Origin of the sequence: Vibrio sp. G-C-1, from assembly GCF_021728015.1 — a bacterium.
Taxonomy (GTDB): domain Bacteria; phylum Pseudomonadota; class Gammaproteobacteria; order Enterobacterales; family Vibrionaceae; genus Vibrio; species Vibrio splendidus.
This window is the reverse complement of sequence record NZ_JAKKCR010000002.1, coordinates 57,672-115,342: the sequence shown is the minus strand read 5'-3', so window position 1 is coordinate 115,342 and position 57,671 is coordinate 57,672. Positions and strand designations below refer to the sequence as shown.

Below are 57,671 nucleotides of genomic sequence, written 5' to 3'. Positions count from 1 at the left end.
GGATGGTATCTCCAAAGATGATCGAGAACGAGCAATGGGATGAGATTGCAGTATTGGTTCGTGAAGCGGTCGCTCTTGTTAACGAGCAATAAGCTTTTGAACTAGCGATAACAACTTTTCGAATGAGAGATAACGAGCAATAGCAGTGGCTGATGGTTCTGTTTTGTGAATCGCCTCCGATAAACAAAACAGAACCATATTTATATAGGAAAACTAATAATGAAAAAAACTATATTATCCCTATTGATTTCAGGGTCAGTAGTGTCCCCAATGGCGTTAGCAATGGCTCCAAATACCGATCTAAATTTAATGCCGTACCCACAAACGGTCGAGCTGCAAGCTGGGCAAGTTAAGGTCGACGGTAACTTCAAGGTTTATATCAAAGGCTTTAACTCTGACCGTGTCGAATATACGGCGAAACGCTTTATTGATCGCCTTGAGCGTCAGACGGGTGTACCGATTCTAAATTGGCAGGTTGGTAGTGCAGGCGAAGCGAACCTGATCATTGATATCGATGCGGCGTCAAAGTCTGAAGTACAAAATATCGACTCTGTAGAGTCCTACAAAATTACCACTCAGGGTGAGCAAATCACGCTGAGCTCTCCAAGCCCATACGGCACGATTCACGGCATCGAAACCCTTTTACAGCTCGTTGAAACCACAGCGACTGGCTACCATATCCCTGCCGTAACCATTGTCGATGAGCCTCGTTTCCGCTGGCGTGGTGTTTCTTACGATACTTCACGTCACTTCATTGAATTCGATGTGCTGATTCGTCAGTTAGATGCGATGGCGTCGGCGAAGATGAACGTGTTCCATTGGCATTTTTGGGACGACCAAGGCATTCGCATTCAAACCGAATCATGGCCGCGTTTGTGGTCTGAAACCGCTGATGGTAATTACTACACCAAAGACCAAGTTCGCTACTTAGTTGAATACGCGCGTAATCTTGGTATTCGTGTGATTCCAGAGGTGTCTCTTCCGGGTCACTCTTCTGCGGTTGCTCACGCTTACCCGCGTTTGATGTCGGGCGGTGAAGGGAAAAACTACGAGCAAGAAAGAGGGTGGGGCGTGTTTGAGCCGCTCATGGACCCACTGAACCCAGAAGTCTATGAGATGCTTGGTGATGTGTTTGATGAAGTGACCGAGCTGTTCCCTGATGAGTACTTCCACATTGGTGGCGATGAGCCGAACTATGCGCAATGGAAAAACAGCGAAAAGCACCAACAGTTCATTGAAGAGAACAATATCGATGGCGAGCGTGGTCTGCAGTCTTACCTCAATGTAAAAGTTGAGAAGATGCTGGAAGAGCGTGGTAAGAAGATGACCGGTTGGGATGAAATTTGGCATAAAGATCTGCCGACTTCGATCGTGATTCAAAGCTGGCAAGGGCACGATAGCATTGGTCGCGCGGCGAAAGAGGGCTACCCAGGTATTCTTTCTACGGGTTATTACCTAGATCAACCTCAGCCGACGAGCTACCACTATCGCAATGACCCAATGCCAACTGGCATCACGGTTGACGATAAGCTGCACAGTGGCGAAAAGTTCGTGACGTATCAATGGGAGAAGCCACGTTCAAAAGGCGGACCACGTAAGGGAACACTTACTATCATTGAAGCTAAGGACGGCACTTTCCGCGCATTCAGTGATTACAACGGCAAGTCTCGCGAAGAGATCTTCATCCTTGATTATGTGCCAGGTAAAACCTTTGTTGGCCACTTCGATAACTTTATGTCGTACACCGAGTTCAACCTGAATCTGAATTCAAATGGTTTTGCCGAAGGTAGTTACCAATTGGTCGGTAACGTGCGTTGGCCAACCACAGGTGAAGTGATTGCGAGCAGCGATGTTGAAGGTAGTGTGATTCCAGAACCGAATGGCGGTTACCCAGCAGAATTAACCGACAAAGAAAAAAAACTTATCCTAGGTGGCGAAATCACTATGTGGCTAGAAAATAAAGACAGCCACACCGTTGAAAACTATCTATGGCCACGCAGCTATGCGATTGCAGAGCGTTTTTGGTCTGATGCTGAATTGACTGACGAGCGCAGCATGTACAAGCGTATGAAAGCGATGGATACATGGTCTGAAGTGTCGGTTGGACTTCGTCATCATGCGGATGCTGACATGTTGTTAAAACGCATTGCGAAAGGCCAAGATATCCACGACCTACGCGTGCTTGCAAAATACACCGAGCCAGCACAGTACTACGCTCGCAACTGGGAAAAGTGGAACTCCACTGAACCTAAGGGCACTTTATACAGCCAATACGAGCGTCTAAACCGCTTCGTTGATGCGTTGCCAGTGGAAAGCTACGCTGTGTATGAGATGCAAGATTTGGTCAATGAAGTGGCGATGGCGACAGGCAATCAACAAGCGCTTGAGCAACTCGCTCAGCATTATCAACAAGCAAAAGCGGCTGCATTCGCAGCTAAAACTGTCTTCGCAGGCAATGTGTCTTCGGTAGAGACTGTGGTTGTCGCTGAGAAAACCGCGGAAGTCGCAGACTTGGCGTTAACCTTGATTGCTAAAGCACAAGCGGGTGAAAAAGTTCGAGCATCAGACGCGAACGCCTATCAAGCGATACTGTCTGAATCAGCGAAGATCTACGACGAATCGATCATCGCGATTGTTCGCCCGACAGAGCTCTTGTTGAAGCAGTTAGCGGAGTAAGCTGTTAACGGATTAACGAAGTAAGTCACACGCTAACAAATGAATCAAAACCGCCCTCTTTGGGCGGTTTTTTAGTTTTAGCGACTCAATAGAATGTGGTGTTTAAGTTCTATGTGAGTGACTACTCACTATCGACATTTTGCAGCGTTAACGTAAATGTCATGCCTTGTTCTGAATTGTTCTTCGCTATTAGGGTACCTTGCATATCCCGCACATTGTTTGCTGTGATAGCTAGCCCGAGTCCTAAGCCTTCGCCCATCTTTTTGTTGGTATGAAACGGTTCGAAAATGGTTTCGAGTTGGTTTTCTGACACGCCACAGCCATTATCTTGCACCTTGATGATCACACGTTGTTGATCGGTATGAGCACTGATAACAATGGTCGCGGGTGTTTGATTCTGCGTAGCGTCCACAGCGTTTCTGATTAGGTTGCCAAGCACTTGACGAAGTCGTGCTTCTTCTCCCATCACCATCGAAATATTAGAGGCGACACGCACGCGAATATCGACGTTGTCTAATTCGGCTTGGTGAATTCGTAGGGTTTCTTGCAGTGCTTCGGTGAGTGAAACTGGATAGGGCTTCTCAAGTCTTTTAAAGGCGAACGACTTTAATTGACTGGTCATATTAGCCATTCTGTCGATGAGGCTCATGACTAAGTCCATGTTCGCTTTCAACATCTTGGTCTCGCCTCGTTCCATCAGTAATTGATTACTTGAAAGCAGGGTTTTTAGACCAGTAAGCGGTTGATTGAGCTCATGAGTGATCGCACTCGACATCCGCCCTAATGCGGCAAGTTTGCTTGATTCCACCAATTCTTGCTGCGCATCTTTGAGATCTTGTGTTCGCTCTTCTACTCGCAGTTGAAGCGTCTTATTGGCGTTTTGAACCGCAATTTCTGCTTTCTTACGCTTGCTGATGTCGATCACGGTACATAGGTAATAAGGCGTTGCATGCCAAGGGAACGAGCTAATAGAGAACAAAACAGGGAAGTAACTGCCATCACTGCGCCTTGCCATGGTTTCGACGCTGGTGATCTCAGCCAGTTCTTGATGTTGTTCCAAGTTTTTGAGTAACTGCAACGTGGTCGAATTTGGATTGCCTGCTTCAAATAATTGCCACGCCTTGATATTGCTGATCATTGAATCAGATAGAGAAAAGTAGTTCTTCGCCATCAGGTTGATGTCGTGGATGCGACCGTGTTCATCGATCAGCACCAGCCCAACATGGGTTTTATTGATCATTCCAGACAGTCGTTTCTCAGACTCTTCGATGAGCTTTTGGATTCGCAGATTACTGAGCTTTTTCTGACGTCTTTGATAAAGAATAACCAGCAACAGCAGAATGAAAAGACAGCCAACCGCCACACTCCAGCTGATCCAGTTCGTGGTCTGGTTGAGGCTGGTTAATGGCGTTAGGTAGGTTAAACGCCAATTGAGGTCGTCTAACTTAATGGATTGGATAAGGTAGTCTTTATCTTGCAGTCGCCACACGCGAATATGGGTTTGGTCATACAGCTCACGTTTTGTGGCTGTGGGCTGAGAATTGAACGTGTCATTGAACCAGTCTGCACTCAGCCTGTTGTCACTGGAGAGAAAGAACTGATCGCGAGGGTTCTGGAACAGGATCGCTTCACCATCGGCGAACCATTGATCGGTTAACAATGACAAATCGATTTGCACCGCGACAATGCCAACCACATCAGAGGCTCGATAAACGGGCGCGGCAATGAAGTAATCGGGTGTCACGCCTTTGTTTTTTGTCACTACAGAGATAGCACCACCTTGCTGGTGGATCTTAGAGACAATCGTGCTGGCGTTCTTTTTACTCAGTTTGCTTCTTTCGACACTCGATACCAACAAATCACCTTCGCCAGAAAGCAGATACCAGCCCTTGGTATTGGCGGCTTTATCCAATTGGATCAGTTGTTTCTTAATGCGTTTTTCAAGGCGGGCTTCACCATCAATGAAACGTACACTGGTTTCATCGTTCGTCACTAGGTAGGGCAGATAATAGAAGCGTTTCAGGGTACGTCTGGCTTCGGCAATGTATCCGAGGAAGCGCTGTTCGGCATAGCGTTGGGCTTGTTCGAGCTTCCATTGGCTTATGCCACTTTTGGTGGTTACCTGAACCAAACCAATTAATAAACAGGCACATAGGAATAACCAATATCGATTGTTATTCATCATTGCTGATCAAATCCTTTTAAAACTAGTGGCTTGCCCCTTTGAACTGGTGGTTTGACAAGGTTTCTGTTTGCTTTTTAAGCCAATGGAGAGTGAGACAAGTTGAAGCTAACAAACATTATAAAACTGTTAAAGGAGTGTTATTCAAAGTGGGAGCTAGCTCCTTTTCGTCTGCGGATTTTTTACATACCGTGGGCGATATTATTCTGATGTAAGTGGCGGAACCAAACTATGCAGCGTATAGCTTTGATTGAAGATGATGCAATTGTGCGTCAAGCAACCAGCCAGTGGTTACAATTAGCGGGCTTCGATGTAACCGCATTTGAGGTTGGGCAAGATGCGTTAAACGCGGTAGAGCAGGGTGACTTCCAAACCATCATTAGTGATGTGCGTTTACCAGATATTGATGGTGTGGAACTGTTAGGACGCTTTAAACATCTTGTGCCAGACGTGCCTGTCATCTTGATCACGGGTCATGGTGATGTCGATATGGCGGTGAAAGCATTACAGCAAGGCGCGTATGATTTCATTGAAAAGCCATTCGACCCTGAGCGTCTGTCTCAAACGGTTTCGGAAGCGGTTGAAAAACATCAAAGTGGCCAAGACAGAAACAGTCGTCAGAACTATCTGGATAACCTGAAGGGTATTGAACAGGTTCTGATTGGCCGCAGCAAAGTGATGTGTGAATTGCGAGAGCAAATACAAAAAGTAGCCTCGATTGATACCAATGTGATCATTTATGGAGAAACCGGCTGCGGTAAAGAGCTAGTCGCTTCTTGTTTGCACGAGTTTAGCCTGCGTAAAACCCATCCGTTTGTGCCGCTAAACTGTGGCGCGATTCCAGAAAACCTCTTTGAAAGCGAGCTGTTTGGACACGAAGCCGGAGCGTTTACTGGTGCCGCTAAACGACGCATTGGTAAGCTGGAATTTGCCGACAAAGGCACAGTGTTCCTTGATGAAATAGAGAGTATGCCGCTGTCGATGCAGGTAAAAGTGCTGCGCACCTTGCAAGATAATGTCGTCGAACGCGTGGGGGGGAATCAGCAACAACATGTTGATCTACGGGTGGTCTCTGCCTCGAAAAGCGATCTACTGAATCACCCCGATTTTCGCCAAGACCTTTTCTATCGTTTGAACGTTGCCCAACTGCATTTACCTCCCCTTAGTGAACGAGAAGACGATGCTTTGATCCTTTTCGAACACTTCACTCAAGAAGCGAACAGTGAAACCCGAGTTGCCAGTGAGGCTGATCGCTATGCGTTGTTGTCGTATGCGTGGCCGGGCAATGTGCGTGAACTGCGTAATGTCGCGATTCGTTTCGCACTGGATGAAAGCCTGACTGTTGGCGATATCTTGGCGTGCCGTCCCAATTCTGTCACAGAGTCCACAACGGCGGGCATCCCATTGGCGGTTCAGGTACAGAGTTTTGAGCGAAAAGTGATTCATGATGCGCTAGTGCGTTATCAGGGGCGCATCAATGATGTGATGCAAGACTTGGATTTACCTCGTCGAACATTGAACCAAAAGATGGTGCGTTATGCGTTGAACCGAAGCGATTATGTCGATTCGTAATTGATGATGAGATTAGAAGTGTTGTCTGGAATCAATGAGCAAAAAATGGCTCATCAGATATTTATCATTTTATAAACATTGATCACGCAAATGTAACACAGTGTGACTTGGCTACCTTTAAACCGATGTTATTCGCGGTTTGGGATAAGCAAAAAATAGCTCATTGATTCGTAGGTAAATAAGCAAGAAATGGCTTGTTTTAGGTGGTGTTTCAAATGAATTTCAATAAAAACAGAAACTTAAAAGTTGGCATTGTGTTTGCTATCTAGCCATTGTTATTAACAAAAATATAACGTGAATAATCCTACATGGAGAGTAACAATGAAATATAACAAGCTAGTTAAAACTTTAGCAATCGCAATGGCCTCTATGGGCCTTATCAGCAACGCCTCAGCTCAAGAAGACCGCAGCTACATTTTAGCGACGGCCTCAACGGGTGGGACTTACTATCCGGTAGGTGTTGCTCTAGCGACATTGAGTAAAGTTAAGCTTGCGCCTAAGCAGCACTTTTCTTTGGCGGCTATTAGTTCTGCGGGCTCGGGTGAGAACGTAAAGTTGTTGAACGAGAACGAAGCACAGTTTGCCATTCTGCAAGGTTTGTATGGTGCGTGGGCGTGGCAAGGGCTTGGTCCATATGAGAAATCAGGTCAACAAACACAGCTTCGCTCTGTGTCTATGTTATGGCAAAACGTAGAACACTTCATTGTGCGCTCTGATTTAGCAAAAACAGGCACCGTGAGCGATTTGGAAAATCTAAACGGTAAGAAATTCTCTATCGGTAAGAAAAACTCAGGTACTGAAAACTCAGGACGCCAGATCATGCAAGGCCTGTCGGTAGATCCAGAACAATTTAAACTCGCCTTTATGGGTTACGGCGGCAGTGCCAGTGCACTACAGAATGGCACCATTGATGGCATGAACACACCTGCTGGCGTGCCGGTTGGCGCAGTAACTCAAGCGTTTGCTGCCTTGGGGGAAGACATTCAAATCCTGTCATTTACCGATGCGCAGATCAAACAAGCGAACGGCGATTACAATATCTGGACCAAGTATGAGATCCCAGCAAACACCTACCCAGGTGTTGATAAGCCGATCACCACTATCGCCCAACCTAACTTTCTAGCGGTTCGTGAAGACATCTCTGAAGAAGATGTGTACCAACTAACCAAAGCTATCTATGAAAACCTACCTTTCCTACAAGGTATCCATAAAGCAACCAAAGCAATGGCACTCGAGAAAGGGATCGCAGGTCTGCCTGTTCCTCTTCACCCAGGCGCTGCTCGTTATTATCGAGAGATGGGCATCGAGATCCCTTCTGAGTTGATCGTTAACTAGCTTATCTGTTGTCAGGTAACTATTGGTTTATGAGCTGTTGGCCTGTGAACTAAATACTGGCCTATGAACTAACGGTTTGTTACGAACTACTATTTGCCATCAACTAACCCCTTCGTGACTTAATTGCTTGGTGCGCGTTCGTTCAAAAATGTGTTCGTGCACCTCCTCACTTTATGGATTTTCTCTGCGCGTTTGCTGTGGAGAGCAGGAGTTTTCTATGAGCGATTCGCTGCAGCAGGAACTGAAAAAATTTGAATTACCGACCCGGACGGATTTCCCGTGGGTGGGTAAAGCTATAACAACAATGGGCGTGATTCTCTCTTTATTACACATTTGGTTTAACACCTTATCTACCTTACCGGAACTTTGGGTTTCGGCGACCCATTTTGCTGGCTTCGCGATTATATGCGCGCTTTGGTATCCCGCCCACATTTCACTTAAAAATAGCAAAATCGCCTTAGCCGTTGATATCGGTATTGCCCTCGCTGCTCTGGCTTGTCTTATCTATATTCCCTTTGCGGAAGACGCTCTTTATGAGCGAGGCGTGAAGTTCATCGCCAGTGATTGGTTCTTTTCTATCTTGGCGATTGCCATCGTTATTGAGTTGATTCGCCGCACCATGGGTTGGTTCATTCCGGTACTTATCTTGGTGTGTTTGAGCTATGTGGTACTTTGGGGACAATGGACCAGCGGTATCTTTCACTTTCCAGGCCTGAGCCTTGAAACATTGCTTTATCGAAGTTTTTACTCATCGGAAGGTATGTTCGGTTCGATCTCAAGAATCAGTTGGACCTTCGTGTTCATGTTCATCCTATTTGGCGCATTCTTAGTGCGTTCGGGGGTGGGTGATTTCATTATTGATGTGTCTCGCGCCGCCGCTGGCAAGGTGATTGGCGGCCCCGGTTTCATTGCCGTGATTGGCTCTGGTTTGATGGGCTCGGTCTCCGGCTCGAGTGTAGCAAATACCGTATCGACGGGCGTAATCAGTATTCCTTTGATGCAAAAGGCGGGCTTCCCTTCGCGTTTCGCAGCGGGTGTTGAAGCGGCTGCGTCTACTGGCGGGCAGCTGATGCCACCTGTGATGGGTGCGGGCGCGTTTATCATGGCGTCTTACACGCAAATTCCTTATGTCGATATTATTGCGGTTTCCTTCGTTCCTGCGCTTATCTACTTTTTGTCGGTGGCCTTTTTTGTGCGTATTGAAGCAAAACGCAGTGGCGTGCAAAAAGTAACTTCTGGCTGTGAACCTCTATTGAAGGTCTTGCTGTCGGGCTGGCATAACTTGATCCCATTAGCGGTGTTGGTGACTTTGTTGGTGAAGGGCTTCACACCGACTTACGCAGCGGGTATCTCGATTCTGTCTGTCGTAGTGGCTTCATGGTTCTCTAAAAATCACAAAATGGGTCCAAAGGCGATCATCGAAGCGCTTTCTCAAGGCGCAAAAAACATGGCGACCACGGCGGTGTTGTTGGTGGGCATTGGGTTAGTCGTCAATGTCATCAGTACCACGGGAATTGGTAACACCTTCTCTTTAATGATCAACAGCTGGGCGAATGGCGAGTTGCTAGTGATGATCGCGTTGATCGCGTTGGCGTCTTTGATTCTCGGTATGGGTTTACCGGTAACGGCGGCTTATATTGTGTTGGGCACTCTGTCAGCTCCTGCCTTGTATAAATTGATTGCTGAAAGTCAGCTGCTCGACTTGTTGGTGTCAGGTCAGCTTCCTGAGCAAGCTAAAGCCATCTTCATGTTGGCTGCACCAGATAAGCTTGATTTGTTGAATGCACCGATGACACTCGAAACAGCCAAAGAGATGATTGCGTTAGTCCCTGCTGATTTTGTGGAAACTCTGCTTGAGCAAAGCTTGGGGTTAGAAGCGATCAGTCTTGCACTGCTTTCGGCTCACTTAATTATTTTTTGGTTGTCGCAAGACAGTAACGTAACACCGCCTGTTTGTTTAACTGCGTTTGCCGCAGCGACTATCGCTAAAACACCACCAATGAGAACCGGTTTAATGGCTTGGAAGATAGCAAAAGGTTTATACCTAGTGCCGTTGTTGATTGCCTACACTAACTTGGTGAGTTGGGATATTACCTCGGTATTGGTCACTGGTGGTTTTGCTATTATTGGCACTTACGCATTTATCGCGGCGATTGAAGGCTATCTAGAGAGCGAAATTAATGTCATTACTCGAGTAGTGTTGGTAGTAATAGGTGCAGCTTTAGTATGGCCTGATGTTTCAGTCGTGATTCGCTTGGTATGTGTCGCCATTTTTGTTGGCATCTTCATCTACAGCGGTCGTAAATACGATGCAAATCAAGTTAAAAAAGAATCAGAAAGTGAGGAAAAAAAGTTACCTCAAACTGGGTCTAACACTGTCGCGTCTTCCCTATAATTAAAAGGATTGAATGTAGGAATATTATGAACTCAACATACGACTATATTATCGTTGGTGGTGGCATTGTTGGCGTGTCGACGGCATGGCAATTACAGCAAGCTCACCCTGATAAAAGTATCCTTTTAGTCGAAAAGGAGCGTGGATTCGCGCAGCACCAAACTGGCCATAACAGTGGTGTGATTCACGCTGGCGTTTACTACGCTCCGGGCAGTTTAAAGGCGGATTTTTGTAAGCGTGGCGTAGAGCGCACCATCGCCTTTTGCAGCCAACACGATATCCCTGTCGAAAACTGTGGCAAGCTGTTGGTCGCGACCAATGAGCAAGAAGTGGAGCGCATGAACGCGCTCTATCAACGTTGTCATGATAACGACATTGATGTCGATCTCTTAGATCAAGCGCAGCTGAAACTTGCAGAGCCGAACATCACCGGTTTGGGCGCGATTTATGTTAAAACCACTAGCATCGTCGATTACAAAAAAGTCACCGAAGTGATGGCTCAAGAGTTTGTTGAAGCGGGTGGTAAGCTTAGTCTAGGCACAGAAGTGATCATGGCGGATGAACTGGAAGATGAAGTGCAGTTAACGTGCAAAGTCGATGGTCAGACTCTACAACTGAACAGCCGATTCTTGATCACTTGCTCTGGTTTGATGGCCGACAGAATGACCAGCATGCTTGGCATTGAAACCGACTTCCAGATCGTCCCATATCGCGGTGAATATTATCAGCTGGATGCTAAACACAACCAAGTGGTGAATCACCTTATCTATCCGATCCCTGACCCAGAACTGCCTTTCTTGGGCGTGCATTTAACACGCATGATTGATGGCTCCGTAACAGTAGGGCCAAATGCAGTTCAAGGCTGGAAGCGAGAAGGTTATGGCAAGCTTAACTTTAGTTTCAAGGACACTTGGCAGATGCTGAGCTTTGCGGGTTTTTGGAAGGTGACTGCGAATAATCTGAAAACCGGTTTGATCGAGCTTAAGAACTCGTGGTGGAAACCGGGCTATCTAAAACTAGTGAATAAATATTGCCCGAGCATTACGGTGTCAGATTTCAAACCTTACCCAGTAGGCATTCGCGCCCAAGCGGTCCTCAAGGATGGCACCTTAGTTCATGATTTTCTGTTTGCCGAAAGCCCAAGAAGCTTGCATGTATGTAACGCGCCATCGCCGGCAGCGACTTCGGCAATGCCGATTGGTGAGTATATTTGTGGCAAGGTGATGAAAAAAACGTCTTAACTGTTAATTGAACTAATGGCTTGTTTGTTCGAACAGGGCTTTTCATAGCAAGTGAAGAACGTAGACAATAAAAAATCCGCAAGCTCCAATCTATTTATGATCGTGGGCTTGCGGATTTTTAGTTTTAGCCGTGTTTACTCGGTTTAACTGTTAGTCAATTAACTAATCTTACAGCCAATCAGGGACGAAGTTAGCGACGATGGTGACATCGTTAAAGTTACGGTAGCCGCGTACCATGATATTGAATTCACCCGCTGGTTTGTTCAATACACACTGTTCGTTGCTGCTGTTCTGATATGGACGGCAATCGTAGCTCGCTTTCGATACGGTGCCGTTGTGTTTCACGTAAAGGTCGGCATCGCCACTACGAGGGCCTGTTAATGTGACCGTTAACTGACCTGCACTTTCCGTTGTAAATGTGAAGAACTGCTCTTCACCATATCCTGCAGTAAGTCCTTCAACAGGCACGCCATTTTGCAGCTCTTTAGGGCCTGCAACGGGCGAATCAAGGCTGGTTTCGACAAGGTAAGCAATGGCCAGTTTGGCGAACTTGGTCGCGTGTGTCGCCGTAGGATCGGAGTTCTCAAGCGTGTCGTGCTGGGTATGAATACTTGGGTTGTAATCATTGAACATGCTCTCGAATGGCATGGCGGCTGGGTAGCCAACATTGTGCCAAGAGGCGTGGTCAGAACAGGCATAGCCACAATCATCGAAACCGTAACTGATGTCACTAGCATAAGTGTCGATCAGCTCGCTCAGGTAGGCGGTTAAGTTACTATCGGTATAGTCTGTGATGAAGGTAATATCGTGCGCTGAACCGTTGTAGTTGGTCATGTCTAATTGCAATACTGACACAACGTTTGCTTGCTCGCCTCTTAATGCATTGGCGACATCTTGTGAACCGCGCAGTCCCACCTCTTCTGCGGCATAGCCATAGAACTTAATGGTTTTGTCTGGCTGAATGCCACTGGCGATCATCAGGCGAAGCGACTCTGTTACCGTTGCAATACCAGACGCATCATCATCGGCTCCCGGTGAGATGGTGCCTTCGCTTGTCCAAGATCCAACGGTCGAATCAAGGTGTCCACCAACCACGACGATCTCTTCAGGATATTTAGCGCCAAGCAGTGTCACTTCAACGGATTTCTGTGGGTATTCGGCATGCGTGATCTGGCGTGCAGACGCATACGGCACATCCTTAATTTCTGTTTCCCAACGCTCTAAAAGCCAATCTGAAGCAGCGACACCAGTAGAAGTAGTATAAAAACGGTTGGTGAAGTTGGTTAGATTTTCAATGGTCGTGACCATGTTGTTCGGCTCGACCTGAGCGAGTAGGTCGTTCACCGTATCTTGATGGCTGATCACCGGCTTTTCGAAGGTGCTCATTGTCAGTGGCATCGCTGCGGCTTTGAGTGCGCTTGCTTTGTCTTCGTGCACCATGTAGCCACCACAACGGTGGGTTTCTTCGTGCATGTGGCTAGATAGTTTCGCCAGCTCTTTCTGGTTGATTTTCGCGACGATGGAATGCTTGCTTCCGGTCACGCTTGGATAAACCGTTGCGCCATGCTGAGTCATTATATGCTGTGCGTCAGCATCGGTAGTAATCCAGACTTCTTCGTTCGCTGGTGGTGTGATGCCTAGGGATGCGTAAGCCGAAGTACTGTTGATTAAGGCTAAAGAGCCTCCGAGTACAGCCAAAGCTAGCATGCTTTTTTGAATAGCCATTTGTCGTCCTTTTTATGGTGAGTATTGTTATGTTGATGGGGGTGATTTTTGTGTAATACGTGGTTTTTTCATGTAGGCGTTTCATTAGCTCATTAGCTCATTAGCTCATTAGCTCATTAGCCAAGTAGCTCAATCGCGAAAAGGGCCCCTTTCGGAGCCCTGAATTTACTATCGATTATTGTGTTTTAATGAAACGGTAGTGCTTGGTTTCTGAACAGATATCGCTTGAGGTACACACTTGGTATTCAACATCTACTGTGCCGTTGTGACGGAACTTGTCGACGTATGAGTTGAAGTCTGTAGCACCAACATTTTTGCCATTACGCTTAATCACGAAGTAGTCATTGGTGTCGTAATCCCATGCCAGCTTAACGCGAGCTTTGCCATTCGGGTTTTTGTTACCAAACTTCAGTTTTAATGGGAAGCCTTCCGCTGAGTCCCCTTCAATCGTAATCGACTTGCTTGTTGATGTTGCAACGCCTGCATCGTCTGTCACGGTTAGAGTAACCACGTAGTCGCCAGCTTCAGCGTAGGTATAGCGAGTCACTTCACCTGTTTGTGTGTTGCCATCGCCTAGGTTCCATTGGTAAGAAACGATCTGACCATCGCTGTCCGAACTTGTGCTGCGCAGCTCTACTTCTTTGCCTACAACCGTGTGCTCGAAAGAAGAAACTGGCGGTACGTTAGCATTGCCTGATTCGTATGATGCTTTCAGATTTGCACCTGCGTAATCTGAGTAACCCAGAATGTTCACCGTGTAGCGACCGGCCGTTGGGTTTTCAATCACACACACTTCATCGGTTACACTTTCACTCTTACAGATATTCTCTTGAGAGCTTGGCGCATAATCTAGACCGACATACATATCTGGGTCACCAGTAGAGACAGCAAGATCAATTGTTAGCTTGTCTTGGCCTTCTGGTACTTCGATATCGAAGTAAGTTTTTGAGCCTGTTTCACCAGCAACTGCGGCTTCAACACCGTTTTCAAGGCGTTGATATTCCGGTTCTGGCGGCAGTGGTGGCTCTGCACATGGGGTAACACCCACCAGACCGAACGCAGAAACAACATCATCGGCATTGTAGCCAAGGTCGGTTGCTGAGTTTTTCACGCCACATGCACCTTGCCAGAAGTCACTGTTTTCCGACCAGTAGATTTGGTTGGATAACACGAAAAGCTCGAACGCTTTTTTAGTATCCCAGCCTTGCGTGGTTGCAAGATGGTAGAAGGCCTTGTTGAACACACCAGAGCTGTAGTGCACGTTTAAGCCATCGTAGTATTCAGATGCGTTGTTGATTGAAGAACCATCTCGTGATGGATCGTCCATGTAACGTAGAGCGCCGTCGCCTTTAAAGATATTACGGCCGACCATCCAGTCGTTGGTGCCTTTCATGTAGTATTCTGCAGCTTCACCTGCCATATCAGAGAAAGCTTCGTTCATACCACCGGATTGGTTTGCGTAAACCAAACCTGAGTTTTGCTCAGTGAAACCGTGGCTCACTTCGTGGGCTGATACGTCTAGGCTAACAAGTGGATAGAAGAAGCTTTCACCATCGCCAAAGGTCATTGCCTTGCCGTCCCAAAACGCATTCTCGTAGTTGTTACCGTAGTGAACACGCATCATGAGTTTGAAAGAGAGTGGCGCAGTGTCGAACCAGTTCTTATACATGTCGAATACGATGTTACCGAAGTAGTGCGCATCGTTGAGTGGTGAGAATGCGCCGTTGACTTCTTTGTACTCGTTACGAGGACATTCGTAGCTGTAAGTGGTGTCGCCGTCTGTCGCACCATTTAGGTCAACGGTAACGACATTTTCAGACTCCATCACACACTCTGTGCCATTTTCTACCACATCAAGGTAGTGGTAGTCGGTGCCGTATTCGTACATGCCTGTTTTTTCGTTGCCACCGGGGCCTGTACCGATCTGTGCGTGAGCAATACCTTCCCAACGGTCGATAACTTCGCCGGTGTGCGCGTCTAGCATGGTGAATGGTCGAGTCGGCTGTTCGCTGCCTTCGACAAGATAAGAGACAACGTAGACTAGGCGTGTTTTATCTGCACCTTGTGAGCCAATGCCTTGTTTATCAGCTCCTTGCTTAGATGCGCCCTGATAAATAAACAGCTGATGTTGTACGTTGTCTAAAGATTTGCTGGTTAAGCCCTGAACTTTGAGATCTTTACTCGCAAGCTCAACCGCTTGAGCGCTGTTGATCGATGGCTTAACAAAAGATCGCTCTAGGGTCGTCGTTTTAAGGTAGCTGCCTTGAACAGACTTAAGTGCGCCACCTTGTACACTTTGGGTGGCATTTAGGTAATGCCCCCAAACGGGTGCTCCCCAGATGTTCTGTTGGATCTTAACTTTGTAGACACCACGCTTTTTGAGGTTAACTTCCTTTACCATCTTAAAGCTAGAGGCGTTACTGACACCTAACTGAGAGTTCAACCCAGAAAAGCTAGTAAAGTTGATCGGTTGATCGATGTTAACGGATTCACTTGCATGTACTGATAAAGACATAGCACTGGCTATAGCAACGGCAACTAAACGCTTTTTCATTTTCATTGTTATTTTCTCTTTCCATGTAAAATCCATGAAAACGTAACAAAATTATCACAACGAATTTACATCATTCGATCTGATTAATTAGTAGCATGGCAATGATCTCTTTTATTCATGAAACTTATATTTCTAGTATTTACAGATAGTTATCGTTTCTGTTTATTTTTGAACGCACTTATAGGTTTTATTTATAAAATCATGACAATTTTATTAGGTGTTGTTTTTTACTGGAAATTAAGATTTTTGGGTAAATTGATCTGTGCCTCAATTAGCGGGCTCTGGGTTGATAGAAGGATCAACGATTTGGAAGTGTCAGTTTGAGCGAAAGACGATTAAGCGAATTTAAAGGCAATTTTGATAAGAAATTGACGATTTTGGGGATTATTTTCTGAATTGTTAGTTACAAGAGAGTTAGCCAAATGGGGCTTTATTTGGCACAGAGCACAAAAACGGCTGGATGAAAAAAAGCCAGCGACGGGTCACTGGCTTAGATTAACTTAGTTTGTGCAGGCTACTGATTAAAGGTACGTAACTAATACACTTAGCTATGGTTTGCGACTAAAGCGAATTACTGCTTTTTACCGCCAACTTGAACATATTCAATACCAATAATACGGTTGATAACACCCAAAACAGAGGTCGTATCAGAATTTGTTGATGTAACGGTATCGACGGTTGCGCCTTCAGGAACCAATTCCATTGCACGATCTTGAGTGTTGCCCGGAACTTGGAAGCCTACAATGTTGAAGCTCTCAGCGTGCGCTGTGTAAACTTCTTCATTGTGGTTAATACCTGAACAACCAGCTAGAGAAACAATGCCTAAAACAACTAATAACTTTTTCATAAAAATACCTTAAGAATGATTGGAACCGAGATGGCAAGCCACAAAAGCAGTGTCGTGATTATCAAGATTCAATAAGTTCATGGGAGACAGCATCTCCCGACCGATGTTGAACATTATTCCAGAGGTGTTTTGTAGTTACTGTATGGGTTTGTCAGTTGAATCATTACACAGCTGAATGGTAATGGTGAATACCGCACCCTTTAAGGCTTGGCTCTGACCTACCTCCACGGTAGCGCCGTGTTGAGCACAGATCTTCTCGACGATAGACAGCCCTAAACCATGACCGCTCTTGGCTTTGTTACGCGCTTTGTCGCCAACGTAAAAGGGTTCGAACAGGCGAGCTTGATGTTCTTTAGCCACACCATCACCATCATCGTGTACCGCGATTTGTAGCTGATCTTGATGCACGGTCGCTGCAATCGACACTTGTGAGCGTGCGAATTTCATTGCGTTACGCACTAGGTTATCTAGTGCTCGGTTAAGTAGCGTTTCATCCGCCATTATTGAGCTAGGTTGCTCTGGTAGCGATAGGTCGATGTTGAGCTGAGTGTCTTTGTTCCAACGCGCCATTGCGTGGTCGAGAAAATCTCGAATCTCTAATGGTTTTTGTAAGTTTTCTAGGTCAGTGCTATCGAGTTTGGCGTAATACAATAGCTCATCAACCATTTTTTCCATTTCTTCTGTGTCTTCGACAATACTCTCAATCGTTCTCTCTTGATCTTCGTTTAGCTGGGTGTCTTTGAGCATTTCAGCTTGCCATTGAATACGGAATATTGGCGTGCGCAGTTCATGGGCGACGGCATTAGTGAGTGAGCGATTACTCTCAATCAAGCGGTGAATTCGGTCGGCCATTAGGTTGAAGGATTTGTTCAGTGACCCAATCGCAATGCCGCTTGAAGTCTCGGCTCGTGAGGAGAGATCCCCTTCAGCAAAACGCAGAGTGGCAGATTCAAGCTTTTTAACTCGGCGGAAGATGATTAACAGGTGGCATAAGCCGTACAAGATAAAGCTTGCTAAAAAGAACAACCAAATGAGGTCATCCTCTAGCTCTATCTTTTGCCTAACGAACGCTTCACTGTTGGGTAGGTAGTGATAGGTATCGTCACTGCTGGCTAATCGAAACCATAGGTCACGTTCATCATCGTGAAAGATAAAGGTATTTGGGTTGGTACTGAAAAATTCTGAAACTGGGCCTGGTATTTCATCGTCTGGGCTGAATGTGACCAGTTTATTTCGTGTGGTTTCTACAAACTGGTTTATCGCTTGATGAGCGGCTTCAAGACCTTGATTCTTAGCGATGTTTTCTATCAGTTGCTGGTGGGCCGTCGCTTCGTAATCTTGCAGTACATATTCGTAGTCGGTGTTGAGCTGATAGACACAGATCTCGTAGGCGACAAGGCCGGTCATAAAGCAAACTAATAGCCCTAACAAGGACTCCAAATAGATACGTCGCATAATTGATCTCTTTCATTACGCTCGTATTGAGCGAGGTTAGTGCCAGGCGGTTGAAACAAACAAATAGCCTTTACCGCGAATGGTCTGAATTTTCTCTGCTGGTGCGTGATCGTCGCCAAGAATCTTTCTTAGGCGCACCACTTTGTTATCAATGGTTCGATCAATCCCGTCGTACTCAATCCCGCGCAGTGTTTGCGTCAAATAGTCACGTGATAATGGCGTATCAGGGTTACTCGCTAATAACCAAAGTAGGTCAAATTCACTGTCAGTGAGTGATAAAACGGCACCTGAAAGTTCACACTTCTTATAGGTGTTTTTCAGAACCAGTTGATCGAACTGAAGGTTGTCTGAGTCATCGACTGAAGTGGTATTAGCGTCTTGACGGCGTAATAACGAGCGAACTCTGGCCAGCAGAACTCTTGGTTTGATTGGCTTGGTGACATAGTCATCAGCCCCTGTCTCTAAACCAGCGACGTGATCAAAGTCGTCATCGCTAGCGGTGAGCATCAAGATTTTACCCTTATAGTGTGTACGAGTCTGTCGGCAGATTGTCAGTCCATCGGTTACAGGGAGCATTAAATCCAACAACACGATGTCAGGTTGTTCGGCAAGGATAGTTTTCGCAGCATCACTACCGTCATCTAGCGTGGTGACATCAAAATCCTGCGTGACAAAGTAGTCCTGCAGCATTTTCTGAAGTTTTAAATCGTCTTCCACGATGATCATTTTAGGTTTTGTCATTCCATTATCAGCCTTGTCGTGCGTTTCAATCATTGAGATTACGTGAGGGAGCCTTATCTAGTGGTTAGCTATTGTGGCATCTACAATTTGCATGCTTTACGTAAAATACCTGACATGAATGATTAAACACTTTCCACGCCAGTTCAATGATGATTTTACATTAATGGGAGAATAAAAAACAATGTTCAAAAAGCCAATACATACTCTTACATTCGCACGACAGATAGATTAACCATTTATCAATAGAATTACCCCATCAAACATTTGGGGAATAATTGTATGAACGACTATCGAAATGCATTACTGGCGTTGCCTTTGGTTCTTTTAGCTGGGTGTAACTCAAGCTCCAACTCAGGTAAAGCGGCGACTAAAGCACAAGTGAAACCTAAGGCCGATTACGTGTTTTCATCAGCTAAGCTTGGCGAGTTGTATCAAGAGCGACAAGAGGTCCAAGAGTCAATGGAGCTGACTTACGATGGTGTGCAGTATGAAACTATTCTGTTTGCGGAAGACATTAGTGATAAGCAAAAAGTGGTGAGGCTTGCGGATAGTTTAGGTCAAAGCGTTGACCTGTATTTTCCTGATGCAGGGTTTGATAGCTGTGGTATCTACACAGAGAGCAAGGGTTTGGACGTGTTTGATTGCAGCTCCGCGTTACGCTCTGTTTCTAATGAGACCACGTTAATCCAAACAACAGCGAACAGTGCAAAAGCCGTTAAGCTTGAATACCACAATGAGTTGTCGCAATACATGACTAGTCTTGGTTCGACGATTTTGAGCAACACTAAAAGTGGGAACAAGGTAACGATAACCACCTCGTTTGCCTTCAACGCTTTTTACCGAGATGTGCTTAAAGAGACTGGCGCTGTTGAGCGCATTAATTCGACTCTGGGTGCATCAACCTATTCTCAGCTTTTTGATATCGTTAAGTTATACCGAGGCAGTGAGATGACATTGAAGTTCACTAACCATATCGGTGGCAGTGCTGATGACGAAATCAACATGTACACCGGGCGCATGATCAATAACAACAAGATGACGACGGTTGTGACTCCAACGGGTTCGGTTTTCTCGGGTGGTACCGATCTATTCGCTGCTGGCAACCCACGTATTTTGCAACGCGCTGATACTACCAAGGCCATTGAGCTGAATAAGCAGGTGGGTGTGCATAGTTGGGCTGAAGGCGATAAGACCGCAAAAGATTTCCCGTATACTGAGGAGAGCCACCGTAAGCAAGCGACGTATTTTAAGAAGGTGATGGGAGATACAGGGATTGACTTTTACATCTTCACTTTAGACTCTGCACCATCGGATGGTGAACACTGGGTGACTAAGACCGATTCAGATAAATACGGCTTCATCACTCGCATTGAGTAGCTTAAGCTCGGATTAAAATTAGAAACGACTTGAAAGGGTTGGTGATGACGTTGTTGTCACCAACCCTTTGAGCATCTGTTGTTTAGTGTACTGGCATATTGAGTCGTCGAGTACCGATGTTCGTTGGTGAATAAATTCTTCATTTAACACTCATGTAACAATTAATTCCCGCAGATCGTGTGATAAGAATGTGTAATCACGGCACTTTTTTATCGATAGAATTTATTATCCGCAGCCTTACTGGCCGTTAGCTTTCTATAATCTAACGATGTAAGGAGCATGTGAATGACTAATAAGGACGATCATTTATGCAGTTACTGGCAGGCACTCTGACCCACTACGCTAACCCTCAAGCACGCCCTGAATTGGAATACTCGAGCGAGCAGCGTGACATTTTAAGTGTCGCGAACTCACAACAGGCGATTAAAGATATTTCTCAATGGCCAGGCTACTCTGTTACTCCTTTGCATGAGCTGAATGCTATCTCTGCTGAGATCGGCGTAAACAAGTTTTGGTACAAAGATGAATCGCAGCGTTTTGGCCTGAAGAGTTTTAAAGCACTAGGCGGCGCTTATGCCGTTGCTCGTCAGCTTCAGATTGAAATCGCCAATCGCTATGGGAAGAACCCGACCATCAGTGAGCTGCTCAACGGGGAATGGAAATCAGAAGTTGCTGAAATCGTTGTCAGCTGTGCAACTGACGGAAACCATGGTCGCTCCGTCGCATGGGGCGCACAAATGTTTGGTTGTGGTTGTGTTATCTACATTCACCGTGACGTATCGGAAGGCCGCAAGCAAGCGATGGAAGCGTTCGGTGCAGAAGTGGTACGCATTACCGGTAACTACGATGAATCTGTTCGTTTGGCCGACTCAGAAGCTAAAGCGCAAAATCGCGTGATTGTTTCGGACACTTCTTACGAAGGCTACATGGAAATCCCTAAAGACGTTGCTCTAGGCTACACCGTGATGCTGGCTGAAATTGTAGAGCAATTGGATGGCGAGATTCCAACCCATGTCTTTGTACAAGGGGGAGTGGGTGGTTTGGCATCCGCTGTCTGTGGTTACTTCTGGGATTTGTGGGGCGTCGATCGTCCACGTTTTGTAATCGTAGAACCTGAGCAGGCTAACTGCTTACAGAAGAGTGCTCAAGCGGGTAAACCGATTGTGGTTACGGGCGACTTAGAGACGCTGATGGCCGGTTTGGCATGTGGTGAAGTTTCAAGCTTGGCGTGGACGATTCTACAAAATGGTGCTGATGACTTTATGACGTTGAGCGAAGAAGCTATTCCGCAAGCGATGCGCATGTTGGCAAGTGGCGAAAAAGCGGAAGTAGCGATAGAGGGCGGGGAATCTGCAGTCCCAGGTTTTGCCGCAGCGATCATCGCCAAGCAAGATCCGAACTTCGCTGAAAAATTGAATTTGACTCAAGGCAGTCGAGTGTTGGTTATTGGTACTGAAGGGGCAACCGACCCCGATCTCTACCAACAGATCATCGACAATAAAATCTAATAGCGAAAAGTACATAGCTAGCAGTTAGCAGTTAATCGCTAATCGCTAATCGCTAATCGCGAACAACGAATAATAAAGTAAGCCCCAAGGTTGGCGGTATGTAAGGTTTCTTCATACCGTCTTTTTTTCCTCTCTTTTTTGACTTCATTTCACGACACGCCTTGCTTTCTAATCGCACTGGTCATCAATCGAACTGGTCATTAATCGCGCTGCTCATCAATTGGAATCGTCAGTCCAACCTTAACGTTATCCATCACCACATTGGTTTGAAAGCTCTTGATATTGGCATTGTCAAAGAAGGCTTCACGAGTAAAGTTGTCGTAACCCTCCATATCCGCTGCCGTGACAATCATGATGAAATCTGAACTGCCGGTGACGTAATAACATTGCTGTACTGAGCGGTTTGAACTCATCTCTTTCTTGAAATTGTGCATCAAATCCACACGCTCACGCTCTAGCGTTACCTGAACGATAAACGTCATTCCGTGGCCGACTGCCTTTGGGTTGATAACGGAGACATCAGCTTGAATGACACCTTGCGCTCTCATGCGTTTTAAACGGCGCTGAACAGCAGCTGGAGAGAGCCCGACCTTTTCTGCAATCTTGTCTGAGGTAGTTCTGTTTGAGTCTTGTACGATGTTAAGGATCTTCTTGTCGAAACTGTCGACCATCAATGCAGGTTGTTGTGTCATACCCATACTTCCCAATATCTATTTGTAAATTAATTGTTTCTTTTGAACCAGTGTGTGATCGAGTTAAAGGTATTTAGCCTTAACATTTAGACCTCAATGAGCGAGAACAAAAAACCACTATAACGCAGAAAAAATGCGGAATTTCTGCACAACAAGGTAATCATTTAATGATAATCCTTAAAGTTATCGGTGCATTATTAATCTTGTGAACGAAATGTAAAGATCAAATCGACAGAGTTTTAAAATTATATGAAACATGTTGTTAACATCCTTTGGGCGATGTTAACTCTCGCTCAAGGAGTTGGAAAGTATGAAATCTGCAATCGCTACTTTACAGTTTGAATTAGAAAAATTGGCACCAGCAGGACGCGTCGGTGTGATTGCGTTAGCGACAGATTTCAATATTGAGCGTGATTTAAACGCCCTGTATCCAAACGATGTGCAATCGTTCACCAGCCGCCTAAGAAACTACAATCCATTGACGATAGAGAACCTGCGTAGAATGGAGCCGGGAATCGCTGCTTGTGCCGATACCATCCTACCGGGTACTGAATTGGATGTGGTGATCTACGCTTGTACCTCTGGCACTGTGGCGATTGGCAGCGAGCGCATTACGCAGCTCATTCATCAGTCTCGCCCAAACGCTGCGGTAACGAATCCGGTGACCGCTGCCTTGGCGGCTTTCGACAGTTTTAAAGCGAAGCGCATCTCGATATTAACGCCTTATACCGAAGCCGTGAATAAAGATGTCGCGGCATTTTTTGAATCACAAGGCATTGAGGTGTTGAGCATCGCAGGCTTTGGTTTTGAAGATGACACTGCGATGACGTTTATTTCTCCAATGGACATCAAACAAGCCGCGATACAAGTCTGTGACCCTGAAGCGGATCTTCTGTTTATCTCTTGCACGGCATTACGTGCTGCATCGGTCATTGAATCCATTGAAGCGGAATTAGATAAGCCCGTTGTCAGCAGTAATCAGGTGTTGGCTTGGCATTCGCTTCAGTTGATGAACTACCCCATACCCATTAAAGGCTTTGGTGCACTGCTAGCGCACCATCTACAACCATCCTCAGATAATTGCCGAAGGTCGCAGTCGTTGTAACGACCTTTGATTAAGGCTGCTCGCTTTGCGTTTACATTCAGCAGCCCAGCTAACTCCATATTTAATACTACAAAGAATTACACTTTGGGATCACTACTATGCCGTCTACTTTCTCGATCAAACCAGACCAACTGTCTTCGCAGCTTATTCAAAGCATGACGGAGTGGCGTCAGCATTTGCACCGCTTTCCTGAGTGTGGCTTTGACGTCAATCTCACTTCTGATTTCATCGCCACTAAGCTTGAGAGCTTTGGCATTGAAGTGGTGCGTAACATCGGTAAAACAGGATTAGTAGGGATACTTCGTTCCGGATCAAGTGAGGCAAGTATTGGCCTAAGAGCTGATATGGACGCTCTGCATATTCATGAGCAAAACAGCTTTGCGCATTGCTCACAACATGATGGGAAGATGCACGCTTGTGGCCACGATGGGCACTCTGCAATGCTGCTTGGCGCGGCAAGCTATCTAGCCGAAAACCTATTAACCCAAAACCTATTATCAGAGAACTCAACGTTCGATGGCACGGTGTATTTCATTTTTCAACCCGATGAAGAGCACGGTTGTGGCGCTCAAGCGATGATTGATGATGGCTTGTTTGAACGATTCTCGATTGATGAAGTGTATGGCGTGCATAACTTTCCCGGTTTGGCGGAAGGTGAATTGATGGTTCGCCCCGGCTCGTTAATGGCCAGTGAAAGCAGCTTTGAGATCACCATTAATGGTGTGGGTGGGCATGCTGCTCTGCCGCATCAAGGAGTCGATCCTCTCGTTGTTGGCTCGCAAGTCATTCTTGGTCTGCAAACCATAGTGTCTCGTAATCTCAGTGCGATTCACGACACGGCTGTAGTCTCTGCCACCGAATTTATTACCGATGGCACGGTCAACGTCATCCCGACTCAAGTAGTCATTAAAGGCGATTGCCGCTGCTTCACTGAAGCCTCTCTCGATCGAATCAAACAAAGTATGGAGCGAATCGTGGCGGGTATTTGTCAGGCTGCCGGCGCGACTTACGACTTCGAATTTATCAATACCTTCTACCCAACCATCAACAGCGAGCAACAAACCCAGTATTCGGTTACCGCCGCACAGAAGATACTTGGTGTCGAGAACGTTAATGACGCCTGCGATCCTCTGACAATTTCGGAAGATTTCTCAAGCATGTTGCGTGTTAAACCGGGCTGTTATGTGCTGTTGGGTAATGGTACGGAATCGGTCGGTGGCTGCGCATTGCATAACCCGAAATACGACTTTAATGACGGCATCTTAAAGCTGGGTGCGAGTTACTGGATTCAGTTGGTGAACGATCGTTTAGCACGATCAATTTAGACACACTTATTTAGAAGCAGCTCAATTAGAAGCAACTCAATTTGAAGTAACAAGTACAGAAACAGATTCAGCAGTGACGCATTTGGCACTGCAAGATGGCTGACTTTAAACGGAGTTTATTGTCTACACAGCCAAAACTGAAGCGCGTGAAGTGACCAAGGTCATCAGCGTGTAATTAGGATAATAAAAGGAAAGACAGGATGAAACGATTAGGCGTAGCACTGCTAAGTTTGAGCATGGTTTTTGGCGTTCATGCCGAAACATGGAAGTTTGCTTCAGAAGAGGACAAAACAGACGTTCAAGACATCTATGCGCAAAAATTTGCGGAAGTGATTAAGAAGGAATCTGATGGCGACATCCGTGTTCGCATCTATTACTACGGTCAACTGGGTACAGAAAACGACATCGTAGAACTGGCTGCTAAGGGCACGATTCAATTTGTGTCGGTAGGCGCGGGTCACTTAGGGTCTTATGTTCCTGAAGTACAAGCGGTGAGCTTACCGTATGTTCTGGGTACTAACGAAGCGATCACGCATAAAGTATTAACGGAAAGCCCAACTATCTACAACAAGCTGGCACCTAAGTTTGAGAGCGTAAACTTAAAGCTGTTGTCGATGATGTCTGAAGGTGAAATGGTTTGGGGCGGCAACAAACCTATCCGTACACCTGAAGATTTTGCGAACCAGAAAATCCGTACTTTCACTTCAACCATTCCTGTTGAAACCTACAAAGCGTTTGGTGCAACACCTACTCCTCTTTCTTGGGGTGAAGTGTACGGTTCACTGCAACTTAAGACCATTGATAGCATGGTTAACCCGATCTACTTCATCTACAACGCGAAGTGGCATGAGGTTCAAGACTACCTAATGTTCCCAGGTCAGCAACCCTATGTCAGCACGGTATCGACCAACAGCAAGTGGTACAACGACCTGTCGGAAGAGAAGCAAGCGATGGTCGATAAAGCGATCACAGCGGCTGATGAAGCAGCGTATGACTATCAGGTACGCATCAACAAAGAGAACATGGACAAGATCTTAAAAGAGCGTCCAGACATGCAAGTGGTTGTGTTAACTGAGGAAGAGCGTGAACGCTTCAAGGTCCTCAGTCAAAAGCTGCACACGACTTACTATGACGTGGTAGCAAATGCCTACCCTGCCGGTGAGCAAAGTGAAGCGCGTGAGGGTGCGAAAACCATTCTCGAAGAAATCCTAGATGAAGTGAAGGCTGCTTCAGCGACGCAATAGAAAGCGTTGTCAGGATGAATGCTATCCGCTGTTTATTGGCAGCGGTTAGCTTATCCCCACCTTCTCCAAATTGTGGCAATGGACCCCTGTCACTGAACGAAGTATGGAGCACTGCCTGTTATGAAAGAACTGCTACATAAAATAAGCGTCGCGACAGAAAAGCTAGAACGCTTTTTGATCACAACCGCTATTCTCGCGATGATGATCAACTCCACCGCCAATGCGATTGGGCGATATGCCTTCAATAAAAGCCTGTTCTTCTCAGAAGAGCTTAATCAATTCCTTATTGTCTCAGTGACTTTTATTGGCTTCGCCTATGCCGTCCGCCAAGGTCGAAATATCCGCATGACTGCGGTCTACGATTCACTGAGTTTCAAAGCCCAGAAGGTGCTCACCACCGTGATTGCATTGTTGACTGGGATGTTGATGTTTTACCTCGCTTATCACGCCTTCCTGTATGTCCAAGAGTTGAAGTCAATCAACCGACTTAGCCCAGCGCTGCAGTTTCCGGTGTATTGGGTCTACTCCATTATTCCAATCGGCTTTGCTATCGCAGGGCTGCAATACAGCATGAGTTTTTTGATGAACTTGCTGCATAAAGAGATCTACGTGTCATTTGACGTGATCGAAAACAGAAACACAAAAATAGGTGAGTTCGAATGAGCGATGTTGCACAATTTTTCTCGGACATTATTGCCGGCGAACTCGATATTTATGTCATCACTTTTACTTTGGTCTCTGTGATGGTGATTCTGCTGTTTTTGAGCTTCCCAATGATCGTGCCGTTAGCGGTTGGCGCGTTAATCGGCTTGATTCATTTCTCTCAGGTTGAGCCAGGAGTGCTGATTCAGCAAATGGTGACAGGCATTTCGCCGAACGCCTTGATTGCGGTGCCGATGTTCATCTTAGCTGCGGATATTATGACGCGTGGTCACACTGCGTATAACTTGCTGGGTTTAATCCAAGCTTTTGTCGGACATCTGCGTGGTGGATTACCGATTACGACCTGTATTAGCTGTACCTTATTTGGATCGGTTTCTGGATCGACTCAGGCGACCGTGGTGTCGGTTGGCCAAATCATGCGTCCGAAGTTGCTGCAAGCAGGGTACAAAGACAGCTTTGTGATGGCGCTGATCATCAATGCCAGTGACATCGCGTTTCTTATTCCGCCAAGTATTGGTTTGATTCTTTACGGCACCTTAGCCAACGCCAGTGTGGGCGAATTGTTCATTGCTGGTATTGGCCCAGGTTTAGTGCTCGCGAGCCTGTTCTCGTTATACAGCTATGCCTACAGCGTCAAACACAGCGATACCATCACTTTGGTTGAAAAAGCCAACACCGCAGAACGCATTGAAGCGATCAAGAAAGCGATTCTTCCTCTCGGTTTCCCTGCTTTAATTATCGGCGGTATCTACTCTGGGGTCGTGACGCCAACAGAAGCCGCTTCGTTTGCGGTGCTGTATGCGATCATCGTTGAGTGCATTTTCTATCGCAAACTTGGCGTGAAAGACATCTGCGATGCGGCGTTAAATACTGGCTTGATTACCGCAGTTGTATTTGTGCTGGTGGGTGTTGGTCAGGCTTTTTCTTGGTACATATCTTTCGAACAAATCCCTCAAGAACTATTAGCACCTTTGGACTTAGAGAGTGCCTCTCCAGAGTACATATTGTTTGTCATCGCACTGACTTTCTTTGTCGGCTGTATGTTTGTGGATTCGTTAGTGGTCTTGCTGATCTTGACGCCGATTTTCATGCCGATTGTTGATGCAGCAGGCATCGACCCGATATTGGTGGGTGTGATGGTGACATTGCAAATGGCCATTGGCTCAGCGACACCACCTTTTGGGTGCGACATCTTTACTGCTATCGCCATCTTTGAAAAGCCTTATATGGAAGTGATTCGCGGGACGCTGCCGTTCTTCCTGATCTTGGTGCTGATGTCTGCGTTGCTGATTTTCTTCCCAAGCATCGCTCTGTTGCCAAGAGACATCTTATTCAATTAACCCGTCGAGTTACCCTTATTCAATCAAGGATAGAGATATGAGTATATTGCCGTTAACACCTCCGCAGAGAGGGTTTGAATCAGCAGAACTCGAGCAACGTACTGTCGAGTTGCAACAACGTCTTCGCGCGCAAAACATCGATGCTGCGTTTTTCACGACCGAGCCTGAATTTCGCTATTTCAGTGGCTTTAAATCGCAGTTCTGGGAAAGCCCAACGCGTCCGTGGTTTTTGGTGGTGCCAGCGGTTGGTAAGCCCATAGCGGTAGTACCAGAGATCGGTGTGGCTGGTTTCGACGATACATGGATTGAAGATGTGCGCAGTTGGCCGTCGCCAAGGCCAGAAGATGACGGTATCTCTTTGTTAGCTTCTACGCTATCTGAAGTCTCCAAAGGTTCTCGCAGAATCGGTTCGATGATTGGTCCTGAAACACATTTGCGTATGCCAGCCACTAACTATGCATTGTTACAGCAGAAGCTGATCCAACACAGTGTGGTTGATGTGTCATTGATGGTTCGAGATTTGCGCAGTGTTAAATCTCAAGCGGAGATCGATAAAGTACGCTTCGCTTGCCAAGTCACGGCGGCGGGCTTTGAGTATCTTCGTCATCATCTCGCGATAGGGATGACAGAACGACAGGCGTGTAAAGCCATGCATTTGGAGATGCTGCGTTTGGGTGCCGATGCGTGTCCTTACTTGATTTCGGCATCCGGCCAAGGTGGCTATGACAACATCATCATGGGGCCAACCGATCGTGTGCTCTCTGAAGGAGATGTGTTGATCATCGATACGGGCGCTAACTTTGATGGCTACTTCAGTGACTTTGATCGGAACTATGCGTTTGGGCATGCGCAGCCAGATACGATAGCGGCTTATGACGCCGTTTATCAATCGACAGAAGCGGGGCTCGTGATGGCAGAGCCGGGACGAACAACCGGAGACGTGTGGCAAGCCATGTGGTCGGTGCTCGAAAAGAACGGCGCGCTTGGCAACGATGTGGGTCGTATGGGGCATGGATTAGGCATGCAGCTAACAGAGTGGCCATCACATGTACCAAATGGTGACGTGATATTAAAACCCGGCATGGTGCTAACGTTAGAGCCCGGTATGGCGTTTGCGAAAAACCGCATGATGGTACACGAGGAAAACATCGTCATCACCGAATCTGGCTGCGAAATGCTGCATCAAAGATCTTGGCAGTCGATGCCGATTATTGGCTAATTGCGCTTAGAATCTAGTCATAATGTTGAATCCTGGTAGAGGAGGGCGTTCAAGCACTTTGTTGGACGCTCGGTTTTCTTTTTCACTTCGCTATACCTCTTCATCTTTTACACTTAAATACCTCCAATTTCCGAATTCCTCTTTGTTTCAAGAATCTCTCTTTTTGTTCAAATATTGTCCTTGTTGAGCAAAAACATTTGACCAATAACTATCACACCTCAAATCTTTAATTGTTTTCGTTAGTGCTCTAAATGATATTTAATTTATTGTTTTATAATGGTTTTTGTTGCTTTGAATGCTGTATTGTTACGAGTTTGTTTTAAATAATCATTTGAACCCTAACTAAATTTCTGTCATTTTATATTTAACTGAACGTTCAATATAAAATAAAAGGACTAAGAAATGCCGAAGGTTGGGATGCCTGATATACGTAAACCACAGCTTGTTCAAGCCACCATGACGGTGATTGATCGAGTGGGTTTGCATGCCGCGAGTATTGCGTTGATCAGCAAAGAAGCGGGAGTCTCCACTGGCATTATTAATCACTATTTTGGTGGAAAGCATGGGCTGCTCGAAGAGACCATGCGTGAAATCCTTCGCCAACTTTCCAATACCATCACCACGTCACTAAAAGCACTTCCTGTTGATGCTCACCAACAGAGAATTAACGCGATCATCGATGGTAACTTCGAAGGTTACCAAGCAGAAAATAAGGTCGCGAAGGCGTGGTTGGCATTTTGGTCATATTCAATGCATGACGAGCAGCTGAAAAGACTGCAACGTGTGAATGAAAAACGTTTGATTTCACACTTACGTCTTGAGTTGAAAGGTATTTTGAATCATGAACAAGCGGATCTCGTTGCTCACGGGATTGCGTCTCTGATTGATGGTTTGTGGCTGAGAGGCACACTAAACCCAGATGGTATCGATGCTCAAAAGGCGCGAGCCATCATCAATGATTATCTAGATAAACAACTTACGTTCTACTCGTGTCACAGCCAATAGATCGCAGTGGTAGCGTTAGACCTTGAGCTAGACCTAGAGCAAGAGCTAGAACGACCACTATTCGCCCCCAATACTCACATATAGACCAGTAGAGTCTAATAACAATAATTAAGTCAGAATCTCAAATGGAAATGAACTCGTTATACATCGATGGCGCAGCGGTTAAAGCAACCTCTGGTGAAACCTTTGATAGCATTAACCCTGCAAACGGTGAACCTATCGCGACGTTAGGCCAAGCATCTTCAGCGGATGTCGACAGTGCTATTGAATCTGCGAAGCGCGGATTTGCGGTATGGTCAGCAATGACCGCTGTGGAACGCAGCCGTATTCTTTTGAAGGCAGTGGAAATACTTAGAGCTCGAAATAATGACCTTGCAAACCTTGAGGTTGTTGATACGGGCAAGCCGCTGCAAGAAGCGATTGAAGTAGATGTGGCGTCTGGCGCTGATGTTATTGAATACTTTGCTGGTTTGGCTCCAACGCTACAAGGTGACCAACAGCCGCTGAGCGAATCTCAATTTTTCTACACTCGCCGCGAACCGCTAGGCATCTGTGCGGGCATTGGTGCGTGGAACTACCCCATTCAAATCGCGATGTGGAAATCGGCTCCGGCATTGGCTGCGGGTAACGCGATGATTTTCAAACCTTCAGAAGAAACGCCGCTAACGGCGCTCAAGCTTGCTGAGATCTTTACCGAAGCTGGTCTTCCTGATGGTGTGTTCAACGTGGTTCAGGGCGATTACCGTGTTGGTCAGATGCTAACGGCGCACCCAGACATCGCGAAAGTGTCGTTCACGGGCGAAACCGGTACCGGTAAAGCGGTAATGTCGGATAGCGCTAAGACGCTGAAATCAGTCACCATGGAACTTGGCGGCAAGTCACCGATGATCGTGTTTGATGATGCGAAATTGGATGATGCAGTTTCCGCTTCGATGGTTGCTAACTTCTACACCCAAGGCGAAGTGTGTACTAACGGTACCCGTGTTTATGTACACGAAAACATCTACAACGCATTCATCGACCAACTTAAAACACGCACTGAGAAGCTGATCATTGGTGATCCAATGGACATGGATACTCAGATCGGCGCGTTGATTTCTAAAGAACACCTTTCAAAAGTCCTTGAAGCAATTGAGCTAGCTAAGCAGTCGGGCGCAACTCTGCTGACGGGCGGCTATCAAGTGACAGACAACGGCTTAGCGAACGGCAACTTTGTTATCCCAACCGTGTTTGTGGATTGCGAAGACAACATGCCTCACGTTCAACAAGAGATCTTCGGCCCTGTGATGTCAGTGTTGAAGTTTACGGACGAAGACGACGTGATTCGCCGCGCTAACGACACCAAATATGGCCTTGCGGCAGGTGTGTTCACGCAAAACCTTTCTCGTGCGCACCGTGTTATTCACCAAATGCAGGCAGGTATTTGTTGGGTGAACACGTGGGGCGACTCACCAGCAGAAATGCCAGTTGGTGGTTACAAGCTTTCGGGTGTTGGCCGTGAAAATGGACCAGAGACTCTACTTCACTATACGCAGACTAAGAGCATTCTTATTGAACTTGGCGACTACGCCAGCCCTTATGCCTAACGCGTAACACTCAATTTTATGGGCTAGTTTAACAGAGCTAGCCCCACTGACTTACCTCAGGGAAATCAAAACATGGAACAACGCTACGATTATATTATCGTCGGCGCGGGTTCGGCCGGCTGTGTGTTAGCGGATAGGCTAACGGAAAGCGGTGAACATAGCGTTTTATTACTGGAAGCTGGTGGTACGGACAAGAGTATTTTTATCCAAATGCCAACCGCGCTTTCTTACCCAATGAATACTGAAAAGTACGCTTGGCAATTTGAAACAGAGAAAGAACCGGGCCTTGATGGACGTGAACTGCACTGCCCACGTGGCAAAGTGTTAGGCGGCAGCTCATCGATCAACGGTATGGTTTATGTTCGTGGCCACGCGTGTGATTTTGACCAATGGGAAGAAGAGGGCGCTGCGGGTTGGAACTACCAAGCATGTCTGCCTTATTTCCGCCGTGCTGAATCATGGAACAAAGGCGGTGATGAATACCGTGGAGACAATGGCCCTGTCGGCACTTGTAATGGTAACGATATGGAGCTTAACCCACTTTACCAAGCGTTTATCGATGCGGGTAAAGACGCCGGTTACCCAGAAACCAACGACTACAACGGCTACCAGCAAGAAGGCTTTGGCACTATGCATATGACGGTAGACAAGGGTGTTAGAGCCTCAACCTCTAACGCTTATCTACGTCGAGCATTGAAGCGTTCAAACCTGACCTTGAAGAAAGGTATCGTGGCGCGTCGTTTCTTACTTGAAGCACAAGACGCACAAGACACAAAAGGCCAATCAGGCCTGAAAGCCGTCGGTGTCGAGTTTGAAAAGTCAGGCAATACTCAAGTGGCTGTGGCGAACAAAGAAGTGATCTCTTCTGCGGGTTCTATCGGTTCTGTTCAACTGCTGCAGCTTTCTGGTATCGGCCCGAAAGCCGTGCTTGAAAAGGCAGGCGTTGAGCTTAAACACGAACTGAGCGGTGTCGGTGAAAACCTTCAAGATCACCTAGAAGTGTACTTCCAATATCACTGCAACGAACCCATCACACTCAACAGCAAGCTTGGCTTGGTCAGCAAGGGCATGATTGGCGCGGAATGGATTCTGACTCGCAAAGGTCTTGGTGCCACTAACCACTTTGAATCGTGCGCGTTCATTCGTTCTCGCAAAGGATTGAAGTGGCCAAACATTCAATATCACTTCCTGCCAGCAGCGATGCGTTACGACGGGCAAGCGGCCTTTGATGGTCACGGCTTCCAAGTACACGTTGGGCCTAACAAGCCAGAGAGTCGCGGTACGGTTGCGATCACTTCCGCTGATCCGCATGCCAAGCCAGAGATCATTTTCAACTACATCTCGACTGAACAAGATCGCCAAGATTGGCGCGATTGTATTCGCCTGACGCGTGAGATTTTGTCTCAACCTGCGATGGATGTGTACCGAGGCAAAGAGATTCAGCCGGGTCTAAACATTACTTCTGATGAAGCGATTGATGAATGGGTTAAGCAGAACGTTGAAAGTGCATATCACCCTTCTTGTGGCTGCAAAATGGGTTCAGATGATGATCCAATGGCAGTGCTTGATAAAGAGTGTCGCGTTCGCGGTGTCGATAATTTACGTGTTGTCGACTCATCGGTTTTCCCAATCATTCCAAACGGTAATTTGAACGCCCCGACCATTATGGTTGCCGAGCGTGCTTCCGATTTGATTTTGGGTAAGCCAATGCTCAAAGCGCAGGACGTTCCAGTGTGGATTGCACCTGAGTGGCAAGACAAGCAAAGAATAAATAAACCAGTAAGAGAAGCGTAAGCCTCTGTTATTAGTTCAAAAATAGAAAATATTTCAAAAATAGAAAAAGCAAAAAGTAACAACAAAAATTAGTCAAAAGTCAAAAGTCAAAAGTCAAAAGTCAGAAGAACTGCTCCCTATCGGTGTTGATATCGAGCAGAAAAAGGAAAGATAAAAAGGAACCATTATGACGACTCTAAATATTCAGAACATGACCACGAAAACGTTAACAGCACTAGCCATTAGTTCATTTGCATTTGGTGCTAACGCTTCTATTGAACCACAGCAATGTGAAAACGTTCGCTTCGCTGATGTAGGCTGGACTGACATTACCGCAACAACCGCCGTTACTTCTGAACTATTAAAAGGCCTTGGTTACAAAACCAAAACCGACCTACTTTCAGTACCGGTGACTTACTCTTCAATGGCGAACGGCGATATTGATGTATTCCTAGGTAACTGGATGCCAACCATGGAAGGCGATATTGCTAAGTACCGTGAAGCGGGCACGGTTGAAACCGTTCGTGCCAACCTTGAAGGCGCAAAATACACACTAGCTGTACCAAAATATGTGTACGACTCTGGCGTAAAAAGCTTCGCAGACCTAGCAAAACATGCCGACAAATTTAAAGACCGCATCTACGGCATCGAGCCGGGTAACGACGGTAACCGCTTAATCCAATCAATGATTGATTCTGACGCGTTTGGCTTGAAAGATTTCAGCCTAGTGGAATCAAGTGAAGCGGGCATGGTGTCTCAAGTATCACGTGCAGCACGTCGTAGCCAATGGATTGTTTACCTTGGTTGGGCTCCGCACCCAATGAACAGCAATGTTGAAATGGAATACCTATCAGGTGGTGACGACTTCTTTGGCCCTAACTACGGCGGCGCGAATGTTTACACCAACGTTCGTTTAAACTACCTGTCTGAGTGTGCAAACGTCGGTCAACTTCTACAAAACCTAGAATTCACTCTTGAGATGGAAAACCAGTTGATGGAAGAGATTCTTAACCAAAAAGTGAAGCCAGAAAAAGCAGCTCAACAATGGTTGAACAAGAACCCTCAACAAGTGGAAGCTTGGTTAGACAATGTAAAAACGCATAAAGGTGAATCAGCGACTCAAGCCGTCACTGAATACCTAAAGCAAGTTAAAGCTTAGTTCGACCTATCTCAACAGCTACATAAATAATAAAGGTGGGCTTGCCAATTTATCGATTGGTTTGAAGTAGCCCACCCATAATAAAAGGCAATATTGTGAATTTTATTACGGAAAACAAAATCCCTGTCGGACAATGGATGGAAGCGGGTGTTGATTGGCTAACAATCAATGCAGCAGGCTTTTTTGATGCTATTTCGATTTTTCTAGAAACCGTCATTATGTTTTTAGTCGATGTATTTAAGTGGATGCCGCCTGCACTGCCAATCGTGATGACTGCTGCGATTGCATGGTACTTACACCGTAAACCTTCGCTGGTGATCTTTGTGGTCGCAGCACTGCTGACTATTCTTAACCTCGGCTACTGGCAAGAAATGCTGGAAACCTTTGTTCTCGTCTTTGCGGCGACAACGATTTCCGTATTAATTGGCGTACCGGTTGGCATCATGGCTGCTCACCGTCCTTGGCTCTATACAGTTTTGCGTCCAATCCTTGATTTGATGCAGACAGTCCCAACTTTCGTTTATCTGATTCCAACTTTGGTTCTATTCGGCTTGGGTATTGTTCCTGGCTTAATCTCTACCATTATTTTCGCGATAGCTGCACCGATTCGTTTAACCTACTTAGGCGTCACTAAAGTGCCTGAAGAGTTGATTGAAGCGGGTAAAGCGTTTGGTGCCAGCCGCATGAAATTGCTGATGAAGGTCGAATTACCGGCGGCTCTACCAAGCATCATGGCGGGTGTAACCCAATGCATTATGTTGTCGCTTTCGATGGTGGTTATCGCCGCTCTTGTCGGTGCTGACGGACTTGGTAAACCTGTTGTTCGTGCATTGAACACAGTGAACATCTCACAAGGTTTTGAAGCTGGATTAGCGATTGTATTAGTCGCAATCATCCTTGACCGCTTGTGCAAAACACCAAACCAGAAGGAAGCTTAATCATGTCTAACTCTCAGGAAAAAAAGACAATGGACGCGATTACCATTAAGAATCTCGATGTTGTGTTTGGTAATAAATCGAAACAAGCGCTTGAGCTACTCGACCAAGGTAAAACTCGCCAAGAGATCATTGATGAAACTGGTCAAGTTGTCGGCGTAGATAATGTGTCGCTGACGGTTGAAGAAGGCGAGATCTGTGTGTTGATGGGGTTGTCTGGTTCTGGTAAATCATCTTTGCTTCGCGCAGTTAACGGCCTGAATGAGATCAGCCGTGGCTCATTGGCGATCAAAGATGGAGACAAGCAGGTTGATTTAGGTGAACAGTGCGACGAAGCGACCTTGCGTCATCTTCGTACTCACCGCGTTTCTATGGTGTTCCAAAAATTTGCCCTAATGCCTTGGTTAAACGTGTTAGATAACGTGGCGTTTGGTCTAGAAATGCAAGGCGTAGCCAAAGATGTTCGTCGTGCTAAAGCGCGTGAACAACTTGAAATGGTGGGTTTGGCAGAGTGGGAAACCAAGTATCCGCATGAGCTTTCTGGCGGTATGCAGCAACGTGTTGGTCTAGCGCGTGCCTTTGCGATGGATACCGACATTCTTCTTATGGATGAACCGTTTTCAGCGCTTGATCCGCTGATTCGTGCGCAGTTGCAAGATGAGCTAATTTTATTGCAAAACAAGCTTAACAAAACGATTTTGTTCGTGAGTCATGATTTAGACGAAGCGCTGAAGATTGGTAATAACATTGCGATCATGGAGTCAGGCAAACTGATTCAACACGGTAAGCCTGAAGAGATCGTACTGACGCCAAAAACCGAATACGTAAAAGACTTCGTTGCTCACACCAATCCATTGAATGTGCTTAAAGGTCGTTCTTTAATGCAGCCTCTTGATTCACTGACGCAAGAGAATGAAAGCTGGAAGATCTGCGATTCTAAAGATCTCTGGATTGAACAGAATGAAGGTGCTTTATCGGTGAAAGGTGAATCTACCTTGGCGCTTGTTGAGTGGAGCGAGTCTGACGACCTAACCGCGATTAACGCGTCTAGTGTGGTAGTGACAAGCCCGGAGATTGGTATGCGTGATGCGATTAAGCTTAAGCAGATCAGTAACCACCCAATTCTGTTGGTTGAAAATAATCAATTGGTAGGGATTTTGGATAACAGCGAGTTTTACAACGCGCTAACGGGTAACTTTCAGATGAATACCGCTGCGTAAAATTTCGTTTTTCAGCTTAGCTATTGAGGCTGGTTTTTTATTGGGTGGAGAGGATTAAATCTCTCTACCTCTATGATTATTAAAATATATTATTCTTTGAGTTTGTATTCTCTGGTTCATTATTTTTGTCTTCATTGAAGCTTTCATTCCCCCTTCATTAAGCAAAAGTGCCGTACCACGCAAGTTTAGTGGTATAGAAAAGATTGAGAATAGTATGAACATCAGTACAATGCGGAAAAATCAATGAAGTAATTTATCAATTTACAGTGTAATTCGAGCGCGCGTGACGTAATCACTCGAGACATTTCATCGCTTCGACGCTGTAAAACCATTCACAGTATATTAGTACAAAGGTCTGCATCTTGGACAAACATGACGAAATCCTGGTCGCTATTCGCCAAATTATTCGCGCTATCGATTTACACTCGAAGAAGCTGAGTAAAGAGTATGGTTTGACTGGCCCTCAATTAATCTTAATGAGAGCAATCCAAGAAATGGGTAATGTGACGATCAAAGAATTGTCTAATCAGACCAATGTAAGCCAAGCAACGACGACGACGATCATCGACCGTCTTGAGTTAAATGGCTATGTACAACGAGTACGCAGTTCATCGGACCGCCGCAAAGTACACGCGAACCTGACTGAAAAAGGTCAAGAGTTGCTAAACAATGCGCCACCGCCGCTGCAAGATAACTTCGTGAAAAAATTCCAAAACCTAGAGACGTGGGAGCAAAGCTTACTGCTTTCTTCGATGCAGCGTGTATCAGCAATGATGAACGCAGAAGACATCGACGCTGCTCCAGTGCTTCAGCTTGAAGGCATTGCAAACGTAGCCAAAAGCTAACGTTAGTTTTAAATTATCTATTTAAAACAAAAACTTAAAGAGTTATCAAATGGTCGCATTAAGCGGCCATTTTTGATCTCACCATGTGAGATTTCTCGTTATACTGCCTGCTCGTTACGCTCTTCTATTTTAAATCTCCCTGGGTTTTAACCCTACGTTGTAATCACCCTATTTATTTGTATTCAAAAATGCACTGACGATTCTCTGACAATAAAGATGTAGACCGACCGGTCTGATTTGTATTATTGTGTGCTCATCTTAACCACGAGGTGATGTATGAAATACGAATTGACGCCAACACAAATGACCATGACGTTGAACAACATGCAGGGAGCTTTTGCACAGAACCCGATGCCAGCGGTATCGGTGAGAATTGAGCAGTTGCTTGCACTTAAATCTGCGCTTATCGACTACACAGATCGTTTGTGTTCAGCCGTGAGTGAGGACTATGGTCACCGCAGTCGACAAGACACTTTGATGGCCGACATATTGCCTTGCATCGGAAATATTGATCACAGCATTGAGTGTTTACCTCATTGGTCGACTTCTTCGATTCGTCATTCCGGCCCTTTGCTTTCAACCTCTCGTGTTGAAGTGGTTTATCAACCCAAAGGCGTTGTCGGGATCATTGCTCCGTGGAACTTCCCGATCATGTTATCCGTCGGCCCGCTTATTTCGGCGTTGGCTGCGGGCAATCGCGCCATGATCAAGATGAGTGAATTTACCCCAGCGACGAACCAAGTATTAAGAGCGCTATTGGCGGAAGTCTTCCAATCCGATGAGGTGTGCTTGGTTGAAGGTGAGGTAGAAATCGCAGCCGCATTTTCGGCGTTGCCGTTTGATCATCTTTTGTTTACGGGGTCAACCCAAGTAGGTCGCCAAGTGATGAGGTCAGCGGCTGACACGCTAACTCCAGTCACGCTAGAGCTAGGCGGTAAGTCACCGGTTATCGTTGCAGAAGACATGCCAATTGATATCGCGGTTGAGCGAATCATTTATGGTAAGAGCCTCAATAACGGGCAGGTGTGTGTGGCTCCTGACTATGTATTGCTACCTGAAGGGAAAGTTGAATCTTTCATTCAAGAGTATAAAAAACAGTACCAATTGCTGTTCGATGAAGGGGTGTATTCCGAGAGTTTGACGTCCCTAATCAATCCTCGTCAATGCGATCGTATTGTCGGCTTGTTGAATGAAGAGCAACAAGCAGGAACGCGAACCGTCGCTTGCCATGACGAAGCGATGGACTTAGATTGCCAACGACTGGTGACGCACCTAATTGTTGAACCAAGCCTGTCATCCAAGGTGATGAACGAAGAGATTTTCGGCCCACTATTACCCTTGATTACGTATCGCAATATCGAAGAGGCGTTCCAAGTCATCAATAGCAAACCAAGGCCGTTAGCGCTCTATCTAATGAGCTTTGATTTGAGCTTACAAGCTCAGGTTAAACACCAAGTTCATTCCGGCGGAATGTGTATCAATGACTGTGTTTTCCATTTAGCGGTTGATGACGCGCCGTTTGGTGGCATTGGTGAATCTGGTCAGGGCAACTATCACGGCAAAGAAGGTTTCCTTACTTTCTCCCATGCCAAAACCGTCTTGGAAACAGGCTTAGATCATCGAGTTAAGCATCTGTTTTCAAAAGAAGACAACGAATTAAAGACCGCAGTGATGAGCATGCTTGGCAAGTAAATCATTTCTGTCATTACTCAATTTATCTACAAGAAGTTATTTATAAGAAATTATTTTTACGACGTTATTTTAAGAGGTTATTTTTATGTTAGAACGATTTTTTGAACGAACGATGAAAGCGTATTTGATGGTTACAGGATTCTTAACCGCAACCGCTTTCTCTACTTTCCTTGCGCCTGATTGGAGTATGCAAACGCTGTTCTCGTACAACGATACGATGATGGTGAACAAAGAGTATCTTATGGGTACCTATCAACACTGGGGAGTCATGGTTGGCTGTATTGGTGTGTTGTTGATGTTCTCGGCGAAGTACAAATCGCTGCGTACTTCGACCATGATTTACAGTGCATTTGAGAAGTCGATGTTTGTGGGCATATTCTTATACAACGTGTGTATCAACGATTATGAGTGGTTTTATGGTTGGAGCGGTGTATTTGCGCTCGATGGATTTGTGACTGTCTACTCTTTAGTTTACCTGTATTACTACCTCACTAGAGACAAAAGCAAGGTGCCAGCTCATCTTCGTTAATAGTTAATGAGTTGCTCATGGTGAATCAATGACACTTATTCAATGATCACTCACTAGCTTACTTATCACTACAGCCCGCATTTGCGGGCTTTTTTCGTTTTGGGGCAATGATCCATAAAGATCTTAATTGACATATCTTTGACATTAACACTCTAGACCGACCGGTTTGTATTGGTTATTGTTTAGTCATCAACTAGAAATGAGGTAAATATCATGACAACCAATAATTTTAACTTTCAACTTAAAACCATTGTTCATGCTCAAGAGAATGGCATTGAAAATATCCCTTCTCTTTTTGGTCGCTTAGGTGCGCAAAGAGTCGTGCTCTTTTCTGATAAAGGCTTGGAGTCTCTTGGTTTTGTTGAGCAGTTCTCGGCGTTGTTTGTAAACGAAAAGGTGAACCAGCCAGGTAATGAACAAGCGGTTCAGCTTGTTGGTGTGTACACCGATATCGCGCCAGACGCGACTTGCGACAACATCAACGCAGCAATTGAGTTTGCAAACAGCGTCAATGCTGATGCGATCTTGTCTGTTGGCGGCGGCAGCGTAATTGATGCTTCTAAAGGTGTGAAATACGCATTTCATAAGAAGATAGATGACATTCGCACCGTGATTGCGGGTGGCGGTCATATGGATGTGTGGCCAAACAATGAAGATATTCGAGTGCCCCACATTGCGGTTCCGACAACGGCTGGTACGGGCGCAGAAGCCTCTCCGATTGCTGTTTTTTACAATGAACATGAAAACATCAAAGCAAGTCTAGTCGCGTCTGGATTGGAAGCCGATATCGCGATCCTTGATCCAACGGTGACCACTAAGCTGCCTGCTCACCTTACTCGTTCTACAGCCATGGATGCGTTAACACACGCTGTTGAAGCGATTGTGTCACCGATGAGTAATGCATTCACTGACGCTTACGGCATTCAGGCAGCAAAACTGATTATTGAAAACTTACCCTTGGCATTGAAAGAGCCAGAAAACCTAACCGCACGTGGCAATCTTCTTCAAGCAAGCACCATGGCGATCTCTGCATTTTATTCGTCTTTGGGCGGTATTCCGATTCACAACTGTGCTCATGCCTTTGGTGCGATTAGCCACATTCCACATGGCGATGCCAACACGGTGCTGATGCCGGTTGTGATTGAAGCGCTGCCTGAATTCTATATGCCGAATGCGGCGAAGTTAGCTCAAGCTTTCTCTGTCGATACTACCGGAACCGACGAGATGATTTACCAACGAGTGTTGGATTTCTTAAACAACTTCCAAACCAGTGTCGGTGCGATGAAGCGTTTCAGCAGCTGGGACTTTGATGAGCAAGAGAAGAGCAACATTGCAGAAGCGATTGAAAAAGACATCTGTTTTCAGTTCTACCCAATCTCGAAACAGACGATTGAAACCATCATAGAGAAAGCGATTTAAGTCTCTGTCTTAATCGACTGAATGTTATGACCATTTAATTCAGTCGATGATTCACTCCCTGATTCACTCAACAATCATTACTCGAGAGCCAATTATGAAAATTGAAAACGTATTGCTATCAAGCTTGTGCATCATCGCGCCATTCCTACTTTTCACCTAATTCATTCAACAGGGACGTCGTGACCTTTATTCCCGAGGAGGAAATAAATGCTCAATAAACGTTTAACTACCGTGATTTTGGCGGGTGTTTTGGTTGTTCTGTTTTTTGCCAAGGCAAGCTTTGGAAGCGAGAGCTTTGAGAATGAAGCCACCATGGATCAATCGCAGCAGCATCAAGACGTCGTGCAACTGTTGGATGAAGCTTACCAAGGGCAATTGGAAGCCCAGCTCTCTGTCGCTTACTTATATCTGAGCGGAGATGGCGTAGAACAGAATGATGAAAAAGCCGCGGAGTGGTTTGTCACCGCAGCCAATAACGGTAGCCCTGAAGCTCAAACACAGCTTGGGTTGATGTATATCTCTGGAAGTGGCGTTCAAGCCAGCCAAGCGGAAGCTGTCACCTGGATTGGCATGGCAGCAGCTCAAGAGTATGACCCTGCGCTCGACTTATTACATTGGATGTCGCAAGCCGCGCATTAATTCAAATCCTAACTCGGGTTAATCACAGAAAGGTTAATCACAGAAAAAGTTACTAACAGAAAAGTTAATTACTGAAACAAGTTAATCACAGAAATTGGAGAACGTCTTATGCAGACATTCAAGAAATCTTTAGTCTTCACTGCAATGGCTGCGGCAAGCAGTGCTGCTCTTGCGGCTGAATCAGAAAAACCGAATATTGTTGTCATTGTTGGCGATGATGTGGGCTTTGCCGATACTCAGCCTTATGGCTCAGAAGCCAATACACCAAACCTAATGGCGCTGGCTGAAGAGGGGGTTAAGTTTACTAACTTTCACGCGTCACCAACCTCATCGGTAACGCGCTCTATGATGTTAACCGGAGCAAACAGTCACGAGGTTGGTCTAGGCACCTTCGACTATGCCGTCTATCCGGGCGCGATTGGTAAGCCGGGTTATGAAGGTTACCTCACCAAGAAAGGGGTTACGGTCGCAACGCTGCTTAAAGAGAGTGGCTATAACACTTACCTCTCTGGTAAATGGCACTTGGGGCACGAGGATGGCTTCTTACCTGACGATCGAGGTTTTGAAGAGAGTTACGGTATATTAGCGGGCGGCTCTAATCACTTTAATCGAGATATGATGTTCCCGGCCAAAAATGCCGCGACAGCGGATGCGCTGCAAAAAGGGGATATTCCCGGTGTTGAAGTTGAGCCAACTTACCGCAACGGTGAAGTGGTTGAGGATAAGTACAAAGGCGAGTACTCAGACCAAGTTTACACCAACGAGATCATCAAGATGATCGACAGCAAGAAAGACGACGGCAAGCCTTTCTTTGCCTACGTCCCATTCACCGGTATTCATCTACCACTGCAAGCGCCTGAGTCTGCTTATCAAGATAAAGTCGATTACTACGTTGAACATGGTTGGGACTCGGTTCGAGAAGATCGTTTCCAACGCATGAAAGAGATGGGCGTGATTCCAAAAGACGCCGATATTTCAGATCGTAACGCATTAAGCCGCCCTTGGGACTCGCTCTCTGAAAAAGAACAAAAGTGGTACGGCAAGAAAATGGCTGTCGCGATGGGCATGATGGAAATGCAGGACCAACAAGTCGGTCAGATAGTCGATTACCTGAAAGAAATCGGGGAATACGATAATACTTACATCATGTACCTAGCGGATAACGGCCCAGAAGCGGCGGATATTACCGGTGAAAATATCAGTGATTTGATCCGAACATGGACTGCTCATCATTTCGATAATTCGACTGAAAATTTGGGTAAGGCGAACTCCAGTGTGTCACTTGGACCTGAGTGGGCAAGCGCTTCAACCGGTGGCCTATCTTGGTACAAAGCTTACACAGCAGAGGGTGGTATCCGTGTGCCATTTATCGTTAAGCCAGCCAAAGCACTTTTAGACGGTGAAGATGCGTTGCAACCGGGTACTCAGACAGACGACTTATCCCAAGTGAAGGACATTGCAGCCACGATTCTTGAGATTGCAGAGGTTGATCATCCAGGAACCGAATATCAAGGTCGAGAAGTGGCGCCGATGAGTGGTGTGAGCTTGTTGCCTTACTTCAAAGGGGAAACTGCAGACGTGCACAGTGCCAACAATGCGATTCCATTTGAATTGTTTGGTAGCGGAATTCTGCTTAAAGGTGATCATAAGATCATCCGAATTTCTACGGGAATGGGCGGCGACAGTGAGTGGCACTTATACAACACCAAGAAAGATCCAGCTGAGCAACATGACTTGAGAAACCAAATGCCAGATCTGTTCCTTGAAATGGTCGCTGAATATCAAGAATACGAAAAAGCGCAAAATATCGTCCCGGTTGACGAAGCGTGGAACCCGTTTGAAAACGTGAAATAGAGGAAAAACCACTCGGCCAACCTAATGCCATCAAGCTTGGTTGGCCGATGAACACCGTGTAAAGGAATTACGAATTGTTTTAGCTAATACAATAACTTTTACATCGAGGCACTCTTCATGACGACATTATCGCTATCAAATTTGAGTTCAATTCCGCAGTTCAATGGCAAAGCACACAGTAAGCTTCAAGCGCTAGCAAAACCGATTGGGGCGGTGTGTAATATCAGTTGCACCTACTGTTATTACCTAGAGAAACAGCAGCTGCTTGAATACCCAAAAGGCTCTCAATATACGATGGATGAAGTCCTGTTAGAGCGTTATATCAAGCAATATATAGAAGGGCAGAATACGCCTGAAATCATCTTTTCTTGGCATGGTGGAGAGCCTACCTTGTTGGGGCTTGAGTACTTTAAAAAGGTCGTTGAGCTGCAGAAAAAATATTGTCCTAGTTACAGCAAGATCAGCAATGACCTTCAAACCAACGGCACGTTATTGAATGATGCGTGGTGCGAGTTCTTCAAGAACAATGACTTTATCATCGGCGTCAGTATTGATGGACCAGAGCACCTACATAATCACTACCGAACTAACCGTGCAGGCAAAGGCACTTTTTCTCAAACAATGCGTGGCATTCGCTACTTGAAACAACATAACGTCGAGTTCGCGACTCTAAGCTGCGTGAATGATGTGACAGGAAAGTATCCATTAGAGGTCTATCGCTTTCTACGCGATGAAGTGGGTTCGAAGCAATTGCAGTTTATACCTGTGGTCGATAAGCGCGAAGCTCACACCAACAATAAATGGTTGAGCAACCAACAAGCGATCATTCCCGTATCAGGCGAGGTTGAACCGTGGAGTGTCGGTTCTGCGCAATGGGGACAATTCCTCACTACCATTTTTGACGAATGGTTCGAACATGATTTTGGTCGGGTGTTAGTGCCGTACTTTGAAAATTTTGTCGGTGTATGGATGGGCAGAGAAAGCACCATGTGCACGCTGAGTGAGATCTGCGGCAAAGGGTTAGCAGTTGAGCCCAATGGCGATGTGTACTCATGTGATCATTATGTCTTTCCTGAATTTCAGCTGGGTAATATTCAGGAACAAGCACTTTCAACTTTAGCCTTTTCGCCAAAGCAGCAGAGTTTTGGGTTCGCCAAACAGAAATCTCTGCCGAAACAATGCCAAACCTGTGAGTTTAAATTTGCATGCCATGGCGAGTGCCCAAAAAACCGCATCATCAAAAGCCGAGATGGTGAGGCTGGGTTAAATTATCTCTGTGAAGGATGGCTGAGCTTCTTCAAGCATGTCGACCCTATTATTAAGGGCCTACTCAAAGCTAATAATATTGCGTCTCGTCTGGGGTAATGGAGTAGGCGTGAATGGATTCAATCTAGATTTAAAGTTAGATAAAAGGCTCGCTAAATTGTGCGAGCCTTTTGGTATTTGGTTACGGGGGGATCTAGTCAGCTGATTCTTGTGCTGGTCTCATGGCAAGAATGGTTTCATCCATGGCATTGTTTAGAATCGAACGGTTACGCTGCATAGCGGCCATGAGCGTTGAGCCAAGCCATAAACCATAAAGCGTTCGAGATAGCGATTCTGGCTCTGCGATAGTGAAATTACCATCGGCATTACCTTCTTCAAACAGCTTTGCCATACGCAGGATGATCTTTTCAGCGCCTTCTGCCATGGTCGATTGCAACGGGTTAGCAGATCCAGCTACCTCTCCCGCCAGTTTTACGACTAGACATTGGATATTGAAATCTTCAGTCAGTTTCGATGCACACCAAAACTCGAAATAGGCTTTAACGCGATCACGACGAGAAAGCGACTCATCACTTAAAAAGTCATCCAGCTTAGCGAGATGCTCATCAAAGTAGTTAGTAAGAAGGATCTCACCAAAGTGTTCTTTGGATTTAAAGTAGTGGTAAAAAGAACCCTTCGTGCCTTCCGCTTGGTTGATGATTTTCATCAGGCCAACACCAGCAAACCCGTGTTCATTAATAAGGCTAAACCCTGCATCGAGCATAGCTTGTCGCATGTCTTTCATTGTTCTTACTCTTTATGCTGAGAATGAGGAATAGTGTAACCAGCAACATACCAACCGTCCAGTCTAGCGCGTTAGGACGCGGTCAATAATTGACTCGTTTCGTCAAAGTAACTTTTTCTCTTATTGGTACTTCTAAGCGACAAAACTTTTTTCAAGATAAGCACATCCTATAAATCGAAAATAACAACCTTAAAGGGCTTGTTTGGTGCCTTAAAATGGCTAAATTGGGGTGTTTTAAGTTGCTGTTTTTATTGGTTTTTAATTTAGTGTTTTCTTGAGATCGCAATGATAGTCTTAGCGTAATTTCTTTAGGGGGCTAAATGGACACCAATAACAGCACTTATCATCACCACAATTTTGCTCAGCAAGACTTATCAGAGCTTACATTTACAGCCTGTACGTTTATCCGTTGTGATTTCAGACGTTCGAACTTACGTGACGCAACGTTTATTAACTGTAAGTTTATTGAACAAGGCGATATTGAGGGATGCCACTTTGATATTGCCGACTTACGAGATGCAAGCTTTCAGAATTGCCAGTTGGCGATGGCGAATTTCAGTAACGCGAATTGCTATGGTATTGAGTTACGTGAATGCGACTTGAAAGGGGCTAACTTCACTCGTGCTAACTTTGCCAATCAGGTCAGCAATAGAATGTATTTTTGCTCGGCATACATCACGGGTTGCAACCTGTCTTACGCTAATTTTGAACAGGCTTGTTTAGAGAAGTGCGAGCTATTTGAGAACCGTTGGATAGGCACTTATCTTGGTGGGGCGTCTCTGAAAGAGTCTGATCTCAGCCGAGGTGTGTTTTCGGAAGACGTATGGGGGCAATTTAGTATGCAAGGTGCTAATTTATGCCATGCAGAATTAGAAGGGTTGGACCCAAGAAAAGTGGATACAACAGGAATCAAAATTGTTGCGTGGCAGCAAGAGCAACTGCTTGAAACCATGGGTATTGTGGTCATGCCTGATTGATAGCCGTAATTTCCAACGGCAGGCTATTTGGAATATGTAAGATTTCGCTATAGAAGAAAAGCCCAAAGCTAATAACTTTGGGCTTTTCCGTATTTGGTCGCATGCATTTTATAATGAAGTTTAGAAAAGAGAATGCTTGGCGAATATTAAGCTGATTAGTGCATACCTGAGCGCATTTTATCGGCAAGCGCAAAGAAGACAAACAGCACAAAACATACTAGAGCAATACCCAGTGAGACTAAGATTGTTGTTGCATCTTTTGACATCAATGGGATAACGATAGAGGCTAATGCTACTAGCATAACAAGGATATGAACGATTCGTCCGACGATTGGATTCTTATGACAAAATGAAGCCCATAGGTAACGCATTTTTAACACCAGTATAAAATTAGTGGTTTTATTCTATTTTCTTAATGAGTGTTTTGTAAATAAGTTTTGATTGCAGGTGACTGTAAATATGATCTAGGTCGTTCTAGTATAAAACTGATTAAATAACAGAGATTTATTTGTATTTTATAGAATTTTTCGCATCTAAATGACAACCATAGTATTCCGTATTCTTTAGAATAGTAAGTCAAATATTATTCGATTTTCACTTTCTTGACTGAATGTCTCATTTATTGAGCCTTCTATTAAGAGGCTGGTTGCTTACTCCTATTCCTCTTATAAATGTCATGCAAGCTACAAGCAGGTTTCTAACCTGTTATCCCTTTTTGTTATTTATCAAAGCGACCCCTCAAACTGAGAACGAAGTAATCTTTCGAATTTTTCTGTTTGATATACTCAACGCTTATTCTATAAAGATAGTGAAGATGAAATGTCGAAAACCGCGAAGATCATTAATGAAGATAAGCTGGTAAAAAAAGCAGTTGAGGTCGGTTTTAAGATGGCAAAACTACAAGGTTTTGATTTGCCACATTCATCTCAACCAATAAAGGTTAAAGCGGTGTATTTGTTCCTTGTTGAAGTAAATCAGATCACGCCGTTACCAGAAAGTAAGCTTGATGGGGCAAACATTAAAAAGCGTCTGGCGCTATGGATACACAAGGCATTGCCTGATAATGACCCCCTGAAGTAAACCTTTTCCAAGTGAATATTTCTGATCTCGTTTCATCTGAGTTCATTATTCACCGATATGTTAGATAAGAAACCTAGCGAGATCTCGTTAGGTTTTTTGTTTTTGGATACGTCATTTTTAGTTTTAGTGGATTCAATAAAGCAGAAATAGTCCTTGATACCCCCCAAGCTTAACTTCTTTCACATACTCACCAACCTTGCCATTCATATCGACGGGCCTCATTGGCTTGTTTAATGGAATACTGAGTTTCGGTGCCGAATAGAAGTCACGATTTTTACCATAAAAATCGGTTCGATAAAGTACGCGCCCATGCTCAAACTCTCTTGCGAGCACCATCTCTTCTGGGCCGCCTTCTACGATGTTTGTTTCCGAACGATAAAGAAAATAGGTATAGGTTGGTAACAGCTGAACCTTACCGTTTGGCAGATCAGCATGCACAACTTGATGCTTGGTTGAATCGCCGACAATGGTGTAGTCACTGGGTGTTGAGTGTGTGGTCGAAAGCATCAACGGAATGGGCTCTAATGCATTCGGAATCCGGTTGGCTGGAAAGCCTAGGTCGACCTTGAGCAGTTGTGTCGGTCGGTAAGCTATGTTTTTCGGCACACCACTCTTCCAAAAATTCTCTTCGGAAGTATTGCCGCTGCCATACACATAACTGCTATTCCACTGGTTAAAATAACTATGCTGTGGCTGGTAACTGAGGTAATAAATAGCGAGGGTTGAATACTGATCTTGTTGCCAGTTATCTTGGCTGTTACCTAGGTATTGAACGCGCCCATAGCGAGTAGTGGCTTGGAATATAACGTTTGAATCAGTGTTAGCTAACGCTGAGTTATCCCAAAACTTAGACAATCCGGCATAACCACTAAAGCCTGTAGAGGGGAATAAGTAGTGCTCCCTAAAGTACAGGTTTCCTGAGTCAATTAAGTGTGATTGCCCGTTTCGGCCATAAAGGTTGGCGGTTCCAATATTAAGGCCAATTGAAAGCTCATCGTCGTTAGCTGATAACCGTTTGAGAAAGGCTGCGAAGTGCGTTTTGTATTGCTTATCCGCTTTATTAGACCCTACGACAAGACCAAGCTCTTGAATGGTTCCTCCTGAATGAACCTCAAATTGATTGCTGCCAAGGAGTTTGTTGGTATCGTCGTTGTAGGCGCCATTGAGCCCCTGTTGCCCCCAATGTTTGGAATAGTAGTTTCGCATCAACATCAGTAGATCTGGGTTAGCAAGGTTGGCCAATGACCATGATGAGTTTTGGTTCCACATTCGGCCGAAAGGAATGACGCGAGACTCCCAACGAAATCGAGCCGTAGCCAATTTGTTGTTCCTATTTTTATATTCAACAGGTGATAAATAGTTGTCTTGGTCGAGATCGGCTGATTGGTCAAAACCACGGATCTTGCGCCAATGCTTGGTTTCGTTTGGTGGTTGTGAATCTGTCTTTGAAGTCTGCAGATCTTTGAGTACGATTCTCGGGAAATAGTCCTTCAATTGAACTTGATTTAAGCGAGGGCGGATATCATTTGGGTTCCCTTGCCAGCGCACCCTAACAACGTATAAACGCCCGCCATCTCGAATAAACGTAGAACCAAAATACTGACCCCCACCATAACTCTGACCACTTCCATCGTGAGTATTTGCTCTTACCCAGTTAGATGGGACTCGCCAGTTTACGGCTTGGTTTCGGGTCATGTTGTTCGTGTTATCTTCCGTTACAACGACGTTAGACCATGCCGTGACTTTGCCCTCAATGTTTATCGATGATGGATACTCAATCTGAAACTCTCCGCCCTGTGCAAAGTGTGAAAATTCGAATGCTAAGTGATTGAATTTTTCAGAGTGATAAACGTAGAGAGCGCCACCTTTGTCGAAATATTCAAACACATCAGCATCCCAAGGTGGTGGTTGATAAAGAGCAAAGCCCGCGTGCTTTTCATCAGCGGTATAGCCGATAATCATAGGTTTGCGATTTAAAGTGGTATTGGAACCGTGACTCGTATCAGGCTCTGCCAGAATCGTGTCTTCTGAAAAATGTAGGAAAAAATCTTCGTAATCAATGCCATTTCGCTCTGCGGCATTTCTAATTTCGTTTTCTAATTCTCCTGAATTCAGATCCAATTTTTGGTTGTACATATAACCAATCGCGCTGACGCTTTCGTTATCATTTTTATCGGCGTAAGCCCCAAACACTAAGTCACTATTGTTGACCTCCCAATCGATCACCTCTCTGGCTGATAAGGGGGAGCCATGTAAATTGAACCCATTCTCATGTTGGCTTGGTAGCACAATGGTATAGCTTGCCAAGCTGGTGTTTGAAGACACAAGGCATGTGAAGGGAAGGGCCAATAGTAGTCGAGTACGGTGTTTTTTCATCAAGCTTCCTAGTCACAATGGGAGCGATTTAATATCAGCCAAATTAAGCATCTCACGCTATGTCAGTGTAGCAAAGTACGGTATTGGGGTTCGGTGTACATCGGGAGGTTAGCTCGAATAGATATCAGCATATAGCTTCTAACTTGACAGTTTGGAGGTTACTAACAACTATTAAGTTGATGATTTTAAATCCGTAATCCATTGGTTCACCTAAGGTGAATGACTAAGGAAGTAGGTGCGGGTGTTTTATGATGTTCAATATGACTGAACTCGATAAATAAGGAGGGGATGCCCCTTATGATGTCTTTACTGTTTTTGTTATTACTTGTAGCGATGATATGTGCTTTTTTTGGTACAAAGACCGCTGCGTATGGCTTTTTCGCTAGCTCAGTGATCCTAGGTTTGTATTGGTTTAACCATCATGCTACCGATCCACTATCGATCTTATTGTAAGGAGTTAGCATGAATCGAAATCAATTAACTCTCTTGAATACACTTGGCTTGCTGGGTATGACAGCCGTTTTGTTGATCGGCTTTATTCTTCAGTTTGTTCTTAATGAGTTGCCTTGTCCGTTATGCTTATTACAACGTATTGGCTTTGTGATGGTGGCGTTTGGCTTCATGTTGAATGTGGTTTATGGGCCTCAATCTCGCCACTATGGCATCGTCCTAATTGGTGCTTTATATGGTGTTGCAACCTCCCTAAGACAAGTTTCCTTGCATGTAATTCCCGGAACACCGGGCTACGGCAGTCCTATTTTGGGAATGCACTATTACACATGGGCATTTGTACTGTTTGTGGCGACGATTCTTGCTGTGTCGGTTATTTTGATGCTGACCAATAAGACCGAATCTCATGAACCTTACAAGATGGGTAATTTCGGGCGGATTGTGTGTCTTCTGGCAATCGCGGTGGTGGCCTTGAATGCTATTGCTACGTTTGTGGAGTGTGGGCCATATCAGTGTCCGGATAACCCGGTGAGCTATTGGTTACTTAATCAAGGAGCGAGTTAGAAAAATGGTGCTTTGAGAGAGCGATTAAAGAACAACTGGCAAAAGAAAAGCCACAGCGTTCGCTGTGGCTTTGTCGTTAGTGTTGTGGAGTTTATTACCGTCAGCAATTAGTTAGAGTGGTGCAATCCATTCCAAACGATGTCGCGGTAACGTGTTTGGTTGGTGTCGCCTTCCGTGCTGAAGAGCATGATGGTTGCGTCTTCATTTAAGCCTAGAGTGTCACGCGTTGCTTGGTCTGCGCCCTCTCGACAAAGTTGGTAAAGAAGACCTAGTGTAATCGCACCTGACTCACCGCTGATGATTTGGCTGTCACCTTGTAGTGGGTTACCTAGAACACGCATCCCGTTTGCTGAAATACTGTCATCAACCGAGATAAAGTAGTTACTACAATCACGCAATACTGGCCATGTCACTGGGTTTGGTTCTCCACACGCAAGGCCCGCCATGATTGAGTTCAACTCACCGGTTACGTTGACCATTTCGCCTTTCTCGCCTGAGCGGAAAATACAATCTGCGGCTGCTGGCTCTGCAATGATGGTTTCAAATGTATCTGCGCCTAGCTTGTCTGCAAGGTAGCCTAATATGCCGCCTGCCATTGCACCTACGCCAGCTTGTAAGAATACGTGAGTTGGAGCGCTAAATTCTTGCTCTTGAACTTGCTCGACGGCTTCGTCTGCCATGGTCATGTAACCTTGAGAGATCCATGTTGGGATCTCTTCATAGCCATCCCATGCTGTGTCTTGAACTAGCATCCAACCGTTGTCTTGAGCGGTTTGGTTCGCCATGCGTACCGTGTCGTCGTAGTTAACTTCCGTCACGATACACTCTGCACCTAAACCTTGAATGCGGTTAACACTGGCTTGAGACGAGCCTTTTGGCATATAAACCACAGCTTTTTGGCCCATTTCACGAGCCGCCCACGCGACACCAGTGCCATGGTTACCCGCTGTTGCTGTCGTAAATACAAGTGGCTTATCCAGTTTTGAAGCAACGGTTTTAAGGTTGATCTCAGAGATGTCGATACCAAGATGTTTTGCCAGTTGACGACCTAGAGCGTAAGAGCCACCTAGCACTTTAAATGCATTCAACCCAAAACGCTTAGATTCGTCTTTTACTAGGATCGCTTTAACACCAAGGTGATTAGCAAGATTAGGAAGAGAGACAAGTGGCGTTGGTTGGTAACCTTCGATCTGACGGTGAAACTCACGCGCTTGTTGCGCTTGAGATGCAGTGAATAGCTCGCAAACTTGTCCAGTGTAAAATGAATTTTTTGATAGTTTTAACATAGGGCACACTTAGATACAGGCAGAGGAATTAAAGGCCATCAAGCGATGTTCAATGACCTTACTTTGTCGTTAATAACATTACATAGTTATTTTTTGCTATACGCAGTCACTAAAAGCAATACGTGATTACTTGATGTAAGCGATCGCTTCAACTTCGACTAGTGCGTCTTTTGGCAAACGAGCGGCTTCAACACAAGAGCGTGCTGGCGCGTTCTCTGTACCAAATACTTCCGTGTACACCTCGTTAAATGCAACGAAGTTTTCCATATCAGATAGGAAGCATGTGGTTTTAATAACGGTATCCAGTGAACCACCACTTTGTTCCAAAACTGCTTTTAGATTTTCTAGTGACATACGAGCTTGCTCTTTGATGCCACCTTCAACAAACGCCATTGTTTTTGCATCAAGCGGTAATTGACCTGAAGTGAAGATTAGGTCTTTGAATGCCATACCTTGAGAGTAAGGGCCGATTGCTGCTGGTGCTAGATCTGTATGGATTTTTGTTTTCATTTCGTTTCTCTTTATATGATTTCTATGCTCTAAACTCGCGGATGTATTTGTAAATAGCGTGGCGAGTAATACCAAGACGCTCAGATACGAATGCTGTCGCCTCTTTTAATTCGAAAATACCGTTCTCAAGCAACTGCTTGGTAATGGCTTTGTTTCGACCTTTTAAGTTGACTGACTCATCGTTGTCGACTTCAAAAATAGCGTGCTCAAGCGCTTGCTCAATCACTTCTGTTGTTGAAGCTCCAAAGTTCTCATGCACACCCACAGGGGCATGAGCCATGTCTGGCATTAAAGTTTTTATGATCTCAGGAAACGGGTGAGACAAGTTCATATTGATACAGAACAGCCCAATTGGTTTGCCATTTTCTCCAGCTAGTACACAGGTCGTAGACTTAAGTAACGATCCATCTTTGCTGGTGGTGAAGTAACTCTTTGGCGTGACCTCACCAGTGCTCTCAAACACACTCAGCATCTTCAGCCCCAGATCGGTGATAGGTGACCCTACTTCTCGACCCGTGTGGTGTCCGTTCACTATCTTCACTACCGACTTTTCAAAGCTCTCGAATGAATGAATCACAACCTCACAGTGCGGACCAATAAAGTCGGCAATGGTTTCGGCTAAGCGAAAGTTCAGTGCGAGATGCTCTCTGTCATTGTCGGTGAATTCTACGTTAAACGATTTATATGCTGATGCGTTCATTTTAGACCACTGTTGTTAACTTTAATTGCCTTTCATTATCTTTGGTTACTCGATGTATTTCAAGTTGCCAATTAACTTTATGTAACTATAAGACTATATATCCGCTTCCTACACAAGCCTAAAGTTACAAATAAGTACCTAAAATTGATCGTAATCAACAATATTTCCAGTTTTAGATGCTTTCTGGTCACTATAGTTAACCCTAAGATCTTGGTCACATTATTTAACTTAAATGTCAGTAAGATGCTCACCGTAACGTAAACAAAATTGAACTATAGGGTTGGTTACTGGTTGTGAAGAGCAGCAGAAGTGCCTACCTAAATACAATAATTAGAGGTTCCAATGACTAACTACCTAAACCGCGGCTTTGAACAAGCTGAGTTTGAACACAGAACATCACGCGCTCAAAAAGTCATGCATGAGATGAATCTGGATGCGATGATTTTCACAACCGAACCCAACGTTCGCTACTTCACTGGCTTCCACACTCAGTTTTGGCACAGCCCAACTCGTCCATGGTTTGTCATCGTTCCTGCAGAAGGAAAGCCGATTGCGATTGTTCCTGAAATAGGAGCAAGTGGTATGGCGGGAACATGGGTCGATAACATTATTACTTGGCCTTCTCCTCGTCCTGAAGATGATGGCATTAGCTTAGTAGCTAGCGCATTGAACTCTCTGCCTTGTCGTCATGGCCGAGTAGGCGCAACGCTGGGCATTGAATCTCACCTACGTATGCCTGTGAACAATTACTTGAAATTAACCACCATGGTTAAGAAAGACTTTGTTGATGTGTCTTTAGCAATGCATGAACTTCGTCAGATCAAGTCACAAGCTGAAATCGAGAAAACACGTGAAATCTGCCGCATTACCAATGTTGGGTTTAGCAAGATCCCTCAATACGCAAAAGCCGGCATGACCGAGCGTGAAATCTGTAAACAGTTCCGTATCGATATGTTGTTAGAAGGTGCGGACGAATGCCCTTACATCATCGCAGGCTCAGGGCCAGATGGTTATGACAGCATCATCATGGGCCCAACTGATCGCATCATTGAGCCAGGAGATGTGTTGATCATCGATACCGGTGCTGTACGTGATGGTTATTTCTCTGATTTCGACCGTAACTGGGCATTTGGTCATGCAAGTGAGCAAACCAAAGCGGCATACCGCGCTACTTACGAAGCGACCACGAAAGGCTTTGAGGCTGCGAAACCGGGCGCAACCACGACTGACATCTACAACGCGATGTGGGGAGTATTAGAAGCCAATGGTGCATTGGGCAACGACGTTGGTCGTCTTGGTCATGGTTTAGGTATGGAGCTGACAGAGCGCCCGTCTAACACGGCTACCGACAACACAGTACTTAAGCCGGGTATGGTGATGACATTAGAACCGGGCATGGTTTACGCACCGGGTAAGTCAATGGTTCACGAAGAGAATATCGTGATTACTGAAGACGGCGCTGAATGGTTAAGCAAACGCGCAGAGCCAGAACTGATCATTATTTAGCTCAAAACTTAACACCTTACAAATTTAACACCCTACAAAAGCTGGCTCTGGACTCCAGAGTCAGCACATAAAAATTATAAAAATACGAGTTTCTCATGCAAACAATAGAACAGTTTCGTCAATTTGAAATCCCATTACAGCACGTTCAGGCCCCAAGAATTGGTCGAGTTCATATCGGTTTAGTACAACTAAGTACTGACCACTCTTTAGAGATGGACTGGGCAAAGTTACTGGGTACACAAGCGGGTGTGTTTAGCTCCCGCGTTTATTACAGCAGCGAGATGACACCAGAAGCGCTCGACCAAATTGCGGTTGGGATCAGTGAAGCATCAGATTTGATTGCTACGGGCTTACCGATGGATGTTATGGCGTTTGGTTGCACTTCAGCTTCTATCATTATTGGTGAAGAAAAAGTAGCAAACCTTCTTACACAAAATCGCGGTGATATTCCCGCAACGAATCCATGGACAGCCGCTCAAGCTGCATTTAAGCACTTGGGTGCAAAGAAAGTTGCCGTGTTTTCCCCTTATCCAACAGAAGTGAATTTCCCTCTTTATCAACAACTGACTGCCGCTGGCTTTGAAGTTCCTGTTTTAGGTTCACTTGGCATTGAGAAAGACACTGACATTACCACGGTTTCAAAGGAATCAATGATGGAAGCATTAAGCGAAATGCTGCCTGATTCTAGTGCCGATGTTGTATTTATGTCTTGCACCAACCTTCGTGTTCTTGACCACATTCAAGAGATTGAAGATCGATTTGGTATCCCTGTCGTGTGCAGCAACTCTGCGATGTTCTGGCATTGCATGCACCTAGTCGGCAAGACAGCTCAGTGTCCAGGTTACGGACAATTGCTAAATCAATAGCAACCAATGAAAGGAATTTAAAGATGAGTAATACAGTAAAAGGTTGGATCGCGGCCATTTTCATTGGCCTGCTATGGGGTATTCCATGGATCGTTGGAACACCAATTCTAGAAGTAATGGATGCACAGGTCTTGGTATGGGTTCGCTATACCGTAGCCTTCATTACCTTATTTGTGATTATCCAAGTCAGTAATGCGATGGGTAAACCACAGAAAAAAGTCGACTTTAAGCTTAATTGGGCAAATCGACACGACATTTTCTGGGCAGCATGTTGCGGCATTATTGGTCAAGGCGCTTTCAGTTTTTTATCGTTCCTGTCTCTTGACTACATCACTGCTTCAGAAAACGGCGTAATCCAAGGGCTTATTCCAATCATTATCTTGTGTGTTGGTTTCCTTCGTCATGGTGAACGTTTTACTCCAATGCAAATTTTGGCGGCGGTTGGTGCGTTCGCTGGTGTCGCTATCTTGGTAATGGATCCATCTGTTGAAGGCAGTGGTTTCAACATTGGTCACTTGATCTGTCTTGGTAGCGCGGCGAGTTTCTCTACGATGGCTTACGCTCGTGCGAAACTTGCTGAGAAATATGGCTCAGTGGCGACGATGTACCACCAGTTCATTTTTGCGGCAATCGGCTTTGGTCTTTATCTACTCGTTGTGGGGGCGGATTTCTCTACAGCACTCGGTATTTTCAGTTCTCCACTTCGTATGGCTTGTATTGCAATTCTGGGTGTGGGTATTTCAGGTATCAGCTACCTAATCTACATCTATGCAATGGAACGAGTCGGCGTAGACGGAACGGGTATGGCACTTAACTTGATGCCTCTGTCTTCTTTCGTACTGGCTGTATTTGCCCTCGGTGAAGCGGTAACGCCAATGCGACTACTAGCGATTGCGGTCGTTATTGGCTCAATGATGCTGTTCATGAAGTTTGGTAAGGCGAAGAAAAAAGCGCCTCAGATGAAAACAGCGACAAACGCTAACTAACCGTCAACCACGATACAAATTACAAGTAATAAGGCGGTGTGCCGCACCGCCATTATCGAAAAATTATGGAAGATAGAAAGATGAACACAACAAACAGAGACACATTTTTAGGATGGACTGCCGCCATTGCCGTTGCCTGTATCTGGGGCGTAACAGGGGTGGTCTCTAAGCCGCTTTCTATGGCTGTTGATCCGATGACATTGGTATTTTTCCGCTACGTTACCGCGGTAATTGGCCTATCAATCATTTTCTTTTTTACATCACGTAGCAAAAACTTAAGTGCAGACTTAGGTTCTTCATTAAAGATCGATACCAAAGACCTTGGACGTATTGCGCTTTGCGGCATCGTGGGACAAGGGGTTTTCTCACTTTTTAATTTCCTTTCTCTTTCTCATATTGGTGCGACTGAAAACGGTGTTATCCAAGGTATGCAGCCGTTCGCGACAGTCTTCTTCGGTATGATGTTTA

The 57,671-nt window shown here is 45.4% G+C and carries 48 protein-coding genes (2 of these 48 cut by a window edge); 35 read left to right on the top strand and 13 right to left on the bottom strand.

What is annotated here, in order from left to right:
* Positions 1-92: the end of a bifunctional 4-hydroxy-2-oxoglutarate aldolase/2-dehydro-3-deoxy-phosphogluconate aldolase gene (locus tag L3V36_RS03650; protein ID WP_017084927.1), read on the top strand. It extends 544 nt beyond the left edge of the window; the window shows 92 of its 636 coding nt (coding positions 545-636); its start codon lies off the left edge, out of view; it ends in the stop codon at positions 90-92.
* A gap of 127 nt (positions 93-219) precedes the next feature.
* Positions 220-2,676 carry a family 20 glycosylhydrolase gene (locus L3V36_RS03645; RefSeq protein ID WP_102447301.1) on the top strand — a complete coding sequence of 819 codons (2,457 nt, stop codon included), beginning with the start codon at positions 220-222 and terminating at the stop codon, positions 2,674-2,676.
* A gap of 121 nt (positions 2,677-2,797) precedes the next feature.
* Here L3V36_RS03645 and L3V36_RS03640 read toward each other — a convergent pair whose 3' ends face one another.
* Positions 2,798-4,861 (bottom strand): ATP-binding protein, encoded by a 2,064-nt coding sequence (locus L3V36_RS03640; protein ID WP_102447300.1) that lies wholly within the window; start codon positions 4,859-4,861, stop codon positions 2,798-2,800.
* 228 nt (positions 4,862-5,089) lie between these two features.
* Here L3V36_RS03640 and L3V36_RS03635 point away from each other — a divergent pair, with 228 nt between their 5' ends.
* The 4 genes from L3V36_RS03635 to lhgO all read left to right on the top strand — a co-directional run bounded on the left by L3V36_RS03635 (position 5,090) and on the right by lhgO (position 11,401).
* Positions 5,090-6,430, top strand: coding sequence for a sigma-54 dependent transcriptional regulator (locus L3V36_RS03635; RefSeq protein ID WP_102447299.1), 1,341 nt, complete (start codon positions 5,090-5,092; stop codon positions 6,428-6,430).
* Between the two features lie 321 nt (positions 6,431-6,751).
* Complete coding sequence (locus L3V36_RS03630) at positions 6,752-7,765, top strand: TAXI family TRAP transporter solute-binding subunit (RefSeq protein WP_004732483.1); 1,014 nt, start codon at positions 6,752-6,754, stop codon at positions 7,763-7,765.
* A 217-nt stretch (positions 7,766-7,982) separates the two neighbouring features.
* A complete protein-coding gene (locus tag L3V36_RS03625) occupies positions 7,983-10,160 on the top strand; it encodes a TRAP transporter permease (RefSeq protein ID WP_004732482.1) in 2,178 nt (725 codons plus the stop codon).
* A 26-nt stretch (positions 10,161-10,186) separates the two neighbouring features.
* Positions 10,187-11,401 carry an L-2-hydroxyglutarate oxidase gene (gene lhgO / locus L3V36_RS03620; protein ID WP_102447298.1) on the top strand — a complete coding sequence of 405 codons (1,215 nt, stop codon included), beginning with the start codon at positions 10,187-10,189 and terminating at the stop codon, positions 11,399-11,401.
* A gap of 168 nt (positions 11,402-11,569) precedes the next feature.
* On the opposite strand, the gene L3V36_RS03615 is transcribed toward lhgO, so the two are convergent.
* The 5 genes from L3V36_RS03615 to L3V36_RS03595 form a co-directional block, all read right to left on the bottom strand.
* Positions 11,570-13,126 carry a M28 family metallopeptidase gene (locus tag L3V36_RS03615; RefSeq protein ID WP_102447297.1) on the bottom strand — a complete coding sequence of 519 codons (1,557 nt, stop codon included), beginning with the start codon at positions 13,124-13,126 and terminating at the stop codon, positions 11,570-11,572.
* A 175-nt stretch (positions 13,127-13,301) separates the two neighbouring features.
* Positions 13,302-15,686, bottom strand: a complete 2,385-nt coding sequence (locus L3V36_RS03610) for a M4 family metallopeptidase (protein WP_102447296.1) — start codon at positions 15,684-15,686, stop codon at positions 13,302-13,304.
* Positions 15,687-16,251: 565 nt separating this feature from the next.
* On the bottom strand, positions 16,252-16,527 hold the full coding sequence (locus tag L3V36_RS03605; RefSeq protein WP_004732471.1) for a hypothetical protein: 276 nt from the start codon (positions 16,525-16,527) through the stop codon (positions 16,252-16,254).
* Between the two features lie 135 nt (positions 16,528-16,662).
* A complete protein-coding gene (locus L3V36_RS03600; protein ID WP_102447295.1) occupies positions 16,663-17,982 on the bottom strand; it encodes an ATP-binding protein in 1,320 nt (439 codons plus the stop codon).
* 36 nt (positions 17,983-18,018) lie between these two features.
* On the bottom strand, positions 18,019-18,723 hold the full coding sequence (locus tag L3V36_RS03595) for a response regulator (RefSeq protein ID WP_026012327.1): 705 nt from the start codon (positions 18,721-18,723) through the stop codon (positions 18,019-18,021).
* Between the two features lie 279 nt (positions 18,724-19,002).
* Here L3V36_RS03595 and L3V36_RS03590 point away from each other — a divergent pair, with 279 nt between their 5' ends.
* Together L3V36_RS03590 and L3V36_RS03585 are read left to right on the top strand one after the other, a co-directional pair.
* A complete protein-coding gene (locus L3V36_RS03590) occupies positions 19,003-20,100 on the top strand; it encodes an alpha/beta hydrolase (protein ID WP_102482278.1) in 1,098 nt (365 codons plus the stop codon).
* Between the two features lie 308 nt (positions 20,101-20,408).
* Positions 20,409-21,608 carry a diaminopropionate ammonia-lyase gene (locus L3V36_RS03585; RefSeq protein ID WP_102447293.1) on the top strand — a complete coding sequence of 400 codons (1,200 nt, stop codon included), beginning with the start codon at positions 20,409-20,411 and terminating at the stop codon, positions 21,606-21,608.
* 200 nt (positions 21,609-21,808) lie between these two features.
* Here the strand turns inward: L3V36_RS03585 and L3V36_RS03580 are convergent, their stop codons facing one another.
* Positions 21,809-22,300 (bottom strand): Lrp/AsnC family transcriptional regulator, encoded by a 492-nt coding sequence (locus L3V36_RS03580; protein ID WP_102447327.1) that lies wholly within the window; start codon positions 22,298-22,300, stop codon positions 21,809-21,811.
* A gap of 310 nt (positions 22,301-22,610) precedes the next feature.
* Here L3V36_RS03580 and L3V36_RS03575 point away from each other — a divergent pair, with 310 nt between their 5' ends.
* From L3V36_RS03575 to L3V36_RS03485, 19 genes are all read left to right on the top strand, one after another.
* Positions 22,611-23,405: an Asp/Glu racemase gene (locus L3V36_RS03575; RefSeq protein ID WP_102447292.1), complete on the top strand. Its 795-nt coding sequence runs from the start codon at positions 22,611-22,613 to the stop codon at positions 23,403-23,405.
* A 98-nt stretch (positions 23,406-23,503) separates the two neighbouring features.
* Complete coding sequence (locus L3V36_RS03570; protein ID WP_102447291.1) at positions 23,504-24,730, top strand: M20 aminoacylase family protein; 1,227 nt, start codon at positions 23,504-23,506, stop codon at positions 24,728-24,730.
* 200 nt (positions 24,731-24,930) lie between these two features.
* On the top strand, positions 24,931-25,974 hold the full coding sequence (gene dctP, locus L3V36_RS03565) for a TRAP transporter substrate-binding protein DctP (protein WP_065680917.1): 1,044 nt from the start codon (positions 24,931-24,933) through the stop codon (positions 25,972-25,974).
* Positions 25,975-26,094: 120 nt separating this feature from the next.
* Positions 26,095-26,637 carry a TRAP transporter small permease gene (locus L3V36_RS03560; RefSeq protein WP_017078458.1) on the top strand — a complete coding sequence of 181 codons (543 nt, stop codon included), beginning with the start codon at positions 26,095-26,097 and terminating at the stop codon, positions 26,635-26,637.
* A complete protein-coding gene (locus L3V36_RS03555) occupies positions 26,634-27,977 on the top strand; it encodes a TRAP transporter large permease (RefSeq protein WP_004732445.1) in 1,344 nt (447 codons plus the stop codon). Before L3V36_RS03560 ends, L3V36_RS03555 begins: the two co-directional genes overlap by 4 nt.
* Positions 27,978-28,014: 37 nt before the next feature.
* Entirely contained in the window at positions 28,015-29,196 is a 1,182-nt protein-coding gene (locus L3V36_RS03550; RefSeq protein WP_102447290.1) for a Xaa-Pro peptidase family protein, read from the top strand.
* 402 nt (positions 29,197-29,598) lie between these two features.
* Positions 29,599-30,201 (top strand): transcriptional regulator BetI, encoded by a 603-nt coding sequence (gene betI, locus L3V36_RS03545; RefSeq protein WP_017078460.1) that lies wholly within the window; start codon positions 29,599-29,601, stop codon positions 30,199-30,201.
* A gap of 125 nt (positions 30,202-30,326) precedes the next feature.
* Positions 30,327-31,787, top strand: coding sequence for a betaine-aldehyde dehydrogenase (gene betB / locus L3V36_RS03540; protein ID WP_208774545.1), 1,461 nt, complete (start codon positions 30,327-30,329; stop codon positions 31,785-31,787).
* Between the two features lie 72 nt (positions 31,788-31,859).
* Positions 31,860-33,581: a choline dehydrogenase gene (betA, locus tag L3V36_RS03535; RefSeq protein ID WP_102447288.1), complete on the top strand. Its 1,722-nt coding sequence runs from the start codon at positions 31,860-31,862 to the stop codon at positions 33,579-33,581.
* A gap of 166 nt (positions 33,582-33,747) precedes the next feature.
* Positions 33,748-34,719, top strand: a complete 972-nt coding sequence (locus L3V36_RS03530) for a choline ABC transporter substrate-binding protein (protein ID WP_102447287.1) — start codon at positions 33,748-33,750, stop codon at positions 34,717-34,719.
* 95 nt (positions 34,720-34,814) lie between these two features.
* Positions 34,815-35,657, top strand: coding sequence for a choline ABC transporter permease subunit (gene choW, locus L3V36_RS03525; protein WP_009845976.1), 843 nt, complete (start codon positions 34,815-34,817; stop codon positions 35,655-35,657).
* Between the two features lie 2 nt (positions 35,658-35,659).
* Positions 35,660-36,874, top strand: coding sequence for a choline ABC transporter ATP-binding protein (gene choV, locus L3V36_RS03520; RefSeq protein ID WP_017078464.1), 1,215 nt, complete (start codon positions 35,660-35,662; stop codon positions 36,872-36,874).
* A 362-nt stretch (positions 36,875-37,236) separates the two neighbouring features.
* Positions 37,237-37,719: a MarR family transcriptional regulator gene (locus L3V36_RS03515; RefSeq protein WP_004732429.1), complete on the top strand. Its 483-nt coding sequence runs from the start codon at positions 37,237-37,239 to the stop codon at positions 37,717-37,719.
* Between the two features lie 276 nt (positions 37,720-37,995).
* Positions 37,996-39,411, top strand: a complete 1,416-nt coding sequence (locus L3V36_RS03510; RefSeq protein ID WP_017088814.1) for a coniferyl aldehyde dehydrogenase — start codon at positions 37,996-37,998, stop codon at positions 39,409-39,411.
* Between the two features lie 85 nt (positions 39,412-39,496).
* Positions 39,497-39,940 (top strand): hypothetical protein, encoded by a 444-nt coding sequence (locus L3V36_RS03505; RefSeq protein WP_004732424.1) that lies wholly within the window; start codon positions 39,497-39,499, stop codon positions 39,938-39,940.
* 213 nt (positions 39,941-40,153) lie between these two features.
* Positions 40,154-41,359: an iron-containing alcohol dehydrogenase gene (locus L3V36_RS03500; RefSeq protein WP_102447286.1), complete on the top strand. Its 1,206-nt coding sequence runs from the start codon at positions 40,154-40,156 to the stop codon at positions 41,357-41,359.
* A 207-nt stretch (positions 41,360-41,566) separates the two neighbouring features.
* Entirely contained in the window at positions 41,567-41,998 is a 432-nt protein-coding gene (locus tag L3V36_RS03495; RefSeq protein WP_065680910.1) for a tetratricopeptide repeat protein, read from the top strand.
* A gap of 108 nt (positions 41,999-42,106) precedes the next feature.
* Positions 42,107-43,852: an arylsulfatase gene (locus tag L3V36_RS03490; protein WP_102447285.1), complete on the top strand. Its 1,746-nt coding sequence runs from the start codon at positions 42,107-42,109 to the stop codon at positions 43,850-43,852.
* 117 nt (positions 43,853-43,969) lie between these two features.
* Positions 43,970-45,217, top strand: a complete 1,248-nt coding sequence (locus tag L3V36_RS03485) for an anaerobic sulfatase maturase (RefSeq protein ID WP_102447284.1) — start codon at positions 43,970-43,972, stop codon at positions 45,215-45,217.
* A gap of 94 nt (positions 45,218-45,311) precedes the next feature.
* Here the strand turns inward: L3V36_RS03485 and L3V36_RS03480 are convergent, their stop codons facing one another.
* Positions 45,312-45,902, bottom strand: a complete 591-nt coding sequence (locus L3V36_RS03480; RefSeq protein ID WP_102447283.1) for a TetR/AcrR family transcriptional regulator — start codon at positions 45,900-45,902, stop codon at positions 45,312-45,314.
* Between the two features lie 320 nt (positions 45,903-46,222).
* On the opposite strand from L3V36_RS03480, the gene L3V36_RS03475 reads away from it, so the two are divergent.
* The gene (locus L3V36_RS03475) at positions 46,223-46,879 is read left to right on the top strand and encodes a Qnr family pentapeptide repeat protein (protein WP_102447282.1); all 657 of its coding nucleotides are present in this window, start codon (positions 46,223-46,225) and stop codon (positions 46,877-46,879) included.
* A gap of 155 nt (positions 46,880-47,034) precedes the next feature.
* On the opposite strand, the gene L3V36_RS03470 is transcribed toward L3V36_RS03475, so the two are convergent.
* Entirely contained in the window at positions 47,035-47,250 is a 216-nt protein-coding gene (locus L3V36_RS03470) for a hypothetical protein (RefSeq protein WP_029221911.1), read from the bottom strand.
* 448 nt (positions 47,251-47,698) lie between these two features.
* Between L3V36_RS03470 and L3V36_RS03465 the strand changes: the two genes are divergently transcribed.
* Positions 47,699-47,959 carry a DUF5062 family protein gene (locus L3V36_RS03465; RefSeq protein WP_010431978.1) on the top strand — a complete coding sequence of 87 codons (261 nt, stop codon included), beginning with the start codon at positions 47,699-47,701 and terminating at the stop codon, positions 47,957-47,959.
* A 132-nt stretch (positions 47,960-48,091) separates the two neighbouring features.
* Here L3V36_RS03465 and L3V36_RS03460 read toward each other — a convergent pair whose 3' ends face one another.
* The gene (locus L3V36_RS03460) at positions 48,092-50,335 is read right to left on the bottom strand and encodes a hypothetical protein (protein ID WP_102447281.1); all 2,244 of its coding nucleotides are present in this window, start codon (positions 50,333-50,335) and stop codon (positions 48,092-48,094) included.
* 297 nt (positions 50,336-50,632) lie between these two features.
* Here L3V36_RS03460 and L3V36_RS03455 point away from each other — a divergent pair, with 297 nt between their 5' ends.
* Positions 50,633-50,788: a DUF5993 family protein gene (locus L3V36_RS03455; protein WP_004732395.1), complete on the top strand. Its 156-nt coding sequence runs from the start codon at positions 50,633-50,635 to the stop codon at positions 50,786-50,788.
* Between the two features lie 9 nt (positions 50,789-50,797).
* Positions 50,798-51,349: a disulfide bond formation protein B gene (locus L3V36_RS03450; protein ID WP_102447280.1), complete on the top strand. Its 552-nt coding sequence runs from the start codon at positions 50,798-50,800 to the stop codon at positions 51,347-51,349.
* A 107-nt stretch (positions 51,350-51,456) separates the two neighbouring features.
* On the opposite strand, the gene dpaL is transcribed toward L3V36_RS03450, so the two are convergent.
* The 3 genes from dpaL to L3V36_RS03435 form a co-directional block, all read right to left on the bottom strand.
* Positions 51,457-52,635: a diaminopropionate ammonia-lyase gene (dpaL, locus tag L3V36_RS03445; RefSeq protein ID WP_017082840.1), complete on the bottom strand. Its 1,179-nt coding sequence runs from the start codon at positions 52,633-52,635 to the stop codon at positions 51,457-51,459.
* 126 nt (positions 52,636-52,761) lie between these two features.
* Positions 52,762-53,145 (bottom strand): RidA family protein, encoded by a 384-nt coding sequence (locus L3V36_RS03440; protein WP_004732389.1) that lies wholly within the window; start codon positions 53,143-53,145, stop codon positions 52,762-52,764.
* Positions 53,146-53,167: 22 nt separating this feature from the next.
* Complete coding sequence (locus L3V36_RS03435; RefSeq protein ID WP_004732387.1) at positions 53,168-53,845, bottom strand: PAS domain-containing protein; 678 nt, start codon at positions 53,843-53,845, stop codon at positions 53,168-53,170.
* Positions 53,846-54,187: 342 nt separating this feature from the next.
* Between L3V36_RS03435 and L3V36_RS03430 the strand changes: the two genes are divergently transcribed.
* From L3V36_RS03430 to L3V36_RS03415, 4 genes are all read left to right on the top strand, one after another.
* Positions 54,188-55,351: a Xaa-Pro peptidase family protein gene (locus L3V36_RS03430; RefSeq protein WP_004732383.1), complete on the top strand. Its 1,164-nt coding sequence runs from the start codon at positions 54,188-54,190 to the stop codon at positions 55,349-55,351.
* Positions 55,352-55,446: 95 nt separating this feature from the next.
* Positions 55,447-56,217, top strand: a complete 771-nt coding sequence (locus L3V36_RS03425; protein WP_017082838.1) for an aspartate/glutamate racemase family protein — start codon at positions 55,447-55,449, stop codon at positions 56,215-56,217.
* A gap of 23 nt (positions 56,218-56,240) precedes the next feature.
* Positions 56,241-57,203 (top strand): DMT family transporter, encoded by a 963-nt coding sequence (locus tag L3V36_RS03420; protein WP_065680902.1) that lies wholly within the window; start codon positions 56,241-56,243, stop codon positions 57,201-57,203.
* Positions 57,204-57,283: 80 nt separating this feature from the next.
* Positions 57,284-57,671, top strand: the 5' end (the start) of a protein-coding gene (locus L3V36_RS03415) for a DMT family transporter (protein WP_102447279.1). 608 nt of this gene lie beyond the right edge of the window; only the first 388 of its 996 coding nucleotides appear in the window; it begins with the start codon at positions 57,284-57,286; the stop codon falls past the right edge of the window.

Excerpts from the sequence above, each read along its gene's own strand:
- L3V36_RS03560 (WP_017078458.1), top strand. The coding sequence starts at position 26,095 with ATGAAAGAACTGCTACATAAAATAAGCGTCGCGACAGAAAAGCTAGAA.
- L3V36_RS03490 (WP_102447285.1), top strand. The coding sequence starts at position 42,107 with ATGCAGACATTCAAGAAATCTTTAGTCTTCACTGCAATGGCTGCGGCA.
- L3V36_RS03605 (WP_004732471.1), bottom strand. The coding sequence starts at position 16,527 with ATGAAAAAGTTATTAGTTGTTTTAGGCATTGTTTCTCTAGCTGGTTGT.
- L3V36_RS03570 (WP_102447291.1), top strand. The coding sequence starts at position 23,504 with ATGCCGTCTACTTTCTCGATCAAACCAGACCAACTGTCTTCGCAGCTT.
- L3V36_RS03575 (WP_102447292.1), top strand. The coding sequence starts at position 22,611 with ATGAAATCTGCAATCGCTACTTTACAGTTTGAATTAGAAAAATTGGCA.
- L3V36_RS03600 (WP_102447295.1), bottom strand. The coding sequence starts at position 17,982 with ATGCGACGTATCTATTTGGAGTCCTTGTTAGGGCTATTAGTTTGCTTT.
- betB (WP_208774545.1), top strand. The coding sequence starts at position 30,327 with ATGGAAATGAACTCGTTATACATCGATGGCGCAGCGGTTAAAGCAACC.
- L3V36_RS03430 (WP_004732383.1), top strand. The coding sequence starts at position 54,188 with ATGACTAACTACCTAAACCGCGGCTTTGAACAAGCTGAGTTTGAACAC.
- L3V36_RS03530 (WP_102447287.1), top strand. The coding sequence starts at position 33,748 with ATGACGACTCTAAATATTCAGAACATGACCACGAAAACGTTAACAGCA.
- L3V36_RS03610 (WP_102447296.1), bottom strand. The coding sequence starts at position 15,686 with ATGAAAATGAAAAAGCGTTTAGTTGCCGTTGCTATAGCCAGTGCTATG.
- L3V36_RS03450 (WP_102447280.1), top strand. The coding sequence starts at position 50,798 with ATGAATCGAAATCAATTAACTCTCTTGAATACACTTGGCTTGCTGGGT.
- L3V36_RS03420 (WP_065680902.1), top strand. The coding sequence starts at position 56,241 with ATGAGTAATACAGTAAAAGGTTGGATCGCGGCCATTTTCATTGGCCTG.
- L3V36_RS03625 (WP_004732482.1), top strand. The coding sequence starts at position 7,983 with ATGAGCGATTCGCTGCAGCAGGAACTGAAAAAATTTGAATTACCGACC.
- L3V36_RS03630 (WP_004732483.1), top strand. The coding sequence starts at position 6,752 with ATGAAATATAACAAGCTAGTTAAAACTTTAGCAATCGCAATGGCCTCT.
- L3V36_RS03590 (WP_102482278.1), top strand. The coding sequence starts at position 19,003 with ATGAACGACTATCGAAATGCATTACTGGCGTTGCCTTTGGTTCTTTTA.
- L3V36_RS03580 (WP_102447327.1), bottom strand. The coding sequence starts at position 22,300 with ATGACACAACAACCTGCATTGATGGTCGACAGTTTCGACAAGAAGATC.
- betI (WP_017078460.1), top strand. The coding sequence starts at position 29,599 with ATGCCGAAGGTTGGGATGCCTGATATACGTAAACCACAGCTTGTTCAA.
- L3V36_RS03635 (WP_102447299.1), top strand. The coding sequence starts at position 5,090 with ATGCAGCGTATAGCTTTGATTGAAGATGATGCAATTGTGCGTCAAGCA.
- dctP (WP_065680917.1), top strand. The coding sequence starts at position 24,931 with ATGAAACGATTAGGCGTAGCACTGCTAAGTTTGAGCATGGTTTTTGGC.
- L3V36_RS03505 (WP_004732424.1), top strand. The coding sequence starts at position 39,497 with ATGTTAGAACGATTTTTTGAACGAACGATGAAAGCGTATTTGATGGTT.
- L3V36_RS03595 (WP_026012327.1), bottom strand. The coding sequence starts at position 18,723 with ATGACAAAACCTAAAATGATCATCGTGGAAGACGATTTAAAACTTCAG.
- lhgO (WP_102447298.1), top strand. The coding sequence starts at position 10,187 with ATGAACTCAACATACGACTATATTATCGTTGGTGGTGGCATTGTTGGC.
- L3V36_RS03500 (WP_102447286.1), top strand. The coding sequence starts at position 40,154 with ATGACAACCAATAATTTTAACTTTCAACTTAAAACCATTGTTCATGCT.
- choV (WP_017078464.1), top strand. The coding sequence starts at position 35,660 with ATGTCTAACTCTCAGGAAAAAAAGACAATGGACGCGATTACCATTAAG.
- L3V36_RS03475 (WP_102447282.1), top strand. The coding sequence starts at position 46,223 with ATGGACACCAATAACAGCACTTATCATCACCACAATTTTGCTCAGCAA.
- L3V36_RS03480 (WP_102447283.1), bottom strand. The coding sequence starts at position 45,902 with ATGAAAGACATGCGACAAGCTATGCTCGATGCAGGGTTTAGCCTTATT.
- L3V36_RS03585 (WP_102447293.1), top strand. The coding sequence starts at position 20,409 with ATGCAGTTACTGGCAGGCACTCTGACCCACTACGCTAACCCTCAAGCA.
- dpaL (WP_017082840.1), bottom strand. The coding sequence starts at position 52,635 with ATGTTAAAACTATCAAAAAATTCATTTTACACTGGACAAGTTTGCGAG.
- L3V36_RS03510 (WP_017088814.1), top strand. The coding sequence starts at position 37,996 with ATGAAATACGAATTGACGCCAACACAAATGACCATGACGTTGAACAAC.
- L3V36_RS03555 (WP_004732445.1), top strand. The coding sequence starts at position 26,634 with ATGAGCGATGTTGCACAATTTTTCTCGGACATTATTGCCGGCGAACTC.
- L3V36_RS03485 (WP_102447284.1), top strand. The coding sequence starts at position 43,970 with ATGACGACATTATCGCTATCAAATTTGAGTTCAATTCCGCAGTTCAAT.
- L3V36_RS03460 (WP_102447281.1), bottom strand. The coding sequence starts at position 50,335 with ATGAAAAAACACCGTACTCGACTACTATTGGCCCTTCCCTTCACATGC.
- L3V36_RS03435 (WP_004732387.1), bottom strand. The coding sequence starts at position 53,845 with ATGAACGCATCAGCATATAAATCGTTTAACGTAGAATTCACCGACAAT.
- L3V36_RS03615 (WP_102447297.1), bottom strand. The coding sequence starts at position 13,126 with ATGGCTATTCAAAAAAGCATGCTAGCTTTGGCTGTACTCGGAGGCTCT.
- L3V36_RS03640 (WP_102447300.1), bottom strand. The coding sequence starts at position 4,861 with ATGATGAATAACAATCGATATTGGTTATTCCTATGTGCCTGTTTATTA.
- L3V36_RS03470 (WP_029221911.1), bottom strand. The coding sequence starts at position 47,250 with ATGCGTTACCTATGGGCTTCATTTTGTCATAAGAATCCAATCGTCGGA.
- L3V36_RS03440 (WP_004732389.1), bottom strand. The coding sequence starts at position 53,145 with ATGAAAACAAAAATCCATACAGATCTAGCACCAGCAGCAATCGGCCCT.
- L3V36_RS03425 (WP_017082838.1), top strand. The coding sequence starts at position 55,447 with ATGCAAACAATAGAACAGTTTCGTCAATTTGAAATCCCATTACAGCAC.
- L3V36_RS03645 (WP_102447301.1), top strand. The coding sequence starts at position 220 with ATGAAAAAAACTATATTATCCCTATTGATTTCAGGGTCAGTAGTGTCC.
- L3V36_RS03550 (WP_102447290.1), top strand. The coding sequence starts at position 28,015 with ATGAGTATATTGCCGTTAACACCTCCGCAGAGAGGGTTTGAATCAGCA.
- L3V36_RS03455 (WP_004732395.1), top strand. The coding sequence starts at position 50,633 with ATGATGTCTTTACTGTTTTTGTTATTACTTGTAGCGATGATATGTGCT.
- L3V36_RS03495 (WP_065680910.1), top strand. The coding sequence starts at position 41,567 with ATGCTCAATAAACGTTTAACTACCGTGATTTTGGCGGGTGTTTTGGTT.
- L3V36_RS03465 (WP_010431978.1), top strand. The coding sequence starts at position 47,699 with ATGTCGAAAACCGCGAAGATCATTAATGAAGATAAGCTGGTAAAAAAA.
- betA (WP_102447288.1), top strand. The coding sequence starts at position 31,860 with ATGGAACAACGCTACGATTATATTATCGTCGGCGCGGGTTCGGCCGGC.